Consider the following 56,937-nt stretch of genomic DNA (forward strand, 5'->3'; position numbering starts at 1 on the left):
GGGCGTGACGGCAGGAACGTTCGAGATGGACTATGTCACGCCTCTTCGTTTCGCGCCTCCCATCGTCCTGGTCGCGGACCGGTCAGTCAGCACGAAGCAACATGTCGAGAAGTCTGTAGCGATGAAACCTGGACGTATTGGACAATCCCCGCGCCATATCACGCAAGGCAGGGCTCCGACGAACATGCGGCCCCTGTTGCGAGCGGGCCTTGCTGCGCTGACGCTGGTGACGGCGACAGCGGCGCATGCCGATATCGGGCGCGCGCATACGGACGCGTCGGTCGAGGAGTCCGTGCCAAGCGGCGCGGTGTCGGAGGTGGACGCGCGTCAGGTCGAAATCGATAGGTTCAAGGCCGCCCCGGTATCCCTGCGCGAAGCACTCGCGATCGTCCAGGATCGCCGCGGCGGATCTCGCGCAGTGGACGCGAGTTTCGACAGCGAAGCCGGCGTCTCGACCTACCAGATCAGGACGCAGAGAGGAAATCGTCTGTGGCAGGACGTCGTCGATGCACATACCGGGGCTACGATCAACACCGAGGCGGGGTCCGCCCTCGCCGATCTGGCAAAGCCTGATCGCGAGCTGCTCGCTAGGCTGGGCGCGGTTCGGCAGGAACTGTCGGACGCGGTGATCGTGGCTGAGCGAAATACCCGCGGAAGAGCCATTAGTGCCGGGCTCATGGTCGAACGAGGCCGGCTGCAGTTCGTGATCGTGTGCGTCGCGGGCAACGATCTCAAGCAAGTCATGCTCGAGCCGCCGGCACCTCGCGCCCGCGCCAAATGATGGTCAAGCAGAAGGGGCTGTACGAATGAAGGATGCGATGACGATCGACCTGCATGTCGACGCGCGCGATCGGCGCGGCCTGGTGTCGATGCTCGGGCCAACGAGGATGAAAGGCGCGTTGCAGCGAACGAGCACTCTTGTGTGTGCCGCGGGCGTTCTGCTAGTTTTGGTGACGCCTCTCGTTGCTCAAGGAACGTCGGAGGAGCGGGAGGCCTGCACGCCGGACGTGTTTCGTCTATGCAGCTCATTCATTCCCGATCCGACGGCAATCACCGGGTGCCTTCGGAGGAAGAAATCGGACTTAAGTGTTCATTGTAGGAATGTCATATTTCCCTTGACGCGATTGGAGGACGTGAGCGCAGGTTCCAACTCGCCAGAAAAGAGTTCGCGATGAGCGACGCGGACCAATGACGGGCTCACGTGCGTGAAGGACACGTCTTCGGGCCGCGTTCAGGGCGCGGGCTACCAGAACGCCGGCTCGATGATGATGAAAGCGCGTCGCCTTGACGCATGATGCCATGGTCCAGGTGCCCTCGTCGAGGGAGTGAGCTACTCTGAGGCCAATTCCAATCTCGCAACATGCGGACGGGACGTTTCCGCCGTTCATAGCCTGCTGAATTTTCTCGTTGATGATGCGCAGGCAACGAACCGCTCAATGAAGATGCAGGGTGGCCCGGAATTTCTCACGGGGCACTCTCGGGCTGATGTCGCCCTGCCGGGGCTGGTGGTCATTTTCGCCACGAGGCTATCGAGGGACGGGCATCCTGCCGGACGCCGAGCGTGCGCCCGTCAGGCGGATGAAGCTGAATGGCGGCGCTGCTGCGCCGTCATGTTCCGAAGTCGTCACGATCCATCAACGTCGCGGGCGGGACATTGCCGGCCGCGGCGGTCCTGAATCGGCAGCTGCCGATCTCGAACACGAAAACCGACGGAGCAGGGGCCGGAAAACAAGGCTTCGACCAGATGTCAGTAGAGACTCACGATTCCGCCTTCCAGACGATCCCATACGAGAAGCCGTCATCCAGGATTCGCATTGCACTGCGCCTGTTGACGGTCGGCCTGCTTCTTGCCGTGGGGCTTCAGATGTCGCCCGCACGATCGCAGAGCGTCGGTCAGCCGCCGGACACGATGGCGGCGCGCGTCGAGGCGTGCACGCCCTGCCACGGCAACAAGGGCGAGGGGACGAGCGACGTCTACTTCCCACGTCTCGCCGGCAAGCCGGCCGGCTATCTCTACAATCAGCTGCTCGCGTTCCGCGGCGGCCGGCGCAAATATCCGCCGATGAATTATCTGCTGGAATTCCTGCCCGATTCCTATCTTCAGGAGATGGCGGACTATTTCGCCAGCCAGCGTCCGCCGCTGCCGCAACCCGTCACGAGCGAGGCGAGCGGCGACGTTCTGCGGCGCGGCGAGGCGCTGGTGAGCGGCGGCGATGCGGCCGCGCAGATCCCGGCCTGTGCCAGTTGTCATGGTCCGGGCCTGACCGGCATGGAGCCCGGCATCCCCGGCCTGCTCGGGCTGCGGCCCAGTTACGTCAGCGCCCAGCTCGGCGCCTGGCGCTACGGCACCCGCACGGCCAAGGCGCCGGACTGCATGCAGCGGGTGGCGGCGAGGCTGACCGAGGCTGATGTGACGGCGGTCGCGGCCTATCTCGCGACCCTGCCTGTGTCCGAGAACGCGGCGCCATCGCCGAAGGGAGCCTATGCCCTGCCGTTCTCCTGCGGCAGCGCGCCGAATTGAGGAGCGGGATCATGCAACGGATGTTCCATCTCCTGTCGGTGCTGCTGGTGTCCCTGTTCGCGACGCCTGGTCTCCATGCGCAGCAGGACAGGACGGCCAGAAGCAACGACATCGTGGCACGTGGCGAATATCTGGCGCGGGTCGGCGACTGCATCGCTTGCCACACCGCCCCGGAGGGACGGCCGTTCGCCGGCGGACGCGCCATGGCGACGCCGTTCGGCGCGCTCTACAGCTCCAACATCACGCCAGATGCCGAAACCGGCATCGGCAAGTGGAGCGCCGACGATTTCTACAGAACGATGCATTCCGGCCGTTTTCCCGATGGCGGCCTGATCTATCCGGCGATGCCATTCGCCTCCTACACCAAGGTGACGCGGGCCGACAGCGATGCGATCCTCGCCTACCTGAAATCGATCCCGGCCGTTGCTCAGAAGAACCGCGACCACGACCTGCGCTTTCCCTACAATAACCGGGAGTTGATCCTGGGCTGGCGCACCCTGTTCTTCCGTGAAGGCGAGTACAGGAACGATCCTTCCAAGTCCGCCGAGTGGAATCGCGGTGCCTATCTCGTCGAGGGGCTCGGCCATTGCGGCATGTGCCATTCGCCGATCAATGCGCTCGGCGGCAGTTCGCAGTCGGACGCCTTCAAGGGCGGCCTGATCCCGATGCAGAACTGGTACGCACCGTCGCTGACATCGAACCGGGAGGCGGGGCTCGGCGACTGGAGCATCAAGGACATTACGGATCTGCTGCAGACCGGCGTGTCGAATCGCGGCGTGGTCTACGGTCCGATGGCCGAGGTCGTTCATAACAGCCTGCAATATCTCACCGACGACGACGCCCGCGCGATGGCGGTTTATCTGAAAGGCATCGCCGAGCCGTCGCCGAAGGCGCCGCCGGTGTCTTCCCTGCCGGGCAGCGAGAGCAGTCTCCTGATCAGCCTCGGCAAGACCGTCTACGATTCGCGTTGCGCGAGCTGCCATGGCACGCAGGGCGAGGGCAGGCCGCCGCACTGGCCGCCGCTCGCCAACAACCAGTCGATCGAGATGTCGTCGGCCGTCAATCCGATCCGCATGGTGCTGAACGGCGGCTATCCGCCGGGCACCAAGGGCAATCCGAGACCCTACGGCATGCCGCCTTTCGCCGGCCTTCTGTCGGACAACGAGATTGCCGCCGTGGTCAGCTATATCCGCACGTCCTGGGGCAATCGCGGTGCGCCGGTCAGCGCCCGCGAGGCCAACGAACTGCGCTCCGCGCCGCTCGATTGAGGAGACCATGCTCAATTCCGATCCTTCCGAGCGAGACGCGCCTGACGACCAGTCCGTCGGACGCATCGTTGCCGCCGGCCCGCACGGTGCGCTGATCGTTGCCGGTATCGCCACCGCCATCGTCGTCGCGCTGTGGCTGGCCTTCTATCTGTTCGTGTTCCTGCCGCGTGGAGCATTGCAATGAGCGTGCATGAGCGCCACGACGGTGCCGCGGTCGCGGCCCGCACAGAGCGCAACTGGGCCATGATCTCGATCGTCATCATCATCGTGATGACCTTGCTCGCGGCGGTCGCGGGCTTGCACCGGGCGACCATGCCGCAGGCCCGCGTCGAAACCGCCGATCCGGCGCGGCTGCATCTCGCGGGCGAGTTCGTCGAGGCCAATCTCGGCAGCGAGCTCGAAGCCGACGGCTCGGTGACGGTGCGTGCAATCGGCCAGCAATATTCCTTCACGCCGGCCTGCATCCTGGTGCCTGCGGACACCCCGATCACCCTGCGCGCAACCAGCGCCGACGTCGTGCACGGGATTTTGGTCCAGGGCACCAACGTCAATACCATGCTGGTGCCCGGCTATATCTCGGAGCAGTTCATGCGCTTTGCCAGGACCGGCGACTATCTGATGCCGTGCCAGGAGTTCTGCAGCTTCGGGCACGAAGGCATGTGGGGCAAGGTGAGGGTGATCGACAAGGCTGCTTTCGCCGAGCGCGCGAAGAGCGGCGGGAGGCTGAGCTGTGTTGGCGAATAGGAAGCTCATCCTGGCGCATTTCTGGCTGGCCTTCGCGGTGTTCGCTCTCGCGCTGGTGCTCGGCGCCTGGCAGATGTTCATCCGCAGCCCGCTGCATACCTGGCTGTCGAATCCCGAATGGTACTATCGCTCGCTGACGGCCCATGGCACGGCGATGGCCTATGTATTTCCGACCCTGGTCGCGATGGGGTTCGGCTATGCCATCAGCGAGTCGGCGCTGTCGCAGCGCCTGATCGGCGTGCGCTGGGCGTGGGCCGGGCTCGGCATGCTGGCGGTGGGCGCCGTCATGGCGATGGTTCCGGTCTCGCTGGGACGCGCCTCGGTGCTCTACACGTTCTATCCGCCGCTGATCGGCAGCCCGTTCTATTATATCGGCGTGGTGCTGGTCGTGGTCGGCTCGTGGGTCTGGGTCGCGCTGATGGCGATCAACCTGTGGGTCTGGAAGAAGGCCAATCCGGGGGCACCGGTGCCGTTGGCGATGTTTGCCAATGTCGCGGGCGCCTCGCTCTGGGCCTGGACTGCCGTGGGGGCCGCGCTCGAACTGGTGCTGCAGATCATCCCGGTCGCGCTCGGCCTGAAGACGACCATCGATGCCGGGCTCGCCCGTGTGTTCTTCTCATGGACCCTGCATGCGATCGTCTATTTCTGGCTGGTCCCGAGCTACATCGCCTACTACACGATCCTGCCGCGTGCGATCGGCGGCCGGCTCTACAGCGACACCATGGCGCGGATCTCCTTCATCCTGTTCCTGGTGGTGGCGATGCCGATCGGCATCCATCACGTCTTTGCCGATCCGATGGTCGGCGCCGGATTCAAGTTCATCCATTCCGCCTTCACCGCGCTGGTGGCGCTGCCGACCTTGTTGACGGTGTTCACGATCACAGCCTCGGTGGAGATCGCGGCGCGGCTGCGCGGTGGTCGCGGCCCGCTGGGCTGGGTCACCGCGCTGCCCTGGGGCAATCCGGTGATGCTGGCGGCGACGTTCTCCTTCGTCATGCTCGGATTCGGCGGCGCTGGCGGGCTCATCAACATGAGCTACCAGCTCGATGCCTCCATCCACAACACGCAGTGGATCACCGGCCACTTCCATCTGATCTTCGGCGGCGCCATCGTCATCATGTATTTCGCGATTGCCTATGATCTCTGGCCGCATCTCACGGGACGCGCGCTTGCCGATCTCAGGCTGATGCGGATCCAGCTCTGGCTGTGGTTCGTCGGCATGGTCGTGACCACGTTCCCGTGGCACTATGTCGGCATCCTCGGCATGCCGCGCCGCATGGCGTATTTCGATTTCAGCAATCCTGCGCTGGCGCCCGAGGCGTTGTCGGTCGTCATTTCGGTGGCCGGCGCCGTCATCCTGCTGGTGTCGGGCATGCTGTTTCTCGTGATCCTGGCCCGCGGCCAGATGACGCCGCAGCACGACGCCGGCGCCTACCGTTTCAGCCGGGCCCTGCATCCCCCCGCCACGCTGCCGGTGGCGCTCAACAGCCACGGGCTGTGGATTGCGCTGATGATCGTGCTGACCATCACCAACTACGGGGTCCCGATCTTCAACCTCGCCTTGAGGTCGGACACCTCCGTACCCGCGGTCTATGTGGGGGCGCAGCGATGAACGACGGCGGGTTGTTTTCGTTTCGCAATCCTCATTTCAGGATCAGCGTCGGCCTGACGCTCGGCCTGCTGATGTTGACGGCGCTGACCGGCTTCGTCGTGCTGCCCTACGCGCAGCGCGAGCTGGAATTCGCCGGTCTGTGGGACGCGATCTGCAGCGCCGCCGGCCTGTCGCGCGACACGGTGCCCGTGGCATCCGTCAAGCCGGCGCCGGTGCCGACGTCCAAGGTCGTGCTGACGGCGGCGACCATGGCGCGTCCCGGCCAGCAATCGATCGGCCGCGGTGCGACGCTGGCGCAGCGCTGCGCCATCTGCCACGGGCCGACGGGCATCAGCCGGGCCGACGCTCCCAATCTGGCCGGCCAATATGGCGCGGTGATCTACAAGCAACTCGAGGACTTCCGCTCCGGCGCACGGACCAATGCGGTGATGTCGCCATTCGCTGTCAATCTGTCCGATCAGGACATCGTCGATCTCGCAGCCTATTACGCCTATCTGCCGCGGCTGCCGGCCTATCATCCCGGGCCGCAGCTGCAGCCGACCCGCATCGTTGTCTACGGCGCGCCGAGCCGCGGCATCGCGCCCTGCGGCGCCTGCCATGGCAGCCTCGACAACAAGCCCGGCAGCCCATGGCTCGAAGGGCAGTCCGCGGTCTATCTGAAAGCCCAGTTGGAGGCCTTCGCATCCGGCCAGCGCCGCAACGACATCAGCGCCCAGATGCGCAATGTCGCGCGTGCCATGACGGCTCGAGAGATCGACGAGGCCGCCGCCTACTACGCCTCCCAGCCGTCCGAGGTGATCAATGCGGCGGAATAGGTCGCCCGCCACGAGCGACGCCGGCCTCAACTGGCTGCGCGACACCGTGGTGGAGACGTTTGCGAGGCGGCGCTGATTGCGCCGCCTTCCGTCGATCATGAGAGGTCGGAGGGCGCGGGTGCCGAGCCCATCCACTGCCGCGCGTTGGCTCGCAGCCCGGGGAGCGCGAGCAGGTTGATGGCGCGGCAGGCGCTCTGCTCGACGATGTCATCGAGCGATTGCGGCTTCAGATAGAACGCCGGCATCGGCGGCGCGATGATGGCGCCGATCTCGCTGGCCTGCGTCATCGCGCGCAGATGGCCGAGATGCAGCGGGCTCTCGCGCACCAGCAGGACCAGCCGGCGGCGCTCCTTGAGCTGGACGTCGGCGGCGCGGACCAGCAGATTGTCGAGCTGGCCCCAGGCGATCGCCGACAGGGTACGGATCGAGCAGGGCGCCACGATCATGCCGGCTGCGGAAAACGAGCCGCTGGCGATGCATGCCCCGATGTCGTTGACGTCATGAGTATGCGTCGCGAGATCGCGCAGCCGTGCCAGGCTGTCCGGGCCGACTTCCTCGTGCAAGGTGCGCGCGGCAGCACCCGAGACCACGAGATGAACCGCGCATTGCGGCTGCTCGGCGAGCCGTTCGACGATGCGCGCACCGATCGCCGCTCCCGATGCGCCGCTGATGCCGACGACGATGTGGTGCCGCCCGCTCATGCCGAGGCCGCTCGACCGACGCTGGCTTCGCCGAGGCCGAGGCTCGGCCACATCGCGTCGACGCGCGCGGTCACGGCGGGGTCCACGGCCAGCACCTCGCCCCAGGCGCGCTCGGTTTCGGCGCCGATCTTGGTCGTGGCGTCGATGCCGAGCTTGCCGCCGAGGCCGGATTTCGGCGAGGCGAAATCGAGGTAGTCGATCGGCGTGTCCGTAATCGGCAGCAGGTCGCGCGAGGAGTCGCTGCGCGTCGCCACCGCCCACATCACCGCGCGCCAGTCGCGGATGTCGATGTCGTGGTCGACCACGATCAGCAGCTTGGTGTAGCTGAACTGCGGCAGCATCGACCACAGGCCGAGCATGATGCGCCGCGCTTGGCCGGGATAGCGCTTGCGGATCGCCACCACGGCGATCCTGTAGGAACAGGCCTCCGGCGGCAGATGGCAGTCGACGACCTCCGGGAATTGCCGTCGGATCAACGGAACGAACAAGGTATTCAGCGCCTCGCCGATCCGGGACGGCTCGTCCGGCGCGCGTCCCGTGAACGTCGATAGATAGAGCGGGTTGCGACGCGTGGTGATCGCGGTGACCCGAAGCACCGGAAAGCTCTCGACGGCATTGTAGTAGCCGGTGTGATCGCCATAGGGCCCCTCCGGTGCGGTTTCGGTGGCCGACACGACGCCCTCGATCACGATCTCGGCGGTCGCCGGCACCGACAACGGCACGGTGAGGCATTCGACCAGCTCGGGACGGTCGCCGCGCAGGATGCCGGCGAAGCGCAGCTCGGAGATGGTCTCGGGCAGCGGCAGCACGGCGCTGAGGATGGTGGCGGGATCGGCGCCGATCACGATCGCGATCGGCATGTCGCGCCCCTGCGCTTGCCATTGCTGATGGTGGCGGGCACCGCCGCGATGGGCGAGCCAGCGCATGATGGCGCGATCACGGCCGAGCACCTGCATGCGGTAGACGCCGACATTCTCCTGCTCGCCGGCCGCCGCGTCCGGCGGAACGGTGATGACGAGCGGCCATGTCAAGAGCGGCGCCGGCTCGCCGGGCCAGCAGATCTGGGCCGGCAGCGTGCCCAGATCGATGTCGTCCCCCATCGTGATGCATTCATGCACCGGCGCGTCTGACCGCAGCCTCGGCCGGGTCGACAGCGCCGCGCGCGCCAGCGGCAGCTTCTGCAGCGCCTCCCTGAAGTCGCGCGGCGGCTGCGGGGCGCGCAGCTCCGCCATCATCTCGCCGAGCTCGGTCAATCGCTCCGGCTGCACGCCCATTCCCCAGGCCACCCGCTCGACGGTGCCGAACAGATTGGTGACCAGCGGCATCGGCGAGAGCGAACCGCACGCCTTGATCGGCCGCTCGAACAGCAGCACGGGTCCGTCAGCGGAGATGACGCGGCGATGGATCTCTGTGATCTCGTGGACGACCGAGACGCGGTCGCGAATACGTCGCAGCTGCCCCCGTTCGTCGAGAAAGCGCAGGAAATCCGATAGCTCGTGGAAACGAGGGACATCACGCCGCACCGAGAGAGCTCCGTTGAAAAAGCGCCTCGTAGCTCGAACAATCGCGGCCATCTTTGTTCCGGGTCAAATACTTCTTCCGCCGATCCGGCCAGAGCTTGCGCCATGAGCTCTCTTCGGGACGCGTCCTCGACGTCATTGCCACTGTTGCCGCCGCTGCTCGGGCAAGCGCTGCGGCCATTGCCGTTGCTGCCCCTGCAGATCGCGCTGGGCGCCGTCCTGCGCGGGATTCTGCGCCGCCATCCGCAGCTGTTCGACCGGCTCGGCTCTCATCGCGGAAAGCGCTTCGGCATCAAGCCGACCGATCTGCCGTTCGCCTTCGTGATCCAGGCCGGGCCGGGACGGCCACGCCTTGCGGCGGTGCGCGAGCTGCCCACGGACGTCGATGCATCCATCTCGGCCTCGATCGTGAATCTGTTGGCGCTGGTCGAGGGCCGGCTCGACGGCGATGCGCTGATGTTCGCGCGCCAATTGGTGATCGAAGGCGACATCGAGTCGGTGCTGGCGCTGCGCAACGCGATCGATGACGCCGGCCTGGATCTGGTCGGCGAGATCGCGGGACTTGCGGGTCCGTTCGGCGAACCCGCGCAGCGCCTGCTCGCAGCCGCGCGCGACTCCCTCCTGAAATCGACGACGAACGAAAGCGGGATGCGACGATGGAGCTGATCTGTCCGGCAGGGACGCCGGCGGCGCTGAAGAGCGCGGTCGAGGCCGGCGCCGATGCCGTCTATTGCGGATTCGCCGACGAGACCAATGCACGCAACTTTCCGGGGCTGAATTTCAGCCGCGAGCAGCTGCGCGAGGGAATCGCGTTTGCGCATCGGCGCGGCGCCAAGGTGCTGGTCGCGATCAATACCTTCCCGCGGGCCGGCGCCGTCGACCTGTGGCGCCGCGCGGTCGACGATGCCGCGGAGGCCGGCGCCGACGCCCTGATCCTCGCCGATGTCGGGCTGATGGACTATGCCGCACGGCGTCATCCCGAACAGCGACTGCATGTCTCGGTGCAGGCGGCGGCGGCGAACGTCGACGCCATTGCGTTCTACGTCGAGAATTTCGGCGCCCGCCGCGTGGTGCTGCCGCGGGTGCTGAGCGTGCCCGAGATCGCCGAGATCACCCGTGAGACGGACTGCGAGACCGAGGTGTTCGTGTTCGGCGGACTGTGCGTGATGGCCGAGGGACGCTGCTCGCTGTCGTCCTATGCGACCGGCAAGTCGCCGAACATGCAGGGCGTGTGCTCGCCGCCCAGCCATGTGGTCTATCAGGAGACGCCGCAGGGAACGACCTCGCGGCTCGGCGGCTTCACCATCAACCGCTTCGGGCGCAACGAACCGGCCGGCTATCCGACGCTGTGCAAGGGCCGCTTCTCGACCACCCATGGTGCGGGCTACCTCTTCGAGGATCCGGTCAGTCTCGATGCCACGACCCTGCTCGCCGGTCTGCGCGAGGCGGGCGTCACGGCGCTCAAGATCGAGGGCCGCCAGCGCGGCCGCGCCTATGTCGACGGCGTGGTGCGGCATTTTCGCAGCGTGCTGGCAGCACTCGATGCCGGCCGTTCGGCCGATGCGGCCGATCTCACGGCGTTCACTGAAGGGCAGGCCACCACCCAGGGCGCCTATCGCAAGACCTGGCGCTAGGGCCGAAATGAAAGCGGCGGATCGACACGTGCAGCGAATGCAACTCACCTTGGGGCCCGTGCTCTACAATTGGCAGCCGGAGCGCTGGCGGGACTTCTACTTTCGCATCGCCGACGAGGCGCCGATCGACCGCGTCGTGGTCGGCGAAGTCGTCTGCTCGAAGCGCGCGCCGTTCTTCGAACCGCATTGGCCTGATGTCATCGAACGGCTCACAGCGGCCGGCAAGCAGGTGATGCTGGGATCGCTGGCCCTGGTGTCGTTGCGGCGCGAGCGCCGGCAGACGGCCGGCCTCGCCGAGTTCGGCAACGGCCTGGTCGAGGTCAACGACCTCACCTGTCTCAAGGCGATCGCCGGCCGGCCGCATGCGATCGGTCCGTTCGTCAACGTCTACAACGAGGCCAGCGCCGCGTTTCATGCGGCCCAGGGCGCCACCCGGATCTGCCTGCCGCCGGAGCTGCCGCTGTCCTCGGTTGCCGCCATCGCCGCCGCCTTGCCGCAGGTAGCGATCGAAGTGTTCGCGTTCGGCCGTGTGCCGCTGGCGATCTCCGCGCGCTGCTATCACGCCCGCCTGCACAAGCTCGCCAAGGACAATTGCCGCTTCGTGTGCGAGCGGGATCCGGACGGCCTCGTCGTGACGACGCTGGACGATCAAGCGTTCCTCAACATGAACGGTGTGCAGACGCTGTCGCATGGTTGCTGCAACCTGCTCGGCGATCTCGGTCGTCTGAAGCAGAGCGGCGTGAGATCGCTGCGGCTGTCGCCTCAGGCTTGCGACATGGTCGCGGTGTCCAGGCAATTCCAGGCGGTCCTGGCGGGCGAAGTGGAAGCCGAGGCAGCAGCGGGCCGTTTGCGCGAAATCTATCCGGACGTTCCGTTCACCAACGGCTTCCTTCACGCCGCCCCCGGCGCGTCATACGTCTCGGCGTGACGATGTGCGACGAATGCCTTGAAATTCAGGGCAATCTTGGCTTTCGTGGCGCCGTCGCGTAGGATTGCGTCGCGGAGCGCGGAGCTGGTCTTGAACTGCGGAACTGCGTTCGAAACGTTCCGGGCGCGCCATGTGCCGATGCGACGTCTGGCGTCCGATTCACGCTTCCGAAGCCTCCGGTCGATGAGCCGCTTGGGGCGTCACAGGTCTGCAGGAGAACGATCTTGAGCCGCTTCTGGTCGGAGCTCGCCCGCGGGCTGTCGCCCTATGTGCCTGGCGAACAGCCGCAGATACCGGGCCTCGTCAAGCTCAACACCAATGAGAGTCCGTTCGGGCCGTCGCCGAAGGCCGTCGAGGCCATCCGTGCGGCGGCGTCCGATGCGCTGCGCCTTTATCCCGATCCGCAGGCGAACCGCCTGCGCGAGGTGCTCGCCGACTATCACGAGGTCGCGCCGGACCAGGTGTTCGTCGGCAATGGTTCCGACGAGGTGCTCGCGCACACTTTCGCGGCGCTGCTGAAGCAGCCGGCGCCGCTGCTGTTTCCCGACGTCACCTACAGCTTCTATCCGGTCTATTGCCGCCTCCTGGGAATCGCCTACACGATCGTTCCGCTCGACGCCGAGATGCGCGTCCGCGTCGACGACTATCTCGAGCGCGCGGGGCCGCTGATCGTGGCCAATCCGAATGCGCCGACGGGGATCGCACTGTCGCGCGCCGAGATCGCGCGGCTGGTGTCGGCGCGCAGCGACGCGGCTGTCGTGATCGACGAGGCCTATGTCGATTTCGGCGCCGAGACGGCGATCCCGCTGATCCGCGATTACCCTAATCTCCTGGTCGTGCAGACCATGTCGAAATCGCGCGCGCTCGCCGGCCTGCGCGTCGGCTATGCGATCGGCGATGCCGGACTCATCGCCGGCCTGACGCGGGTCAAGGACAGTTTCAATTCCTATCCGCTCGGCCGGCCCGCCCAGGCCGGCGCGATCGCCTCGCTCGAGGACGAGGCCCATTTCCAGCAGTCGCGCGCGGCCATCATGGCGAACCGCGCCGACCTCACTGCCGCGCTCGTCCGCCTCGGCTTCGAGGTCCTCCCGTCCAGTGCCAATTTCGTGTTCGCGCGCCATCCTGAGCATTCCGGCCAGGCGCTGGCCGCCGCCCTGCGCGAGCGTGCCGTGCTGGTCCGCCACTTCACCGCGCCGCGCATCGCGGACTATCTGCGCATCACGATCGGCTCGGAGGCAGAGCTGGCGCGGTTGACGGACGCGTTGCGCGACGTCCTGGCGCAGAGCGGCTGACGACCAAACCGCGGACGCGTGACGGCGGCAGGCGACGCAGGTGTCGTGCCCTCAAGCGACTCGCAGGCCAAACCCATTACGAGGATTGATCCAACAGTCGCCCGATGAGCTGAACGAGCGTGCTTTCTAACTTGTCCAGCGAGCTGATGGTGATGCCGTTCTTGTCGTGCCGCGCGGGCTGACCAACACGGCCTTGCGGCCTACCAAGTGTAGCGGACGACGCCCTTGCCGGCGTAGGAGCGCGTGACGCCGGAGAACTCGCCTTCGAAGCTTGCGCCAGCGGACCACCCGTTCGCCCAGTTCATCTCGGCGGCAGCGGTGGTCAGCACGGAGTCGGTGGCCTGGGCCGCGCCGTTGACGACGAAGCTTGCTCCCGGCAGCGCCTGGAAGGTCGCCGCAGCGGTGCGGTTCGGGTCGAAGTCGTGCGCCCAGGCGACACGGCCGCGCAGCGTCAGCGCGCCGTTCTGCATGGCATAGGATTTGTCGGTGCGGAGGCCAAGTTCGGAGCGCGTGTCGGTGGTCGTTCGTGCTGCATAGGCCAGCGCGAAGGCGCCACTGCCCGAGACGGCGCGCTCCGCATAGGCCGGAAGATCGACGGCCGTTACCTGGGCTGCTGCGTAAGGCGTGAGGCCGATGCCGCCGGTCCATGGCGCGACCAGACGATAGCCGCCTTCGATGCGACCGGAGTAGGTGTTGGTGTTGAACGCAGCGCCCAGATGATCGGTGCCGGCGGCTGTGACGATGCGATCGGTGCTGACGGCCTGCCAGCCATAGGCCAACGCGGCCGAGACATAGGTGGGACCCTGGACGTGACGCACATAGGCGCCGGCCTGGAACAGGTCGGAGCGGCCCCAGCCCTGGCCGGTAACGTTGAAGTTCGTGCCGCCGCCGGCCAGTGCGAAGCCTGCGATCGTGTTCGGTGAGAGAAGGTAGTCGGCGCCAACCGCGGTCCCATAGAGACTGCTGGTGGTGTTGGCGGAGCCGGCCGCGGCATTGCCGTCGGTGGTCTGCGAGCCGCCGAAGCCGGCCGCCCATACGCTCCAGCGCGACGCGAACGGCGCGGCGGGCGCCTTTGTGACCATGGCAAAGGCATCGTTGCGGCGGCGCGCGGCGTAGGCGCTGGTGTGATCGTTCTCATCCGCAAAACCAGTGGTGCCGCCCGGCGAACCCATCGCGCCACCGCGCTGCATGGGATCGCTGACGATGCCCATGAACTGAGTCATTGCGCCGAACGTCGTCTGCTGGGTGGAGCTGCCGAGCTGGCCGGCGGCCTGCGCCAGGCCGGCCGGGGTCAACGACGCATAGGCCCCGGGAATGCCGCCCCCGATGTTGAAGGCGTTGGTCAGGGCATTGCCGACGGCCCGCTGGTTGCCATTCAGGCCGGCCGTGCCGCTGTAGCCGAGTGCGACGTTCAGATAGACGTTGTTAGCGTCATAGCTGAGCGACCGCGTGAGCGTGGTCGAGTTGGCGCTGACCGTCGGCGCAAACGTGCCGGAGACGCCGCCGGTGGCCGTCAGGATGGTGTAGGACTTGGCGACATAGCTGCCCGGCGCGAAGGCGACGTTCACTGTGGCCCCGCCCAGAGTCGCGGTGCCGCTGACATTGGTGGTGGAGGCTGCCGTGGGCGAGACCTGCACCAGATAGGCTGCCCCCGACTGAAAGGCGAGATTGCCGGCCACGCTGAGCGACGTGCCGGCGACGCCGCTGCCGGGGGCAAGGGTGCCACCGCTCGCCACGGTCGTGCGGCCCACGGTGCCGATGCCGGTGAGCGTGCCGCCGGCGTTCACGGTCATGCTGCTCGCCGACGCGAAATTGCCGTCCACGCGCAAGGTGCCGCCATTGACGTTGGCGGCGCCGTTGTAGGTGCTGGTGCCGGTCAGGGTCCAGGCCGAGTCGTCGATCTTGTTGAAGGTGGAGAAGGCGCGGTACTGCGCAGCGGCGCCGAGCTGCGAGATGTCGAACGTCGCGCTGCCGCTGCCGCCGAGCTGCAACGTGTTGTTCGGACTCCCGGCCACGTTGCCGTTGATGACCGAGCCCGGCAGCAGCGTCAGCGTGTTGCTGGCCCCGGTGAGGCTCACCACACCGTTGATCGTTCCGGCATTGATGATCGAGGAGCCGGTGATCTCGATGCTGAAGATCCCGCCGCTGATCGTTCCGGCGTTGGCGATCAGCGACCCGTTGTACGCGGCGACGCCAATCGAGCCACCATCGATGGTGCCGGCATTGTAGATCGCCTGGACCCCGTTGCCGCCGGAAATGCCGTAGTTCGTCCCGGTGATCAGGCCTCCGGCATTGTTCGTGATGATGCCTGAGCCGAATGGGCTGATGATGGCCGTTGACCCGGAGATCGTGCCGGAATTGACGATGATGAAGGCGGTATAGCCCTGAATGCCGTTGTTGTTGCCCGTGATCGTCGCGCCAGCCGCATTGACGATAGCGAGGTTGTAGCCCTGGATGCCCTCAAGGCTGGTCCCGATGATGGAGCCTGAGTTGAAGATGCTGCCGTCATGAATGTTGATGCCGGCATTCGTTCCGCTCACGGTGGCGCCCGTCGCGACGTTGACGGTGACAGCCGCCTCGGCGCCGGTGCCGTAGCCAAAGGTACTGGTGCTCGTGCCGGGGGCACCCGCTCCCTGGTTGGTGGTCGTGCCCGAACAGGTTGCAGTGACGTTGTCAGCCGCGGCCGGCGTACAGTCCGCACGAGCGGTGCCGGTGCCGAGCGCCAATGCCGCCAGTCCGATGCTGAGTGCTGAAACGCTGCTCTGATATGAAATTCGGCGGCGGTCCCTGCCAGCCTCACGCGACGCAAAGACACCATGCACAATGTGCGCAATCATCCCCAATTCCCCATCCGCAATCACGCAAAAGCAATATTCGACGTACAATCGTATCATATGAAACAAAGCGGGCATTTGCGCAAATATGAGCAACATTGGAACAAGCTAAGAAATGTAACTTGTCTGCAACATCAGTTGTGTGGCTGTAAAATTGCTCGCAAAGCTGTTGTGCGAAATGATCGCAGCCGTCCCGTTCTAAAATGCGGGCCGGGCTAGGCTTTCGTCACACGGGCCAGACATAATGCCGGAGATGGCTGACAAAAGGCCGTCTCATGGCGGGTGGGCTCAGCTACAGCCGCCGCAGCCACCACCGCCACCCCCACCGCAACCTCCGCCGCCGCAGCCGCCCCCGTTGTTCGCCGCTTTCGACGTCGCCAGCACCGAGGCATAGGCGGTGCCGGACAGGACCACCGCGCCCGACAGCGCGACCGCCATCAGCAATTCGTGCTCGCGGGGGGCACGGGCGATGCGCGCGTGGGAGGCCTGATAGTTTCGAAGCGCGTCGTTTCCGGCGCGTGTTCGCGACGGCGGCCTGGAAAGCACGTAGGCGACAAAGCAGGTCGCGGCGAGAAGGATGAGCAGGAATTCCACCGGATGGTGGCGCTGCGCGCCGATGACGGCCTTGGTGGCGCCGAACAGCAGCAGGACGCCGACGAATGGCAGCACCGCGCTGCGGAAGGCCTGCATCTGCGGGCGGTTCGGATAGTAGCCGATGGCGCATAGCCGATCCTGCACCCGGACGACGAGCGGCATCAGCGCCGCCTGGAATTCGCTGCGTGTCATCTCGGGGTGAAGCTTCAGATGCGGCGGCCGCTGGATCAAGCCGGCCAGCGCCGATTGGTCGGAGACCGTGATCTTGTGATCTCGCGGCGTGAACGTTGCGGCCCGCTTGGCGGCGAGACCGAGCAGCACGGCATCGCCGAGCCGGCGCTCTCCGCCGGCGAGATAGGCCAGTTCGAGCTCGGTCAGAGGACGGATCGTCGTTGCGGAAGGCCCGATCCTGCGCCGCGCCTGGAAGAGAAACCAGAACAGGACGGCTGCACAGGCGATGTAGAGCAGAAGGAACGGGCCGGCAGTCCAGTCGAATGGATTGAGCGGCAAGGAATCATCTCCCGAATAACCGCCGCAGCCACGCACGGGGCCGCGGCAGGATGAGCCAATGGGTCCGGTCGGTGACGTGATAGCGCGGGCCGGCGAAACGGATGTGTGTCGCAGGCCACAGATCGGGGCTGGGCGGCCCGAAGAAGCGTTCGTGCAGCGCCAGCGTCTCGGCATATTGGCGGCGGTAGGTCATCTGCGCCTCCGGGCCGCCGGGGGTCGGATCGTGATGCAGCGGAGCCTGCAGCCGCTCGCCGCACCAGACCGTCCAATAGTCGCGCGAGTAGATCAGATGCTGGTGCCAGACCTCGTCGACCACCTCGCTCGGCGTCACCGGCGCAGGCGAGACCATCGCGAGGAAGCAGAAGCGGCGATAGGCCTCGATGGTGGCGCGGGCCTCGTCGAGGCTCCAGCCATGGTCGCGGGCCAGACGCTGCGTGAAGTTGAGCGGCGTGTCCGGCTCGAAATCATGCGCGGCGATGCGCCGCCACAGCTCCTGCCGCGCAGGCGTCCAGTCCGGCTCGTCGGCCTGGACATCGACCTTGACCTGCGCGCGCAGCACCGAAGGCTCCCGGAGATCGTGCACGGCAGGACCATAGCATGGAAAGGCGCCGAATTCCACGGGGGTGCGGGCGGCGCAGGCCTGTATGCTGAACGTCAGCTTTCAAGTCGGACCCAGGTCTGCGCCATTTCGCGGCAGTCGGTCACGGCCGGTATTTGGCGATGATGTTGGGCAGATCTGTGGCGGCAAGCTCACCACGCCGGTACGCGGCCAGCCGATCGCTCGCCTCCTGCGCCCAGAGTTGATCGATATCGGCATCGGCCCGGTCCAGGCTGTCGAGCACGTCCTCAACCAGTGCAATGCGGTCTCGCGGAGGCAAAGCGCGCGCCTGCTCGGTCAGCATCTTGGTCTGGTTGCTCATCGTCAATCCCTACCGGTCGAGCCGTAGAATAACGACGCGGCCGCAATGGCTCAAGCCGCAGGCTGCGAAAGGAGGATCCGCGCGCTCTTCCAGCAACAAGATCATGCGATGGCGCCCTACTTCGCCCGCAAAAAACTCCAATGAGCGGCTGCACCAGCCGCGCTAAATCGGCCCCAATCCCCCGCCCGTTTGGTTTCAGCGAGTCTCCTGCCGACTAATCGCCGCCGTCCTCCGGCCGCACCAGCTTGATGTCCTGGGCGGCGGCCCAGGACCAGATGTCCTGGCGCTTCAGCGCGGCTGCCATCAGCTCGGGAAACTGGTGCGGCGTGCAGGCGAACACCGGGCAGCCGAGCGAGGCGAGGATCGCGGCATGCCTGCCGTCATAGGCGGGGCGGCCGTCGTCGTTGAGCGCGAGCAGCACGATCAGGTTCACGCCCGACGAGACCAGCGCCTTGGCGCGCGCCAGCATCTGCTCGGCGATGCCGCCCTCGATCAGGTCGCTGATCAGCACCATGTGCGTGCGCGTCGGCTCGTGCACGAGCCGCTCGCAATAGGCCAGCGCCTGGTTGATGTCGGTGCCGCCGCCGAGCTGCACCGAGAATAGCACCTCGACCGGATCGGCCAGCTCCTCGGTGAGGTCGATGATGTTGGTGTCGAACACCACGAGCTTCATCGCGATCGCCGGGATCGAGGCCAGCACCGCGGCGAAGATCGAGGAGTAGACCACCGACGTGCCCATCGAGCCCGACTGGTCGACGCAGAGGATGACCTCCTCCAGATTGGTCCGGCGCGCCGCGCGGGCGTGGCCGACCAGCGTCTCCGGCACGATGGTGCGGTGCTCGGCCTGCCAGTGGCGCAGGTTCTTTCCGATGGTGCGCGGCCAGTCGATGTCGCCCGGACGCGGACGCCGTGTGCGGCGGCGGCGATCGACCGCGCCGCGGATGGTCTCGGTGGTGCGGGCGTCGAGCTTCTCCATCAGCTCCTTCACCACTTTCGCCACCACCTGCCGCGCCGTGGCCTTGGTCTTCTCCGGCATGACGGTACGCAGCGCCATCAGGTCGGCGACGAGATGTACGTCAGCCTCGAGCGCTGCGAGAAACTCCGGCTGCAGCAGCATCTCCTTCAGGCCGAGCCGCTCGAACGCGTCCTTCTGGATCACCTGCACGACGGGCGCGGGAAAGAACTCCCTGATGTCGCCGAGCCAGCTTGCGACCCGCGGCGCCGAGCCGCCGAGACCGCCCCGGCGTCCGCCGCCGCGCTTGCCGCCGGAGCCCGCGTCGTAGAGCCCGGCGAGCGCCGCATCGAGCCTTCGGTCGCGCGTGGACAGGCCGGCCTGATCGTCGCCGCCGAGCACGAGGCGCCAGCGTCGGTTGCGCTCCGCATCCGCGTCACTGCTCATCGCTCAACCTCCTTGATCGGCCGGTCGGTGCCGAGGATCGTCAGCAGCAGGGGCAGCGCGGCGTCGAAGCCGGCCGCGCCGGCCGGCAGCGGCGCGAGCGGCTGCAACGGCATGGTGTCGCTCGGCGCCGATACGGCGAGCGGTCGCTGCTTGGCGAGCTCATCGAGCAGGCGCCGCCGCTCGCTGCGGTCGAAGCTCGCAAACGCGCGGCGCATCACCGGCAGCAGATTGTTGAAGGCCTCGCCATCGATCGCGGCCAGCCAGCCGTCGATGATCCGGCGCAGCGCCTGGTCATGCAGCAGCACCTGGCCGCTCTGGCCGAGGAAGCCGTCGAGCCAGTCGCCGGCTTCGAGTGTCGGCACGCTATGTGATAGCGCCCGTGAGAGTGAAAGCGCCGTCTGCTCGGGCGAAACGATGCCCTGATCGTACAGCGCGCGACTCGCCTGGCCCTTCAGCAGCGGATGCGCGGATGCATCGGTGGCGACCGATGCGAGCGCGCGGCTCCATCCCTCGCGCAGGCCGGCATCCTCGATCAGCCCGATCGCGACGTCGAGCCGGGCCAGCCTACCGCGAAGATCTGAGGCGACATCGGCCTGCAGGTTGCGGCAGGCATAGACGAGGCCGGCACAGATCGCCTCGATCAGGCTGATGACCAGCAGGCGCAGCGCCTCGGTCGGCAGCGCCCGCGCAGTGCCATAGCGCAGGATTTCGGCGAGCGGCGGCACGGCCTCGGCGAGATCGGCGACGTCGCTGGTCGCCGCCGAGCGCTGCTGCAGCAGCGCGATCGTCGTCTCGGCCGCCTCGGTCAGGCCTGCTTCGAGACAGCCGCGCACGATGCCGGCGACGGTGTTCAGCGACGTGGCCGCCTGCGCATGGGCGACCGCGGCGTTGCCGGCGGCCTGCGCCACCGTCGTGCCATGGACCAGCGCCTCGACCAGGCTCACCGAGAACTCGGGCTCCCAGCGCAAGCGCCAGTTTTCGCGGAACGTGCCGCGGCTCTGTCCCGATCCCTGCAGCCGTCCCCACGGCACCTGGATCAGCGCCAGGCGATGCAGCAGCGTCGACTTGGCAAGCCCAGCCTCGCTGCGCAGGTCGAGTGCAATGTCGCTGTCCAGCGCCTCGGGCTTGAGCTTCAGCTTGCGCTGCCAGCGCGCGAGGTCCGCGGCGAGCGGCATCTGCGGCACGCTGTCGTCGATCTCGCCGACCGCTTGGCCGATGACGAGCTGCTGCTCGATCAGGCGGAACGGCGCGGCCTCGCCTTCGCACAAGGTGGCGAGGCTGGCCTCGCGCATCTCGGCCAAGCCCGGCAGCGCCACGTCACGCAGCGCTGCGAGCGTGATGGCGAGCCGGGACGCCTCGATGACGGAGGCCGTCGACGCCGGCCGCCCATTCCGCCGCAGCAGTTCTGCAACCCTTGCCTGCCAGCGCGTCGTGAAACCGGTGGCATCCAATGCGACGGCCTCAGCGCGCTGCAGTCCCTGCCACAGATGCGCGTACCAGCCGGGCGAGATCACGCCGGCACCATAGCCGGAGCTGGCGGCGAGCCGCGTCTCGGTCCACGGCACCCAGGTCGCGGTCACCTTGATCTGCGGCAATCCCTTCAGCAGCGCACGATCGTCCTTCAGCGCAACCTTCCTGCGCAGCGCCGGCACGTGCCAGGCGCCGCAGACGACGGCGACAGGTCCATCCTGCCCGCTCAGCGCAGCGGCGATTTCCAAGCGCATATGCGCCTCGCGGCGCAGCTCGCGCAGAGCTTCGTCCGCAGGCTGATAGGGCAGGGGATCGATCTTGTCGCGCAGCGCGCCGATGGCCGCTTCCAGCGCGGCGAAGATCTCCGGGCCGTGCGTGCCCTGCTCGACGATCGCATTCCACCAGGATTCGCTGTCGTCATAGCCGGCGAGCGTGGCGAGGTAGGCGAGTGGATCGCGCCGGATCTGCGCCAGCTCCGGATCGGTGGCGCCGGGCTGATCTGAAGCGGCCGCGCTGGCGTCCTCGGGCGCAGCCTCGCCGTCGTCACTCTCCGTCGGTTTGGCCTTGGCGCGCTCGGCGAGCCGATGCGACGCCGGCAGATCGATGAAGCGCACCGGACGCCCCTTCGCGAGCGCCCAGCGGATCGCCTGCCATTCCGGCGAGAACACCGCAAACGGGAAGAAGCTCGCATTGGCCGCATCGTCCTGCGCATGCACCAGCAGCGCGATCGGCGGCACCATCGCCGGCGAGGTGGCGAAGCTGATCAGCTCATCGGCGTCCGGCGGGCCTTCGATCAGCACCACCGCCGGATCGGCGGCGTCGAGCGCTGACAACACGGCGCGCGCCGAGCCCGGCCCGTGATGCCGGATGCCCAGCAGATGCAGGCGATCGGGCGAAGCCGCGGCCATGTCAGATCACGTCGCGAATGGCGCCGTAGAGATCAGCCCATGGCTTGCGTTCGCGCACCACGGTCTCGAGATATTCCTGCAGCACGACCTTGTCCTGCACCGGGTCCTTGACGATGGCGCCGACCAGGTTTGCCGCCATGCTCTGCGCATCGATCACGCCGGAGCCGAAATGACCTGCCTCCGCCCAGGCGCCGATCGTCACCGCGATGGCCTCCGCGGTGGACAGCGAGCCGGAAGGCGATTTCAGCTTGAGCCGGCCGTCGAGCGTCTGGCCGTCGCGCAGCTCGCGGAACACCGTGACGATGCGCATGATCTCCTGATCGGCCGGCGCGATCTTCGGCAGCTCGAGGCCGCCGCCGATCTCGCCGACCCGCTTGGTGACGATCTTCACCTCTTCGTCGAGGTCGGTGGGCAGCGGCAGCACCACGACGTTGAAGCGCCGCTTCAAGGCCGAGGACAATTCGTTGACGCCCTTGTCGCGCGCATTCGCGGTCGCGATCATGTTGAAGCCGCGCGTCGCGTGAATGGAGTCGTTGATCTCCGGGATCGGCATCAGCTTTTCCGACAGCACGGTGATCAAGGTGTCCTGTACGTCCGAGGGCATGCGGGTCAGCTCCTCGAAGCGCACGATCCGTCCCGCCTCCATCGCGCGCATCAAGGGTGTCGCCACCATCGCCTCGCGCGACGGGCCCTTGGCCAGCAGCAGCGCGTAGTTCCAGCCATAGCGGATCTGGTTCTCGTCGGTGCCGGCCGTGCATTGCACGATCATCTCGGACGAGCCGGAGATCGCCGCGGCCAGATGCTCGGACACCCATGATTTCGCCGTGCCGGGCACGCCGAGGATCAGAAGCGCGCGATCGGTGGCGAGCGTCGCCACCGCGGTCTCGATCAGCCGGCGGTTGCCGATATATTTCGGCGAGATCTCGACGCCGGATTTGGTGCGGCCGCCCATCAGATAGGTCACGACCGCCTGTGGCGACAGCCGCCATTGCGCCGGCCGCGCCCGCGTGTCCTCCTGCGCCAGCGCCGCGAGCTCATGGGCGTGCAGCGCCTCGGCCGAACTGCGCAACTGGGCGCCGGCTTTGCTCGCATCTTGCGTGGTCATGGTCATGCTCCGGATATCAGGATGGCGCGGCTCATGTCGGCAGCGCCTGAACGAGATCGGTGAAATCCTTCGCCGCCCGCGCGGTCGCGAGCGGCAGCGCGTCGAGCGAGGCGAGGAAGGCGGGCATCGCCGCTGATGGCATCAGCGCCGCCATCAACACCAGCCGGCCGTCGTCCTTCTGCGCCGCCGGCGTGGTCGCATCGGCGAGCTCCTTGACCGCCTTCTGCCAGGACGGTGATGCAATCATGCGCTCGGCCGCGGCCGGCGCAAGTGGCTGGCGCGCCTTCGTTGCCAGCGACATCACCGTGTAGCCGTGCAGGGAGTCACCGGACGTGAGGCGCGCGCCGATGATGCGCATCACCGTGTCGTCATCCCCTTCGGCGGCGGCGGACTCCATCAGCAGCATGAGCACACGTTGCTCGCTCGGCGGCAGCGCCGCGATCAGCGCCTCCGGCGGTGCGCCGACGGCCGCCGCGAGCGCGGAGAGCTGCAGGCCGCCGAACACCCGCTCGCGCAGCGCCTCGGTCTCCTGCCATTTCAGCCCGTCGCTCGGCAGCTTGAACGTCAGAGTCGACGCCGAGCCGAGGCCGATCTTGGCCAGCAGCGAGCCCGCGCGCTTGAAGCATTGCGCGGCTTCGGTGAGACGGCTGCCGCGCTGGGCGGTCTCGGCGATCCGCGTCAGCAGCTGCGCAGCGAGCTGCTTGATACTGTCGGCGCGATCGGTGCCGAGACTTTCCAGAAACGGCTTGTCTTCGACGCCGAGGCCGACCACGAGCGCGTCGAGCAGCGCGGCGCGCACGGGCGCCGGCTCGCTCTTCCACACCGACTCGATCAGCGCCCGGCCGTCGGTGGGATTGTCGCGGCGCAGCCCGGCGACGAAGCCGCGGCGCTGCGCCTTGGGGAAGCTGGTCCAGTTGTCGATCGTGATGCGCTCGAAGAACAGGCCCTTCGCCGCGTCCTCATCAGAGTCGGAGGCAATCAGCGCGAGAAAGGCGCGCTCGGCGAGGCCCTGGTCCTCGACATTCGCTTTGATATGCGCGGCAAGGTCGGGCAGGTCGAACGGATGCGGGCGGCAGCCGGCGGCCTGGATACGGCGCAGCGCGAGTGGCAGCACGTTCGTGGCCAGCGACTTCTCGACGCTGCGCGCGAGCGCCTTGAGCGCGCGCCGCGCCGGCTCGGGCAGGATCGGCCGCGCATCCTCGTGCAGCCGCCGCGCGGCGTCCGGGACGGGATCGGCGACGGGCGATGGCGCGCCGGCAAAGCGCTGCCATTGCGCGGTAAGCGCGAGCAGCGGCAGCGCCGGCTCGCGATCGCGCGGCAGCAGCTCCGTGAGTGTCGCCGGCATTGTCAGCGGCTGGCGCGTCAGGCCGAGCAGGAACGACTGGCGCAGCCGGGCGTGGAGTTGCGGGTCGATCGCGCTCGCCATCGTCAATCCTCGTGATGCCAGCGGCCGAGCGGCGTGTCGGCGGCGAGCACCTGCGCGGTCCGGCCGTCCCACAGACACAGCAGGCTGAGATCGTCGAGCCCGAGCAGCGGCGCCAACTGATCCTCCTGGCCGCGCTCCACCGCGATCGCCTCGCCGCTGGCATCGATGATCGCGAGCGCGCCCTTGCCGGCGGTCCGCAGGGCGACACCCGACAGCAGCAGCGGCCAGCGATCGAGCCAGGGCAACGCCGCGAGCTTCGCCGCGTAGTCCTGCAGCGCCGGCGCTAGTCCCGGAAGCGGCCGCGGCCAGGATGCGGCGCCTGATGTCTTGCGGCTCGCCAGCAACCCGCGCAACGGCGCGGCTGACGGATAGAACACGACCTCGCCGTCGATCACCTCGCCGGGCGCGAACGGAAAGCCGGCGCCGCCGCTGGAAACGGGCACGAAATCGACCAGCACGGCTGCGCGCGGCTGGCTGATGTCGTTGCTCGCGTTGACGAGCCATGTTTCCAGCCGACGAATTTTATCAGGCTGCACCTCCGAAAGATTGGCGGCAACGATCCAGACGCTGCTCGCGCGCGGCGCGCTTGGGTCGGCCAGCAGCTCTTCGCGCCGCACCGACCAGCCGACCGTGCGGCGGACATCTTCGCGCAGCGGCGCGGGCAGGCGGTCCTGATGCCGATAGGCCGAGGCGATCAGCGTCATCGCGCCGAGCCGCTCGATGGCGAGATCGGCGCGGCGCTCGTCACCGACTCGAAACAGCTCGGTGCCGAGCTGATCGAGCCGGGCCGCGAGGCCGCCGGCCTTGGCGTCGACCAGCCGCGTCGACAGCGTGCGCCCGGCGGCTGCGGCGCGCGTGGCGAAATCGGCGAGGCCCTGGTTGAGCTGGTCCGCGATCCAGTGCTCGAGTTCGTCGAGCCCGGCGAGGATCGCCGCTTCGCGCTCGGCCTTGATGCGCTCGCGCTGCGCCTCGGCGCGCGCCGCCGCCTTGGGATCGGCAGGCGCGGTGGTGGCAGCATCGGCCAGCGCTGCGTCGAGCGAAGGCGGCGCGCCGGCATCGTCGCCCTCGGGCCTGGGCTTCCCCGGTCGGCTACTCGTGCCGCGCCGCCGCGCGCTCCAATCCTCGACCCATTGCGGCGGGCTCGCGGTCTCGAATCGCTCGGGCTTGTCGACGCGCAGCCACAGCACCGCGAGCACATGCTTGCAGGGAAACTTACGGCTCGGGCAGGAACATTTGTAGCCGCCGCCGTCGGCGGCCGTGACGACGCGATACGGCGTCGCGCCCGAGCCCTGGCATTCGCCCCACAGCACCTCAGCATCCGTGCTCGCGGCCAGCACCGGCCAGCCGGCGGGCTTCACCAGCTTCAGCGCGGCGGCGAGCGAGGCCTGGTCGGGCGCAAGCCCTTCGATCCGTTCGCGTGTCAGAGACACCCACTCTCCCAACGGCTGATCGCGCGATGCCGTACTACCTAGCAGATGGCGGGAGAGCCGCACAACGATTCAAGTGGCAGGCCTGCTGATTTGGCTCAGCGTAGCGGAGAGAACGCGAATCATCGGCGCGACGCTCGAGCCGTCTCAACGAGGGGCCGTCATTTCGAAAATCGCTCGTCGAGCCCTGGCCGTTTCACCAGAGGATATCCTCGTCTGCGCCGCGGCTTGCCCCAAAAGTTACGCAATTCCGTGACGCGCACAAACAGTCGTTCGTGCGTCGAAGCGTGACCGGCCCATGCAGCGCTGCTTGACGCGGCATTCGCTCACCTCGTCCGTGAGGGTGTAGTCCGGTGTCGGTCCCGGCGATGGAGCCACGTAATGTTGCGGTAAGGCCGCGAACCTAGCGTCAGGATGTCGATACGATCGGAACCACATCAGATTGCGCCATCGACCGCGTGTCACGGCAGCCATTGCTCGCCGGCCCCCCGATGTGGCGTCCGACCGGAAAGACAGTGGACCGGCGTTGCAGAGCTGAAGGCCTGATCTGATCAGGTCGAAACTGCGGCATCATCCATCATGAGCTGGCCCTGCATGGCTTCGAACGTCGTCGGAGTCCAGCGAGCAGGCCGTTCGGGGTGTTTCCCAGCCCCACGATCCCGAACGGCCTGCAGTGATGGGCCTCGCTCTCTCGCGATTCATCTGGGGCTTCACATGCCGCGGATCACCGGCATCCGCTGTCGCCCGTTCGTCGCGCCGCTCGCGCGATGCCACGCCGGGCAGGCGGCCAGTTCGGGTGCGAGGTGGCCGAGAGTTGCGCCATCGAACAGGCTGTGAAGCTGTCAACCGTCATGATGCGGTAAGGCTCGGCCACGACTCTCCGGCGGCAACGGCTGGACCAATTGCAAGGAGAACGGAATGAAACGGATTGGCGCGATTCTGATGGTGGCATCGACCATGGCAAGCACGATAGCGACGCCGGCCAGCGCCGGCGACAACCGCGGAGCGGCGGTGGCCGCCGGTGTGGTGGGAGGTCTGGCGATCGGGGCGCTGCTCGGATCTGCGGCAAGCGGCCGTGCTGCTCCCACCTACGTCTACGACTACGATGACTATCCGCCGCCGCGCGTCGTCTATCGTCGTCAGCGGGTCTACGAGTATGACGTCGGTCATGGTGGCGGCTATGGCGACGGCTATCTTTCCGGTTACAGAGACGGCTATTCGGACGGAGCCTGGGACGCCGACTGAGATCGGCGCACCGGCCGGCAATGGGCAAGGTCCCGCCACTGCGGGGCCTTGCCTCGATCCGCAGCGGGATGAGGAGGAATGTCACCACGCCCCGACAGCGCCGCCCTGCTTCAGTCGGCCACCAGAAATGCGACCACCGTCCGCGTGCTTCCCAGCCGTCCGAACAGTCGCGATTGCACCGTGAATTCGCGTTTCACGTATCTCCCTGAGCGGGCGGCCGCGCGCTCCTCGGCCTCCATGCAGGACACCTGGTCCCGAAAGCAGAGCGAAACCCAGCCGCGTTCGTCGTGCACCTCGCCCAAACTGTCCGTCGCTGGCTGAGGCGCTGTTGCGGGCAGACCGTAGGACGGATGGTCGGCGCTGTAGAAGGCCGTCGCCAACGCGAGGCTTTCGGTGCCGCCGACATGCTCGAGCGGTCGCCCGGTCCATTCGCGCCATTGCCTCGTCACCTCCGCCGCAGTCTGCTGGTAGTAGGTGCGGCCTTCTTCATAGCCGTGAGTGTTGCGATAGAGCGCGTGGAGCGGAGCCGCGATGATCGCGGCTGAAAGGGCGATGCCGGCTGTGAACACGGCCGTGTTGACCGAGTGGAAGCGCTCGATCCGAAAGTCTGCGCCGCATACGATCACCACCACGAACATGAACAGCCCCTGGAGCGCCCATAGTGACGGCAGGTCGGTGCCCATGATCAGCGAGTTGGCGACGGGCAGGCTGATCGTGCCGATCGCGATGTAGAACAGCAGCCGCAGGCCATCGTTCAACGCTCTCATCTCCGCGCAGAGCTGCCGGATCCGCGCGCCGGCAATGATGATCCAGGTCACGGCAGGAATCGCCATTGCGGCCAGGAGTCCGAGCAGGAAGAACAGGGAATCCCACAAGGAGGTCGACAGGTCGGACCTGGCGTGCGTCAGAGCGTGCTGGATGGGAGCTGCATCGTTTGCCACGAGCCAGTCGAGATGCATCGACAGCGCTGCGAGGCCGACGGCAGTCGAGATCCATGGCGAAGCCGACGTGAAGTAGGCACGTCGCTGCGGATGCGCTGCGGCTGCGAGTGCGAAACTCGCCACCAGGAAGACTGAATAATATTTGCCCAGCACGGTGACCGCGGCGGTGATTCCGGCTGCGATCGCCCAGGGCATCGTCCGCGTTTCGAACGCGCGCAGGAAGCAGTAGGTGGCCAGCGGCCACGTCGCCAGCTGCACCGCGTTCGCGTTGAAGCGCTGGGCATGAAACTGATAGGCCGGCGTCAACATCAGCAGGAGCAGCACGATCACCCGCTTGTCCCCGGTCACGAAGCGCCGCGAAACGAGATCGACGAACCACAGCGCGAGCGCCGCATTGGTCATCGCCATCAGGTGAAATGACCAGTCCGACGCGGGGAACAGCGTGGACCAGGAGCCGGCGACCCAGCCCATCAAGGGTGGATGTTTGGCGTAGCCCCAGCTGAAATGCCTGCCGAATATCGCGGTCTCCAGCACATCGGGATGCAGCCCGGCGCCGGCATAGGCGATGCCGAGATAGATCGTCCAGACGGTGACGAAGCACAGCAGCAGCAATGGCACGGCCCAGCCGGGCTCGATGCCGTCCAACCAGCGCAGGAAGGGACGGCGCCACGCCGCCGGATGGCAGTCGGACCGTTCGGCGACGGCCGTCAACGCAAAGTCGTGGAACATGTCGGTGTGCATCAAATGGAGCATGCCGGGTTCGACGTCCGGCCGGCGGAGCGGCGCGGGCCGCGGCAGCGCGGCGGAAATCGAGGCCTGTCGCAGTTCGGGAATGGGAGCGCGGACTGACGCCGCGTCGCAGCGGATGACGGAATCGCGACCGCCCGGTCTGTCCGGTCGATCATGCGCCTGGCCTCATGTGGACGTATCCTCGACGCGGGGTGAGCGCGCGAGTTCTCCGCCGGGACGATTACCGCAGGCTGACATTCCGGCACGGGCGTACCGGCCGATTGCATCCGGCCCACAGGAGAGGGATGCGCCATACGATTGCAATCATGCCGGCTGAGTCCGCTGGGCAGCCGCAGAGGTCGCATGACGAGGCGGCACGCATCGTGCCCGCACTCATCGTGCCCGCCGGAGAGATGAACGCTGGCCCGCTCGACACTTCGGCTGATGCGGGCAGAGTAATTCTGCTTTTGATGAAACACTTGAAAAAAAGCTATCGGGCCGCAGCCCACGTAATGCTGTTGTAATCCGTCCGTAATGATAGGAACACGAGGTGTCAATATTGCTGGAGACTGGCGTGATTGCAGGAAACTGGCGTGCGCGTTCTGGTCGTTGAGGATGACCCCCATCTGGGGATCTGGCTGCGGGATGCACTCGCAAAGGCCTTCGGCTCGTCGGATATCGTCATGACCCTCGACGAGGCGCGGGCAGCGATCGCCGTGCGCAGTTTCGAACTCGTGGTGATCGATCGAGGCCTTCCGGACGGTGACGGGCTGGCGCTGCTGCCGGACCTGCGGCAACAAAAGCCGAGCCCGGCGACCGTCGTGCTGACCGCGCTCGACGATCCCTCAGACATCGCGCGTGCGCTCGATGAAGGCGCGGACGACTACGTCGCCAAGCCGTTCGAGCCGATCGAGCTGGTCGCACGGGCGAGAGCGGTGCTGCGCCGCCTGTTTCTCGACCGCGGCGGGGTGGTCACGATCGCCAATCTGAGCTACGACATCGTCAATCGCGCGGTCAGCGTCGATCAGGCGCCGATCGTGGTGCCGCGGCGCGAACTGGCGATCCTCGAGGCGCTGGTCCGCCGCAGCGGGCGCGTCGTGCTGCGCGAGACGCTCGAATCCGCGGCCTACGGCTTCGAGGACGAGATTCAGTCGAATGCGATCGAGGCCCATGTCTCGCGGCTGCGTCGCCGCCTGCGCGAGGTCAGTTGCAAGGCCACGATCAGGCCGGTGCGCGGTCTCGGCTATCTCCTGAGCGGGGAGTGACGGATGCGCAAGTGGCAGAAGCTCGTGCGGGTCCGCCGCTCCATCACGTTGCTGTCCGCGACGCTGATCGGCGTGGTCAGCACCATCATGCTGATCTGCGCTGCCGCGCTGCTGATCCGGTTTGGCGGCGACGATGACGGCACATGGGGCGCCGCCGACGTCGCGGACGCGCTGAAGGAGGCCGTGGCTCGGGATGCCAGCGGTCAGTTGCTCGTCAAGCAGACGCCCCGTCTCGACAGGATCATCCAGGATTTCCCGACATTCTGGTACGTCGTCTCGGACAAGAGCGGCGAGGTGAACTACGGACCGATTCCGAAATGGCGTCCGCAGAAGCATCCGTCGACACCGGACAGCACCAGTTTCGTCGCCTATGCGATCGACGGCGAGACCCGAAGCCTGAAGCGCATGATGGCCGTCCGCAATACGCCGGTCGGTGAAGTGTGGATCGAAACCGGCGGCGTGGCCTATACATCGACGCAACTGATGCTCGGCACGCTGACCGACGCGACGATCGTGGCGCTTCCGATCATTCTGGTGCTGGTTGCGACGGTGTTTGCAGCGCTCGTGTTCGTGCCGACGCTGATCGCGCGGCCCGTGCGCGCGGTGGCGAGGGCGGCCGAGATGATCGAGGGCGTGCCGGACGGCCAACGGCTGCCGGAGTGCGACGCGCCGGCCGAGCTGCTGCCGCTGGTCGCCGCGTTCAATCGCGCCTTGTCGCGCATCGATCACGCGGCCGAAGCGCAGCGCAACTTCCTGTCCAACGCGGCCCATGAGCTGCGGACCCCGCTCACCAATGCCCGGACCATGCTCGAGGCGGTGCAGGATGACGGCCTGCGCGCGCGGCTCGTCGGCGATAACCAGAAGCTGTCGTCGATCGTCACCATGCTGCTGCAACTGGCGCGCATCTCGATGGAGCCGGTCGAACTGAGCGAGATCGACCTGGTCGGGCTGGCGCGTCGCGTGACGGCCGAGCACGTGCCGATGGCCCTCAAGGCCGGCCTCGAGATCGGCTTCGCCGCTCCAGATGCTCCGGTCTGGATCCAGGGCTCGGAGCCCGCCATCGCGGTCGCGCTCTCCAACCTGATCAGGAACGCGGTCACCCATGCCGGCGCCGGCGGGCCCATCCTCGTCGAGGTCGACGCGTCGGCGCGCCTGAGCGTGATCGATACGGGGCCCGGCCTGCAGGCGGATCAGCCCGAGCGTCTGCTGCAGCCATTCGCGCGCGGGCACGTCCACGGCGACGGCATGGGCCTCGGTCTCTCCATCGTGTCACAGGTCATGGCGACGCATCAGGGCCGCGTCGAACTGCGCGAGACGCCGGGTGGCGGCACGACCGTGCAGATGAGTTTCGCGCGGTCCTCGCCCCAGCCAGGTGGCGCTCCCGGCGCATCCGGCCCCGTCACGCGCGGCGCGGCGATGCCTGCCCTCCGTCGTCTCGCGCAGAAGGCCGCGTCGCTGTCGCGCTCCTGACGATTGTGCGTCACGGCCTCCGGGGCTGCACGCGCCGCGGTCAGCGCGCGTCCTTGCTCCGCTGCCATTTCAGGAAGTCGCTATAGAGCCGTGCGGCCTCGTCCGACGACATCCGCGCCTGCGCCTTGCGCTCGTCGAGGAATTTGCGGAACTCCGCCGGATTGCCGTCCGGCGCCGGCGACTGCATCGCCCGCGCGCCGTCGAGCCACTCCTGCGCCGCCTTGAAGCGGGTCAGGCCCTGCACCGGCGCCGACAGCACGGTGTCGCGCCATTTCGGATGCCGCGGCGGCGACTGCAGCACCTGGATCTTGCCGAACAGCGCATCGACGAACCGCGCCGTGCGCCGGTAGCGCTCGCTGTTCTCCGGCCAGTTATACACCATCAGCACGGTGGAGGCCGCGACGGTGTCGACCTTCGCGCCCGGCGGCACCAGGTTGGGATATTCCTCCGACGAGAAGGTCGACGGCAGGTAGATGTCCTGCAGCACCCGGTCGTAGGGGATCGGCAGCAGATGCAGGCGGCCGTCGTTCTTGACGCCCTTGATGATCGGCGCGTCCTTCGACACCGAGGCGATCCAGGCGTCGCCCTGGCCGTCGACCAGCTTCTGCAGGCCGCCGGTCGGATCGGTCTGCGAGTCGATGTCGGCCTGAATGCCGAACCGGCGGAAGATCGTCCGCGCCGCGGGCAATCCGATCGAGCGCTCGGCGAACACGCGCTTGCCGATGAGATCCTGCAGGCTGCGGATCTCGCGCCGCGCGACGATGTGGACGTCGTTGTGGAACAGCTGCGCGATGTAGCGCACGCGCTGGGCGATGTCCGGAATGTTGTATTCCGTCTTGACGAATTCCAGCGCGTCGGTGGCGACGAAGCCCATGTCGATGTTCTTCAACATGATGATGTCGACGAGGTTCTGTGCCGAGCCCTTGCCGAGGATCGGCAGCACCCGCAGGCTCTCGCCCTCGTCGAGCACCGCCGCCATGTCCGAGCCCATCACCGACATCGGCCCGCCGATCGGCGCGGTGATGACGGTCACGGTGCCGGAATTCAACGATTCGCGGTCCGGCAGCGTCCCGACGGGCGCACCGGGCGCTGGTGCGCGCTGCGGCGATTGCTGGGCTCGGGCGCTGCCGGGCAGCGTCACGAGAAATGACAGGGCCAATGCAATGAGGGCCAATGCAATGACGGATGCGCCAACCGCTACGCGCGCGACACGATTCACCGAACGCTTCCTCAATTCATTCTAATCTGGCAGTGTACTTAGCAGTTCGATCCAGGCTGAATTTTGTCCGCGTCGTGACGATGCGCGAGTTGCTGCAAAGTGGCCCGCCGCGCTTCACGCTTGTGCTGGAATTACGGTGGCCGCGCGCCGGAATGAGTTGCGCCGGCGGGCCTGAATCGGCGTCCAACACGCCGAACTGATGATCACAGGCAGTGGCGGGCCAACGACAATCGCGCTGCGTGCGTGTCGAAACGCCGCACGCATGCGCAACGGCCGGACGTGCTGATCAGTTCACGCACTCGCCGCGTCGAGGCGCGCGACCTGGTCCGGCGTCAGCGCGAGCTGTGTCGCCGCGACCAGCGTATCAACATGCTCCGGCCTGGTCGCGCTCGCGATCGGCGCAGTCACCGAGGGCTTGGCGAGCAGCCAGGCCAGCGCGACCGAGGCTTGCTGCGCGCCGGTCTCCTCGGCCACCGCGTCCAGCTCGGCGAGGATGCGCAGGCCGCGTTCGTTCATGTATTTCGGAATGCCGCGCTGTCCCCGCGGGCTCTTGCCGTAGTCGGCTTCGGAGCGATATTTGCCGGTCAGGAAGCCCGCGGCGAGCGAGAAGAAGGTGATGACGCCGACCTCGTTTTGCTCGCAGACGCGCTGCAGCGCGCCTTCATAGGAGCTGCGCTCGGCGAGACTGTATTCCGGCTGCAGGCTCTCATAGCGCGGCAGGTTGTCGGCTTTCGCGATGTCGAGCGCGGCCTGCAGCCGCTCGGCCGAGAAGTTCGAGGCGCCGATGACCCGTACCTTGCCGGCCTTGATGAGCGCGTCATAGGCCGCCAGCGTCTCCTCCTGCGGCGTCGTCTCGTCATCCTTGTGCGACTGATAGAGATCGATCACGTCGGTCTGCAGCCGGCGCAGGCTGTCTTCCACCGCGCGGAATATGTAGTCGGCCTTCAGTCCGACCTTGCCGTCGCCCATGTCCATGCCGACCTTGGTGGCGAGAATGACCCGATCGCGGTTGCGGCGCAGCTTCATCCATTTGCCGATGATGGTCTCGGACTCGCCGCCGCTGTGGCCCGGCACCCAGCGCGAATAGACGTCGGCGGTGTCGAGGAAGCTGATCCCTGCGTCCAGCACCTTGTCGAGCAGGCGGAACGAGGCGGCCTCGTCCACGGTCCAGCCGAACACGTTGCAGCCGAAGCAGAGGGGCGGGACGACGAGGCCGGAACGGCCGAGCGGACGCATCTTCATGACGGTATCTCGATTCGCGGAAGAGGGAATGGTTGGCTGGCGCCTGCCGCAGCTTGCCTGCGTTCGCTGCGCCTGACCAGCGCCGCAGGAGCATGGCGGGGCCGCCATGCCGCAGCCAAACCATGGCGCGGCTTGCCGCGAAGAGGGGCCGGCTGCGTCAGACTTTTCCCTCACTTGCCGATGATGGTCGACGATGCGAATGCCTCGCAGCTGGGATCCGCGGCAATTGTTGAGGAGTCCGTCTGATGAACACTCTGACCTATGACCAGCTCGGACTGAGCTCCGATGCCCTCATGACGCCCGACCCGGCGGCGGCGAAGACAACGACGACCACCGCGGCTGCAGCCGCGTCGCCGTTCGTGCTGCCGGACGGCGCGGTGTCGGATCCGGTGGTGCATGCCGACGGCTCGGAGACCGTGTCGGTGCACACCGGCGGCCTGACCTTCAATCTCACCTTCGATGCGGCCGCAGCCGCGGCGCCTGAAAGCTTCCGCGCCGGCGTCGAGCAGGCCGCCGCGATCCTGTCGTCGGCGATCACCGACGAGGCCACCGTCAATCTCGCGATCGACTTCGCCGGCACCGGCGGCGGCGCCGGCGCCAATGTCAGCAACGGCGTGCTGGCCAACTACACGCAGGTGAGAACCGAGCTGCAGGATCACGCGGCCGCCGGCGACACCGTGTTCGACAATCTGCCGACCACCAGGGCGGTGCAGGGCCATTCCCAGGTGTTCGTCGCCAACGCGCAGGCCAAGGTGCTCGGCCTGATCGACCCGAACGACGCCACGACGGAGGATGGCTTCGCCGTCTTCAACACCGACATCCCGACCCAGTCGCTGGTCGGCGTCGCGCTGCACGAACTGTCGCATGCGCTGGGGCGCGTGCCGTCGCCCGGACAGCTCGACATCTTCGACTTGTTCGATTTCACCCGGCCGGGACACAACCTGATCAACAACAGCCTCAGCTCGGCGCCCCCCGCCTATTTCTCGCTCGACGGTGGCGTCACCAAGATCGCCGACTACGGCCAGATGTCGGACCCGGCCGACTTTCTCAACACCGGCATCCAGGGCGCCAACGATCCGCTGAACGAGTTCTACAATCCGACCACGTCGCAGACGCTGTCGCCGATCGACCTCGTGGTGCTGGAGGCGCTCGGCTACAACATCACGACGCCGGACACCCAGGCGCTGCTCGCCGAGCTGCCGCAGGCGAAGGGCGTCGCCGCACCCGTGCAGACGCCGCAGCAGGCCGCCGCGATCGCCTCGGCCGTCGCCGCCGAGACCGCGGCCAGCCTGACCAAGCTCGGCGACACCGCCGGCGCCGCGCAGGTGCTCGCCAATGCGCAGGCCGACGCAGCCGAGGCCAACGCAGCCGACGCCCATGTTAACCATGGCGCGTCGGCCACCTACGCCTCCGCCGACACCCACCACGACATGATGCTCGCGATGCATCTGCACAACATCACTGCGAATTGAACCGCGCGCAGCAGAACAATTTCGGTGACGCTGCACTAAATGTCGGACCCCGCCCCCGTCCGCCGTGTTGGCCAGCGTCACGGTGCGTCGTGCCACTCATGCCGGCGGTCATCCGAGCAGCCAGCCGAAAGCCCGCCTCAGATAGGCATCGGCCTCGTCGAGGACCGGCGTCCCATGCGCCATCAGGACCCGTTCGGGACGCCAGGCCAGGACGCGTCCCACGGCGGCGCGGGCTGCACGCCGGTCGACGAAGGCGAGCCGAAACTTGCGCGGAACGTTCGGCTCCGGCCCGACCATGAGATCTGCCCTCGCGATCCAGGCGCGCCAGCCGGTGATCAGCCCAGCCGGAATCTGCTGCAGCAGATCGGCAAACAGCACGGTCCTGCTGCGGGCGTGGAAGAACACGACCTCCGTAGTGATGAGGTTTCCGGTCATCAGGACCTGCGCGATGTCCGCCGCCCAGTCCGAAGGCGCCGTGTCGCCGAGATCTGTGTGGAAAGCGATGTCGGGACGCTTCTTGCGCAATCCGGGCGGCGCATGCAGTCGGGCCGCCGGATAGGCGTCGGCCCATGCGGGCAGAAACAGATGATGCAGCGAATTCGGCGCAACGATGTGCCGCACCGCTCCGATCGCATTCACCGCCGCCCGCATGCCGTCCGTGAGATCAACCGGCGACCAGACGAACAGCCCGCCGTCCGACAGTCTGACGACGGCCATGCGGGTCGGATAGCAGAACCCGGCGACCGTGACGCGCCCGCCGTCGGCAATCCAGATCTCGGGTCCGAACTCTCTCAGCACGGCGGCTCCCATACTCCTCGAAATGACGGCGCCCCAAACTCACCGCCGTTTCGGCGGGGCGCGATATCGTGTCACGCGCGCGCAGTGACCTGATGCATCAATATCCCGCTTCACGGCTGTGCCGAACCGCGAGGATCGTGGCTTGCCCACCGTCGTAGCGATACAGGATCAGATAACCGGCGCGTCCGAACGGAACATGGCGTTCGCGAAATTCGGAGGGCATCTCCTTGACCGGATGCCCCAGTTGCGGATGTTCGCGCAGGGCTGCCGCTGCTGCCCGGATGGCGCTGGCCGCCCGTTGGGCCGCGTTCGGACTTTTCGCGGCGAGACATGCGTGAAGGCGCGCGACGTCGCGCAGGGCCGGCCGCGTCCAGACAACCGGTGTCATTGCCTAGCCGTGCGGCGATGGCGGCTCGACATCCTCGCCAGCCACGAGACGCGCCAGCCACGCGTCGGCCTCGTCACCCGTCACGTGCAGCCCCGTGGACTGATAGTCGTCCCAGGCGGCCACGGCATCCTGCTGCAAGCGCGCCCGGCCTTCCTCGCGCTCGACATACTGCTCGACGGCTTCGCGCAACAGCGTTTCAGCCGGCTGCCGACGCGCGTCGGCAAGCTGCTGCAAGCGGCTCTCGACGTCGGTCTGCAATTCGAATTCCAAGGGCACGGTCGGCATTGGCTGTCTCCCGATCTGAATCCAATATAGCATGTCTCGCACCTGATTTCACGTGCGGCGCACGGCGTCGCTCGATGGCTGGCGTTGCGTCCGAAGGGACGCTCCAAGGTGGCCAGGAAGCTCGAGCCCAAGCATCCAGGTCAGGTTCTGCGCGAAGAGTTCCTCGCTCCGCTCTTCCTTACGGGCGGTGCGCTCGCCAAGGTCTGGCCTGCCGCGGACTCGCATCGAGCGGATAGCCAGCGAACAGACCGGCATCAAGGCCGACACCGCGCTCCGCCTCGCCAAGGCGCTCGACACGACGCCGGAGCTCTGGCTCAATCTGCAGACCGACCATGATATCCAGATCGCAAAGCGCGATTTTGGCAAGGCTCTCGATCGCATCGAGACGGTGAACAAGCCGCGGGCGGCTTGAGACAGGAGATGCCTTAGGCTCCGGCCATCTGGGTACAGCGCCGCCTTGAGGAATGGTGCCCAATGGGTGACGAGCCGGCAGTGCGTGCGCGGGGCGCTGGCGTCTTATTGTCGGCGTCACCGTAATTCCGATACCTTGAGGCGACGCATATCCGCCTACGTCTGGAAGACAGGGCGCGCGACAAGCTTGTGCTAGATTTATGCATCGTCTGTAGTTCAGTTCCTTTGTTGCACTGAGACGGGGGTATAAGGCGATTGAAACATGTAGGTGGTGAATCGCGGAAAAAATATCTTTATTTCAGTGGCGGGATATCTCATAGGTAAAGCAAACAACCTCAAGGGGTATCGCTCGATGGCTGATTTGGCGTCACAGCCGACCTCCGTGCAAACCGTTTACTCTTGGTATCGAGAGGGAAAGCTGTTTGTAAACCGTCGATATCAGCGAAAGCTTGTGTGGACTCTCGAGGAAAAGCAAAAGCTAATCGAGTCCTTGCTGAAGAAATACCCTGTTCCCGCTATTCTAATAGCAGAACGAGATGGGAAATCGGGGACGTATGAAATTATCGACGGCTTGCAGCGACTGCATTCGATTGTGTCCTTCATCGAAAACTCGTTTGCTTTAGAAGATGGGCGAAATTTCAATGTAAGTCAGTTTCCCACGGCGGCGGCCGCTGCTGTGGAGGGCGAGTTTCAAATTGCAAAAGATGAACCGCAAATCAGCACAAAGGAAGTGTCTATCATTTTGGACTATTCCCTTGCGCTGTCCGTTATGCGGAACGCAACCGATGATGAGGTCAATGACGTATTTGATCGAATCAATACCTATGGACATCGGCTGAGCGATCAGGAACGTCGTCAAGCTGGCGTTCAAAATGAATTTTCGACGACGGTCCGTGAGCTGTCGTGCTTGTTGCGTGGTGATCTCTCAGCCGACGTGCTCGAACTTAAATCGATGCCGTCGATCAGTGTCGATCTGCCGATGTCAAATCATGGATATGAGGTAAAGGCCGAAGAGGTGTTTTGGGTCAATCAGGGGATCCTTCGTTCGACTGACTTACGCGATAGTTTGGATGAGCAATGTATCGCCGACCTCGTGGCCTGTATTGTGGGAGGAGGTCCAATTGAGCGTTCTAAAGATGCGCTAGACGAAATCTACGCTAAGGGTAGTCCGGTTTCTGAGCAAATGCTTAGTGCCCTAGAAGTTTACGGCTCAACGAAGGTGAGCGACGAGATCAAGTACTGTGTTGATGAGCTCCTAAAGGTTTGCGATGCCGACGAGCCGATCAAGCTGAGAAACCTTCTGTTTACAAAAACGAACACAAATGCGTTCCCTTCGGTCTTTGCAGTCATTCTTCTAGCGTTTCACGAGCTGACCGTTGGAAAGAAAAAGAAAATATCAGATTACTCTGGCCTAAAGAAGTCGCTAGACAATCTCGCTAGCCGGATAGATACGGGCCGAAAGGGCACCGCCGCTGATGAGCGGCGGAAAAATATCGACTCGGTAAAGGGGATAATTAGTCCCTACTTTGTGAGAGACCAGAAAATATCGAAGGCCATATATTCCGATCATACGGTGGTTGATATCGAGGGGGTAATCCGTCGATCGGAAATTGAGCTTGCGAATTATGAACTTAAGCAAGGTCTTCTTTCATTGAGTGAAGCGAGAGAGGAAGATGTTTTTATGATTGACAAGGCCATAAAGACAATTTGCGCGATCGCGAATATCGGGCCGGAGAGTACTGGCAAGATCATTATTGGGGTTACTGATAAGAAGGCTGATTCGGAACGGATCAGGAAGCTCGACCAAATTGACCCCAAGAAAGTCGGAAAACGGTATGTTGTCGGAGTGAGTCGTGAGGCGAGGCGATTGGGATTGAGTCTTGAAAAATACTTCTCAAAATGGAAGGACGGAATAAAGAAGTCGGCGCTAACAGCGTCGCTGCGCGATAGCGTGCTGTCTAGCATGGATTTTAACTCATTCTACGGGCTTGGCGTTATAGTTATAACGGTTCTCCCTCAGTCTTCAGTGTCTTATGTCGGCGAAGAGCTTTGGTGGAGAAATGGCGATTCAACTGAGTGCATCACTTCTCCCAAGAAGATTGCTGATATAGTTCAAAGATTCAAAGGGTAATGATTGTAATCCCGTCGAACCAGTACGTCGTGGACATTTGTGTGATGGCCGCCAATGGAGTGGGCTGCTAGTTCGAGGCTCGCCGCGGTCGCACCCGACGGGCAATTCCCGCATCCCCCTCATGCGCAAACTGCCCGTCGAGCCAGTTTGTCGCACGCGCGCCGGCTTGCATCGTCGGGCAAATCGGGCCGATCTTCTCGGCCATCCCGTTCGCGATGAAGAGGGGCGTTTCGGCCGATCGTCACGGAGCGTAGCGAGCGGGGAGCGGTGGACGTGTCGGGCTCGGGGCTTCGCGCAAGCGGGCCGGCGAGCGAGCTTGGTGCGGACGGTCAAGTCGCGTGGTCCTGGCCTCCCGATGCTGAGGTCAAGCCGGTGACGGTGCGGAGACGCGTCGCGCCGGTGATGGGGGCAAGACAGCCCGGTCCCCAGGGAGATCGCGAAGCAGCCGTAACACCATCGCGCGGGGAAGGCCGGGTCGTCCGGCTGAACCGTGGTACCTGCCGCCTGCATTCTTTTGAGCAGGCGGGCCACGGACCTCAGTCGAGGTCCGGTCTTCCCCGCGCCCTCTCATGTGTCGAGGGCGATGTCGGCAGCATGACCTGGGCGCGGACGCGCCGCGGGGCTGCGGCGGGCTGTTCGGAAAAATCGTGCAGTGGATGCGGTGGTCCTGGCTCATGATGAGCGGGAGCACTATCGCGAACTCAGTACACCGTCTCTCTTGGGAAGTAGGTGTGGAGCATGCGTATTCAGAGTTGGGAGTGCCGCTCTTGCCTCGGATGCGGTGGGCTCCCTCGCCCCGCTTGCGGGGGCGCGACGAGCTTCGCTCGCGCTGAGAGGGTTGGGGTGAGGGGGACTCTCCGCAGACCGAACTCGTGGAGAGTCCCCCTCACCCGGATTGCATCTTCGATGCAATCCGACCTCTCCCCGCAAGCGGGGCGAGGTGAAGACAGGGCGCGCTGCGACATTGCGGCTCTGTTAAGCGCCCGTCGCACGAACTACTTCCTGATCTTCACGCCCTTGGTCGTGAACCGCTGCGCGCGCGGCTCCGGGCGCACCGGCCGCCGCGTCGTGGCGGCCTTGCCGGTGCCGGGCGGCTGATGCGCTGGCACCAGTTGCTCGGGGCGCGAGCCGATCAGGTCGCTGCGGCCCATCGCTTTCAGGGCCTCGCGCAGCACCGGCCAATTGTCCGGATCGTGATAGCGCAGGAACGCCTTGTGCAGCCGGCGCTGGCGCAGGCCCTTGATGGCTTCGACCTTGTCGCTCGCCCCGCGGCGGACGCCGCGCAGCGGGTTGACGCCGGTGTGGTACATCGCGGTGGCGGTCGCCATCGGCGACGGCAGGAAGGTCTGGACCTGGTCGGCGCGGTAGCGGTTGCGCTTGAGCCACAGCGCGAGGTTCATCATGTCCTCGTCCGACGTGCCGGGATGGGCGGCGATGAAATAGGGGATCAGATAGTACTTCTTGCCGGCCTCGCGCGCCGCGGCGTCGAACATCTCCTTGAAGCGGTCGTAGGTGCCGATGCCCGGCTTCATCATCTTGTCGAGCGGGCCGCGCTCGGTATGCTCCGGTGCGATCTTCAGGTAGCCGCCGACGTGATGCGTCACCAGTTCCTTGATGTAGGCGGGGCTCTCGACCGCGAGGTCGTAGCGCACGCCGGACGCCACCATCACCCGCTTGACGCCCTTGACCTCCCGCACCTTGCGATACAGGCGGATGAGATCGTCATGCGAGGTGTTGAGGTTCGGGCAGATCTCGGGGAACACGCAACTCGGCCGGCGGCAGGCGGCCTCCACCTTCGGGTCCTTGCACGCCATCCGGTACATGTTGGCAGTGGGGCCGCCGATGTCGGAGATCACGCCGGTGAAGCCCGGCGTCTTGTCCCTGATGCGTTCGATCTCCTGCAGGATCGATCCTTCCGAGCGGCTCTGGATGATGCGGCCCTCGTGCTCGGTGATCGAGCAGAAGGTGCAGCCGCCGAAGCAGCCGCGCATGATCGTCACCGAGAATCGGATCATCTCCCACGCCGGGATCTTGGCGTCGCCATAGGACGGATGCGGCGCGCGGGCGTAAGGCAGGTCGTAGACGCTGTCCATCTCCGCCATGGTCAGCGGGATCGGCGGCGGGTTGAGCCAGAGGTCGCGGTCGCCATGGCGCTGCACCAGGGGGCGCGCATTGCCGGGATTGCTCTCCCGGTGCAGCACGCGCGAGGCCCGCGCATAGGCCTCCTTGTCCTGCTCGACCTGCTCGCAGGACGGCAGCCGGATGACGACATGGCCCTTCTCGCGCGCCGCGCCTTCGTCGGCGGAGTCGAGGTCGTCGGCGTGGAGTTCGGCGTAGCCTTCGGGCACTTTGCGGAACAGCGCGGTGCCGCGCACCGATTGGATGTCCTTCGGCGACTCTCCCACGGCGAGCCGGTGCGCGACCTCGATCACGGCGCGCTCGGCATTGCCATAGAGCAGCAGATCGGCCTTGGCGTCGGCCAGCACCGAGCGGCGCACCTTGTCGGACCAGTAGTCGTAATGCGCGATGCGGCGCAGCGAGGCCTCGATGCCGCCGAGCACGACCGGCACGTCCTTGAATGCCTCGCGGCAGCGCTGGGCGTAGACCAGCGTGCAGCGGTCCGGCCGCTTGCCGCCTTCGCCGCCCGGCGTGTAGGCGTCGTCGCTGCGGATGCGGCGGTCGGCGGTGTAGCGGTTGACCATGGAGTCCATGTTGCCGCCGGTGACGCCGAAGAACACGCGCGGCTTGCCCAGCGCCTTGAACGGCTCGGCGGAGTGCCAGTCGGGCTGCGAGATGATGCCGACGCGGAAACCCTGCGCCTCGAGCAGCCGGCCGATGATCGCCATGCCGAACGAGGGATGGTCGACATAGGCGTCGCCCGTCACCAGCACGATGTCGCAGGCGTCCCAGCCGAGCGCGTCCATCTCGGCGCGGCTCATCGGCAGGAACGGCGCCGGCGTCAGGCTCGCGCGGTGGCGGGGCCAGGAATTCAGCGGCGGGGCGATGGGAAGGGCGATGTTCATCGCCCACGCATAAGGCCAGGGGCTCGCCAGTTCAACCAGACCCCGTCCGGACCGGGGCAGCGGCGGGTCACATTGTCCGGAATGGTTGCCGCAGCGTGGAGCCGGGCGGCGGAACCTCCGGTTGCGCGGCCCTCAGCCGATCCCTTCGGAGCCGCCGTTGCGCCGCTTCAGCCAGCCATGGCCGAAGAACGCCAGGATCGCGGCTGCGGCGAGCAGGATCCAGATCGAGGGCATCTTCGAGCGCGCGCTGCCGCCGGCTTCGCCGACCGTCGTCGAGCCCCGCGCCATGCCCGGATCGGTCATCGACACCAGCCGCATGTCGGCGGTCTCGGAGGCGGCGCGGCGCATCTCGGCCAGCGCCGAGCGCGGCGGTACCGGCTCGGTGCCATACAGCTGCCCCATGCGCGCTGCGCGATCATCGGCCGCGATGTCGCCGCCGCCGGGGCCGTCCATCGCGGCCTGCGCCGCATGGCTCCCCGACGGCAGCTGCGCGTAGGAATCCAGGCTGGCCGGCCGCTGCGTCTTCGGCGCATGCGGAGTGATCCGCGGCTCCGGCCGCTCCGCCTTCTCGATCTTGTCCATCTTCTTAGGCGACATGGACTGCGGCACCGCAACCCTCACCTGCGGCCGCGAATAGTTCGGCTGGGTGATCGCAAGCATGCGATCGGACCACGCCATGTAGACTTTGCAGAGTTCGTTGCAGTACTGGCCGTTGACCATGTCGCCGTCGGAGCCCTTGAGCGAGTTCGCCTGTGCGGGCGGCGTGGCGAGGCTGATGGTGAGCAGCACGGCGGCGGCGCCGAGCTTCGGCAGAGATTTCAATCCAGGCAATGCGTTCAAATGGCAGGTCATCGCAATTTCCCCCGTCGCGTTTTCACGCGGTTTGAGGGAATAACGCCAGCGGCTCGGGTCGAGAGTTGGATCAGATCGCGTCAACATCCGGATGAGTTGAGGTCAATTTGCTGATGCGAGGCGTTATTAGGAAACAGAGAGCCCTGCTGTTCGACATCGACGGCACGCTGGCGGACACCGATGCGCTGCATGTTCAGGCCTTCAACACGGTGTTCGGGCCGCGGGGGCACGTCTTCGACCGCGCCCGTGCGGCACGCGAACTGCTCGGCCGCTCGAACGCGTCGATCGGGGCCGAATTTCTCCCCGATGAGCCGCCCGAGCGGCGGGCCGCCATCATGGCGCAGAAAGAGGAGGTGTTTCGCCGCCTTGCCGCTGGCGCCGTGCAACCGCTGCCGGGCCTGATGGCGCTGCTCGATCATGCCGCGGCGGCGTCGATCCCGGTGGTGGCGGTGACCAACGCGCCGCGGGCCAATGCCGAGCTGATCCTGCAGGGGCTCGGCATCGCGGACCGGTTTCGCGCGCTCATCATCGGCGACGAACTGCCGCACGGCAAGCCGCACCCGCTGCCGTATCTGGAGGGGCTACGCGCAGCGCAGGCGATCGCGGACGACGCGGTTGCGTTCGAGGATTCCCGGGCCGGCATCGCCGCGGCCACCGCGGCGGGCATCGCCACCATGCGCAGCAATCTCGGTCATGACGAGCTGATCGCCGCGGGCGCCGCGCTCACCGCGGCGGCGTTCGACGAGCCGGAGGTGCTGGCGCTGGTGACATCACGGTTGGCGAGCTGACATGTCGCTGACATCCGGCAACAGCTTGCCGTCACCGCCTCTCGGCAATGGTCGCGCCGAATCCGGCCGGGCATTGGCCGTCATGAGATCAAGGTGAGACGCATGCGCAAATTGGTGATCGCAGCCGGTCCGTCGGAAGAGCCGTTTCGCGTGATGCTGCCGTCAGACGACAGTGCCGCGGCCGCCGATCAGCGCGGCGGCCGATCTCGCGCGGGACGGCCCACCAAGCGCGTCGGTGGCCGCGCCGAGCGTTCGCCGCGGCGGTTGCGCTGGGCGCGTCCGTCTCGCGCTGTGGCCGCCCTGCTGGCCGGCCTGAAGGCGACGTTGTCGGCGCTGGTGCCGGTGGAGAGCCCGATGCGTCCGAGCAAGCGGGCCGGGATCGCCTCGCCCGCAGCGCCCAGCGCACCGCGGCTTCGCCTCGTCGCCGATTGCGGCCAGGCGCTCGAGGCTCGGGCCGCGTCCGCGGTCGAAACGCACGCGATGTTTCATGATGAGCCTACGCCGCGCCATCATGTCCGTTCGCGACGGACGGCGCGGGCCAAGCGGCGGCGGCTGCGCTGGCGCTGACGGCGGCGCATGGGTGCCCTGCACGCATCGCTCGTCGGGCATTGCTTGTCCGGACCTCGACGCCGTGATTGAAACGGGCGGTCCGCGCCCGGCTCGCTGCGCGCCCGGTCAGAGGTCTGGATCATGCCCGTGTCGGGTCTCTCGCTCGTCCCCCGCGCTGCTGTTCGCCACGGCCGTTGCTTGCCGTGCGGCGTCCTGAATCCGTGAGGCCGCGATGGCGACGACAATTCGGAGACCGACGATATGCTGAAGCTGCTCGTGCTCGAGGGCAATTCGCTGGCCGGCCGTCGCCGCTGGGCGGAGATCGCCGGGCGCACGCCGTCGGAAAGCTATGCCGATGTCCTGCGCGGGCTGGCGCCAGAGGCGGCTGTCGACATCGCCACGCCTGCCGACGCCGATGCGCGGCTGCAGCAGCCGATCGACGCCTATCAGGGCATCGTCATCACCGGATCGGCGCTCAACATCTATCAGCGTGAGCCGGAATCGCTGCGCCAGATCGAGCTGGTAAGGACGATCTTCGCGCAGGGCGTGCCGATGTTCGGCTCGTGCTGGGGACTTCAGCTCGCGACCGTTGCGGCCGGCGGCGAGGTGCTGCTCAATCCGGCCGGCCGCGAGGTCGGCTTCGCGCGCAAGATCGCGCTGAACGAGGCGGGCCGCGCCCATCCCATGCACGCGGGGCGTGGGGCCGTGTTCGATGCGCCGGCGATCCACAGCGACATCGTGACCCGTCTGCCGCCGGATGCGACCGTCACCGCGCGCAACGCCATGAGCAAGGTGCAGGCCGCCGAGATCAGAAGCGGCCGCGGCCGGTTCTGGGGCGTGCAATATCATCCCGAATTCAGCCTGCAGGACGTCGCCTGGGTGATCCGGCGCATCGGCCAGCCGCTGATCGACGAGGGTTTTTTCGCGGGTCTCGCCGAACTGGAACGCTATGCCGCCGATCTCGCGACGCTGTATCGCGATCGGGACAGGCGCGACATTCTCTGGCGCCTCGGGCTTGATCAGGACGTAGCCAATGATGTCCTGCGCCTCGCCGAGATCAGCAACTGGCTCGCCTCGCTCGAGCGGCGCTGAGCGGGCTATTTCATGAACTGGATGATGAGCGGCGCGAGCGCGACGTTCATCAGTCCCACCAGCACCATCACGAGACCGGCGACCGCACCTTCCTCGCGACCGATCTGGTGGGCGCGCGCGGTGCCGGCGCCATGCGCGCCGACGCCGAACAGCGCGCCCCTGGCCAGCGTCGAACGCAGCGGCAGCCGCGCCAGGACGATGTCGCCGACGGCGGCGCCGATGATGCCGGTGAGCACGACGAACACCGCGGTCAGGTCGGGAATGCCGCCGATCTCGTCGGAGACCGCCATCGCGAACGGCGTGCTGATCGAGCGCGGCAGGAGGCTCAGGCGCAACTCGCCGTCGATGCCGAGCAGATAGGCCAGCGCCCAGCTGGTCGCGACGGCGGTCAGGCTGCCGGCGATCATGCCGACGAGCAGCAGCGGCCAGCGGCGGCGGATCAGCCCGCGCTGCTCATAGATCGGCACCGCGAAGGCCACCGTCACCGGTCCGAGCAGCGCCACCAGCCAATGTGTGCCGCGGATGTAGTCGCGGTAGGAGACGTTGAGCGCCAGCGCCGCGATCATCAGCAGCGCCGGCGCGACGGCGAGCGGCATCAGCCACCAGCGCGGCCAGCGCCGGTGCACGCGCTTGGCGAGAAGATAGAGCAGGATCGTCGCCAGCGACCAGACCGCAGCCTGGACCAGCGGTTCATGCCACAGCGCGGCGGGAGTCATGACGCTCGGTCCATCGGTAGCAGAGGTCGACGGTGAGCGCGGTCACGCACATCACGGTGGTGGTGCTCACGACGATCACGGCGAAGATCTTGAGCCCGAGCAGGCCGAACAGCTCGCGATGGTCGAGCAACGCCAGCACCGCCGGCACGAAGAACAGCAGCATCTCGGCCAGCATCCAGTTGGCGCCGCGCTTCATGCTGGCGACCTTGAGACCTCCCGCCAGGAACAGGGTGAGCGCCAGCGCCATGCCGATGATGCCACCGGGCAGCGGCAGGCCGGTCGTCCGCGCCAGCAGTTCGCCGGCCGCCCAGAACAGGCCGAGCAGGCCGATTTGAACCAGCCGGCTACGACGGAGGAGGTGCTGAAGCCGGAAAGAAATGCTGCGATGCATCATCGATTTCGTCCAAGTTGATCGTCCAAACAAAAGATATGTCGCATCGCAGCATGTTCAAAATGAATTGAAAGACTGATATTCAGTCCAATTTGGAATAGACTGTTCCATTATGGAACTTAAAGCGCTGAAAACTTTCGTCGAGGTCGTCCGACAGGGCGGCTTTTCGCAGGCCGCCAAGGCGGTGTTCGCGACCCAGTCGACCGTCAGCAAGGCGGTCAAGCAGCTGGAGGACGAGCTCGGCCTGCCGCTGCTCGACCGGCTCGGCCACAAGAGCCGCATGACGGCGGCCGGCGAGATCGTCTACCGCCGCGCGATCCGGCTGCTGGCGGAGCGCGACGACCTGCAGGCGGAACTCGCGGAGCTGCGCGGGCTGAAGCGCGGCGTGCTGCGTCTCGGCCTGCCGCCGATCGGATCGAGCACGCTGTTCGCGCCGTTGTTTGCGCTCTACCGCCAGCTCCATCCGGATATCGAGATCCGGCTGGTCGAGCACGGCAGCGACAGGCTCAGCGAGCTGCTCGCGGCGGGCGAGATCGACTTCGCCGGTCTGCTGCCGCCGATCGCCGATGAGTTTGCCGCCCAGATCGTTCGGCGCGAGCCGCTGATGGCGCTGGTGTCGGTCGATCATCCGCTCGCCCGGCATGAGACGATCACGCTGGCAGAGCTGCGTGACACGCCGTTCGTACTGTTCGAGGCCGGCTTCGCGCTCAACCGCATCCTCCGCGATGCCTGCCGCCGCAACGGCTTCGAGCCGGTCGTGGCGGCGCGCAGCACGCAGATCGATTTCATTGCCGAACTCGCCGGCGCCGGTCTCGGGGTTGCCTTCCTGCCGCGCATGATCGCAACTCAGCGCACGCAAGTGCCGATCAGTCTCGTCGTGCTCGACGAGCCCGGCACCGAATGGACGCTGGCGATGGCCTGGCGCCGCGGCGCCTATCTCTCGCCGGCCGCGGCCGCGTGGCTCAGGCTGGTGCGCGAGCGCGGCGAAGCTTGATTGCGAGGCGGCCGTACGAGATCGCGCTTCGTCTCCCGGCCTGCGACCATGCAACATCGTCAGCGGAGGAACGCGTGCAGCGACGAACGGTTGGTCGCGGGACCGACAATCGTCGAAGAGCGATGATGGCGCAATTCCGCCTGCCCAAGAATTCAGCGATTGAGCCGGGAAAATCCTGGCCAAAGCCGACCAGCAGCACGCTGCGTGAGTTTCGTATCTATCGGTGGAATGAGGAGGACGGACGCAATCCGCACCTCGACGTGTACTACGTTGATACGTCGGACTGTGGGCCCATGGTGTTCGACGGCCTGATCTGGATCAAGAACAACATCGACCCCACGATCGCCTTCCGACGATCGTGCCGCGAAGGCGTTTGCGGCTCCTGCTCCATGAACATCAATGGGCAGAACACGCTCGCCTGCACGATATCCATGAGCGATCATGCCGGCGCCATCCAACTGCTGCCGCTGCCGCATCAGCCCGTCATCAAGGACCTCGTTCCCGATCTTTCGAATTTTTACGCGCAATACGCTCTCATCGAACCCTGGCTGCAGACCAAATCACCAACCCCACAGAAGGAATGGCGGCAGAGCGAGGCGGACCGCGAAAAGCTCGACGGTCTGTACGAGTGCATCCTGTGTGCGTGCTGCTCGACGTCCTGCCCCAGCTACTGGTGGAATTCGGAGCGCTTCCTCGGACCGGCGGCACTGCTGCAGGCCGCCCGCTGGATCGACGACAGTCGTGACGAAGCCACTGGAGAGCGCCTCGACAATCTTGAAGATCCGTTTCGCCTCTATCGTTGCCACACCATCCTCAACTGCGCGAAGGCGTGTCCGAAGGGGTTAAACCCTGGCCAAGCCATCTCCGAGCTGCGCATGAAGCTGGTCGCGCGCAAGATGTAGGGACGCGGAACGGCACGAGCTGGCCGGTGTTGGCTCTGATCGATGATCGGCGAGCACCGCAAACGTGGAGAGGCTCTCAACCACATCGGATCATTGGCCGCGAATTGATGGCAGGCGCACTTGGCGAGAGATCGTCGAAAGGACTGACGATGAACGAAGACGATCGCGAGACGTCAAAACGCCGCTCCGGGGAAGAAGGTCAAGGTGGTGCGGCCCCTGACGGCAAGACGCCGCAAGGCGAGGACATGCCGGCGGCGGGCCCGCATGCGCGGCCTGAGCTGACGGACAAGGACAAGACACCGGGGACCGGGATACTGCCGGAGCCGGGTGACTCCAATCCCAGCCCGACCGGATGATCGGGATGCGGGTTCTCGGACCGGGACCAGCTCAAGGGTCCTGCGTCGCGGAACCTCGTGCGCATTGGCGCGTTGCCGCCTCCTCCGAAAGAACGCGGCACGTCCCCACGTGTCATGAAAATTTGTCCAGCCGGAGGGGCAGAATGTGCCGTTGGATCGCCTATCGCGGAGAGCGCACCGCTTTCGAGCATTACGTTACCGAGCCCGAGCATTCGCTGGTAACACAGAGCCTCCGCGCGCTGGAATCGACCGCAGGCACCAATGGAGACGGCTTTGGCCTCGGTTGGTACGGCGATCACCCGGAGCCTGGGCTTTATCGCGAGACGAGGCCGGCATGGTCGGACGAGAACCTGCGCTATCTCTGCCGGCACCTGCACTCGCATTTATTCTTCGCGCATGTGCGCGCCGCGACTGGCACGGCGGTGACGCGGCAGAACTGTCACCCCTTTGCCTGCGGCCGCTGGCTGTTCATGCACAACGGCTTCGTCGGCAGCTGGAACAGGCTCCGCCGCAAGGTCGAGGCGATGATTCCGGACGCGTTGTATCCATCGCGGTTGGGCACCACTGATTCGGAAGCCGTGTTCCTCGCCATCGTCGGCGCCGGCATCGATCAGGATCCGATCGGCGCAACATCGAAAGTGCTGCGCGGGCTGTGTCAACTCGTCAACGAGGACGGTCTGCGCGAGCGCCTGCGGTTCACGTCGGCGCTGTCGAACGGCCACGATCTCTATGCGTTTCGCTTCGCGGCCAACGATAGCGCCAACTCGCTCTATTACCGTGAGGACGGCGATCGGGTGATCGCCGTCTCCGAGCCCTATGACAAGGAGCCGGACTGGATCGAGGTTCCCCCCGATCACGTGCTGGTCGCCCGCGCATCCAGAGCGGCCGAAATCGTTCCGCTATTTGCCGCAGACGCGACGGCAATTGTCGCGGAACGCAAACGATCACAGAGGGTTGTCGGCAACACCTGAAACAATAGGAACTGGATGATCCGCGATGTGCGGCATTTGTGGTGAAGTCAGGACGTCCGGACAGCCCGCGCTGGCGGCGCTCGGCCAAGTCAATGATGCGATGCAGCCGCGCGGCCCCGACGCTGCCGGCATCTATGTGCAGGGCGGAATCGCGCTAGGGCACCGCCGTCTCAGCATTCTCGATCTGTCCGCAGCCGCGCAGCAGCCGATGATCGATGCGGCGCTGGGGCTCGGCATTGCGTTCAACGGATGCATCTATAATTTCCGCAAGCTGCGCGCCGAGCTGCAGGCGAAAGGCTATCGCTTTTTCTCCGACGGCGATACCGAGGTGATCCTCAAGGCCTATCATGCCTGGGGCAAAGCCTGCGTGCAGCGCTTCAAGGGCATGTTCGCCTTCGCGCTGTGGGAGCGGGACAGCGGACGGGTCGTGCTCGCGCGCGACCGTCTCGGCATCAAGCCGCTGTACTACACCGAAGGTCCGGGCTTCCTCCGCTTCGCCTCGACCTTGCCGGCGCTACTTGCCGGCGGCGGCGTCGATACATCGATCGACCGGGCGGCGCTGCACCATTTCTTCAGTTTTCACGCCGCCGTTCCGGCGCCGCGGACGATCCTCAATGGCGTGAAGAAGCTCGAGCCCGCGACCTTTCTGACGATCGAGCCGGATGGAACGCAGCGCCGTGAACGTTACTGGCAGTTCAGCGTCGGCACCCAGCGCCCGACCGATCGTGCCATGAGTCAGGAGGAGTGGTCGGACGCGCTGCTGGACGCAATGACATCGGCGGTGGACCGCCGCCGCGTCGCCGACGTGCCGGTCGGCGTGCTGCTGTCGGGCGGGCTAGATTCATCTCTCCTGGTCGCGCTGCTGTCCAAGCTGGGGCACGAGGACATCCGCACCTTCTCGATCGGCTTCGACGCGGTAGGTAAGCACGCCGGCGACGAGTTCCGTTACTCGGACATCATTGCTCGCACGTTCGGCACCAACCACGAGCAGATCAGGATCGGCGGAGACCGCGCACTCGAAGCGTTGCCGCGAGCCATCGCGGCAATGTCGGAGCCGATGGTCAGTCACGACGCGGTCGCATTCTATCTGCTGTCATCCGAAGTCGCCAAGCGCGTCAAGGTGGTGCAGAGCGGGCAGGGCGCCGACGAGGTGTTCGGCGGCTATAGCTGGTATCCCGGGTTTCTGTCGGCGAACGACGCCGTCCAGCAATATCAGAACGCCTATTTCGATTGGAAGCATGCGGATCTGCAGCGGTTGCTGGCCCCGGATCTGGTCGGTGAGGATGTGAGCCTCCAATTGGTCGAGAGCTTCTTTGCCGATCACAGCGATGCCTCCGCGGTCGACAAGGTGCTGCAGATCGACACCGAGATCATGATGGTCGACGACCCCGTGAAGCGGGTGGACAACATGACCATGGGATTCGGGCTCGAGGCCCGCGTGCCGTTCCTGGATCACGAGGTGGTCGAACTGGCCGCGCGCATGCCGGCCGAACTGAAGGTGAAGAACGGCGGCAAGCACATCCTGAAGGAGGCTGCACGCCGCTGCGTGCCGGCGGAGGTGATCGATCGGCCGAAGGGCTATTTTCCCGTGCCGTCGCTACGCTACCTGCGCGGACCGTTCCTCGACTACGTGCGCGACGTGCTGAGCGATGACAAGGCGCGGTCGCGCGGGCTCTACCGGCGCGATTTCATCGACCACATGTTGGAGAATCCCGAAACCGAGATGAGCCCGAAAGGGCATTCGCGGCTGTGGCAGGCCGCGCTGCTGGAAGCCTGGCTGCAGACCCACGGCATTTGATTTCTGACAGGATTGATCACATGGGATTGGATCCAAAAATACTCGAACGGCTCAGGCTCGGCCTGAGCGACGATGAGCGGCGGCTGGTGATCCGCTCGGCCACCGGCGGCGAGCGGATCACCGAATATTCCTTCGGCATCGAGGAGGAGTATTTCCTCGTCGACGCGAAGACACTGGACGTCGCGATCCGCACGCCGGATGATCTGTTCGAAGCGGCGAACTGGTCGACCGGCGGCCAGGCGATGCGCGAGATGCTGCAGTCGCAGCTCGAGGTCGCAACCAACGTCCATGTCGATACGGGCGATGCGCGCGAGGAGCTGAAATTCCTGCGGCGGGAGGTCGCCAGCGTCGCCGGGCAGTATGGCCTGACCATTCTGGCGTGCTCGACGCATCCGACCGCGACGTGGCGCAGTTCGCAGCCGAGCCCGAAGCCGCGCTATGCCGAGATGATGGAGGATCTACGCTTCGTCGGCCAGCGCAACATGCTGTGCGGCATGCACGTGCACGTTCAGTTGCCTGATCCCGATCGCCGCTTCGCCGTCATGCGGGCGATGATTCCCTATATTCCCGTCTTCATCGCGCTGTCGGCGTCGTCGCCGTTCTGGAATTCGCGGGACACCGGCCTCAAGGGCTATCGGCTTGCGGCCTATGACGAGCTACCGCGCACGGGTCTCCCGGAGCTGTTCACCTCCAAGACGCAATATGATCGTTACGTCGCGGCGCTGGTCAAATCAGGCGTCATGCCCGACGAGAGCCATGTGTGGTGGGCGATGCGGCCGTCGCTGCGGCATCCGACCTTGGAGTTGCGCGCGCCCGACGTGTGCACGTCGGTCGACGATGCCGTGGCGGTCGCCTCGCTGTACCGCGCGCTGGCGCGCCATCTCTGTGTCAATCCCGAGCTCGCCGAGGCTGTCGACAATGTCGAGCGTGCGATCGCGGTCGAGAACAAATGGCGGGCGCAGCGCTATGGTACCGACTGCCTGTTCGTCACGGAGGACGGTCCGGTCACCGGGCAGGAGATCCTGAACCGGATGATCGTCGATGTCGCACCGCATGCAGAGGCGCTCGGCTGCCTCGCTGAGGTTGAGCGCTGCCGTACCATCATGCAGTTCGGCAGCTCGGCTGACTACCAGCTGCAGGCGTTTCGCGAGTCGGGCGGACAGTTGTCGGCGGTGACGCGGTGGATCGAGGCTGCGACGGTGTCGCGCGCCGAGCCCCCGCGCGCGCCGGCGCCGGTCGAGCCGGCGCAGTGACGTCGGCTCAAGTCCCTGGCCTGATGACGCGGCCGTCGCGCGCGACGAGGCGGCCCTCCTTGTACACGGAGCGCCCCTTCGGGATGGCGACGACCGCCTCCGGGATCTGCTCCGCGTTCAAGGTGACGAAGTCGGCGCGGGCGCCGACGTGGAGGCCGTAGTCGGCAAGGCGCAACGCCTTGGCACCGGCCTCGGTGACGAGGTCGAAGGCGATGCGCAATTCGTCATCGACATAGAATCCGGAGCGGTAGCCGACCATCATGGCGCGGTTCAGGAGGTCGCCATCGCCGTAGGGCCACCAGGAATCGCGGATGTTGTCGTTGCCGCTGAACACGGTGACACCCGCGGCACGCAGCAAGGTGACCGGCGGGAAGGGCCGCGCGCCCGGCGCGTTCGTCATGATCGCGACGCCCGATGTCGCCAGGACCTCGGCGGCCTTCTTCAGCGGATCAGCCGCCAGGTCGCCGAGCGCATAGGCGTGGCTGACCGCGACATGCCCCTGCATGCCGAGGGCGCGCGTGCGCGCTGCGATCTGCTCCAGTTCGAACAGGCCGAGCATGCCGGGATCGTGCAGATGAATGTCCACATCGACGCCATGCCTGTGCGCCGTGCCGAATACGACATCGAGATGCTTCTCGACGTCGCGGTCGAAGCTCGCGGGATCGAGTCCGCCGACCAAGTTGGCGCCGAGCCTGATCGCCTCGTCGAGCAGCTCCGGCGTGCCCGGGCTCTTCAGGATGCCACTCTGCGGAAAGGCGACGAGCTGGATCTCGATCAGGTCGCGATAGTCTTCGCGCACGCGCAGGATGGTTTCGAGGGATTTCAGTCCCACCGAGCCGTCGACCATCACGTGGCTGCGCATCCGCGTGGTGCCATGGCCGATGCAGAGATCGAGCTGATTGCGGGCGCGCACGTCCATCGGCGCCGCCGCGGCCATGTTCTGCGCCTGGAACGTCACACGCTCATGCACGTCGAAGCCGTTGGTGCAGGGCTTATGCGGCTTCCAGGCATCGCCATAGAAGCTGGTGTCAAGATGGATGTGGCCTTCGACGAAGCCGGGCACGACCAGCGCGCCGCCGAGATCGATGACCTCCCGCGCCTCGGGCCGTTCGGTTTCGGCCAGCAGGCCGCTGATGCAGCCATTGTCGACCGTGATCGCGTGGCGCGCGCCGCGATCGAGCCGTGCATTGATGAACAGCTTGTCGACGGCCATCCCGCAGTTCCCTTCTGATGCTCCGTCGGCGCCGGAGCCGCGATATGCGGCCCCGGCGCCGGCTTCGATGCGAAGGCATTCTCGATCAGGATCGCTCGGGGCCGCAAGCGCAGATGCTGGTCATGCTGCAATCGCCTGCGGCAGCCCGGCGAGCCAGTCGCGCGCCAGCGCGATGTCGGCCTGCGACAGCTGATGCCCGGTCGGCAAGGTCGTGTGGGTCACGTCGGCGCCGGCCCCAATGAGCTGGCTGGACAGTTTTGCGGAATTGCTGGCGGGCACGATCGGATCGGCCAGTCCCGACAGCATCAGCACCGGTTTGCGTGCCAGCTCGACGGCCGGCGGCTGCGACAGCGGCACCATGGCGCGGAACAGCACAGCACCGGCCAGCGCCTCCGGCTGCAGCAGGAGCAGCGCAGCGGCGATGTTGGCGCCGTTGGAGTAACCGACCGCGACCGGGGCCGCGAGGCCGTAGCGCTGCCGCGCCTGGCCGATGAAGGCGCCGAGCTCCAGTGCGCGGCGGCGGACGTCGGCCTCGTCGAACACGCCTTCCGCCAGACGGCGGAAGAACCGCGGCATGCCATGCTCCAGCACCTGGCCGCGCGGCGACAAGAGCGCCGCGCCCGGTGAGAGGGTGGCGCCGAGCGGCAGCAGGTCGTTCTCGTCGCCGCCGGTGCCGTGCAGGAGCAGCAGCGGTGCTGCTCCTGTCGTGCTTCCGGGCTGGAAGCGGTGGGTGAAGGACAGTGTTTCGCTCATGTCGCGGCCTCCTCGAGGTTGGGCAGCACGCCCTCGATCTGCTCGCGGTGCGTTTCGAGGAACGCGGGCAGCTTCAGGTTCTTTCCGAGCTCGGCGACCGGTTCGTCGACCGCGAAGCCCGGAATGTCGGTCGCGATCTCGAACAGCACGCCGCCCGGTTCGCGGAAGTAGATCGAGCGGAAGTAGTTGCGGTCCTTCTGCTCGGTCGGATGCAGGCCGTGGCGGTCGACCAGCCTCGAGGCCATCACGCCCTGCTCGGCGTCGTCGGCCGCGCGGAAGGCGATGTGATGCACCGAGCCGGCGCCCTGTGCGCCGCGCAGAAAACCCTTGGCCTCGTAGATGTCGACGACGCTGCCTTGCGCATCGCCCGGCGCCTTGAAGCGGATCACCGAGCCTTCGCGGCCTGCTTCCGCGAAACCGAACACGTCGGTCAGCACGGCCGCGGTCTTGTCCGCCGAGTCGAGCAGCAGGGTGACGCCGTGGAAGCCGCGGATGGCATGCTCCGCCGGGACGTCGCCATTGCTGTAGCCGGGCTCGTCCTCCGCGCCGGGGACGCCGACCAGGGCCAGCGCCATGCCGTCCGGGTCGGTGAACGGCAGCACCGACTCGCCAAAGCGCTTCTCCAGCGCCTCATAGGCGATGCCCTTCTCGGTGAGGCGCTGCGTCCAGTAGCCGAGCGAGCGCTGCGGCACCCGAAATGCGGTCTGGTGGGTCTCGCCGACGCCGCGGCGGCCGGGTCGGGCACCCTCCCATGGGAAGAAGGTGAGGATGGTGCCGGGGCGGCCGGTCTCGTCGCCGTAATAGAAATGGTAGGTGCTGGGATCGTCGAAATTGACCGTCTTCTTGACGAAGCGCAGGCCGAGGTCGCGGGTATAGAAGCCGAAATTGCGGATCGGGTCGCCTGCGATCGCGGTGACGTGGTGCAGTCCGGGCATGTGGGTCTCCTGTCTCTTGGCCGCGGGGGCCGGCCGTTGATTTCCTGTGACGTCATATTGGTTGGCTTTGATTTGGAGACAATCCGTGCTCTTGTGACGTCTCTGTCTACGATTTGGCGACAATGACGGTCCGGGACCGATGGACAAGCTGAGCAGCCTGCGGGCGTTCGTGAAGGTGGTCGAGAGCGGCAGCTTCGCCGAAGCCGGCCGACAGCTGCGGCTGTCGCGCTCGGCGATCTCGAAATATATCGGCGAGCTCGAACAGAGCCTCGGCGTCCAGCTGATCGTCCGCACCACGCGTCACGCCAGTCCGACCGAGACCGGTCAGCGCTATTTCGAGCGCGCCGTCTCGATCCTGGCCGAGCTCGACGCGGCTGATCAAGCCGTCAGCCAGTCGCAGGCGGCGCCACGCGGGCTCCTGCGCGTCAATGCGCCGATGTCGTTCGGTACCATGCGGCTCGGCCCTGTCGTCGCCGACTTCATGGTCCTCTATCCCGAACTGCAGCTGCAGATCGTGCTCAGCGACGACCTGCTCGACCCCGTGCAGGATGGCTTCGATGTGACGCTCCGCATCGCCGAGCTGGAATCGTCGAGCCTGGTGGCGCGGCGGATCATGCCGGTGGAGCGCGTGATCTGCGCCGCGCCGGCCTATCTGGCCCGGCACGGCACGCCTGGCAGCCCCGAGGATCTGCGCCGCCACACCTCGCTCACCTACGGCTTCCTGCTGACCGGCAATCAGTGGAAGCTCACGGGGCGGGATGGCGATCATTGGATTCAGCCGGCCTGGACCTTGTGTGTCAACAATGCCGAGGTGCTGCGCGACGTCGCCATCCGGGGGCAGGGCATCGCACTGATCCCGCGCTTCATCGCCACCGATGCGCTCGCCAGCGGGGCGCTGACCGCCATCCTCGCCGACTACACCGCGCCGCCGCTCGCGCTCTATGCGATCTACCCGCCGACGCGGCATCTCTCGGTGAAGGTGCGGCTGTTCATCGATTTCCTGGTCGAGCGTTTCGGCAGAGGCGAGACATGACCATCCCGCAGGCGGTTGATGAACGGCAAATCGCCTCGAACCTTTAACCGGGCGCTGATAGAGTTGGCGGACAACAGAAGGGACGACGAATGGG

At 66.3% G+C, this 56,937-nt stretch carries 51 protein-coding genes and 1 pseudogene (2 of these 52 only partly in view); 28 read left to right on the forward strand and 24 right to left on the reverse strand.

Translation table 11 applies throughout. From position 1 onward, the window contains the following. From ACQR1B_RS02925 to ACQR1B_RS02955, 7 genes are all read left to right on the forward strand, one after another. A protein-coding gene (locus ACQR1B_RS02925) for a PepSY domain-containing protein (protein ID WP_434831326.1) crosses the window boundary here: on the forward strand, nt 1-781 show its 3' portion. The gene continues 17 nt to the left of window position 1, outside the view; 781 of the gene's 798 nt are visible here — the last part of the coding sequence; its start codon lies off the left edge, out of view; its stop codon occupies nt 779-781. Nucleotides 782-1,864: 1,083 nt separating this feature from the next. Next, nucleotides 1,865-2,521, forward strand: coding sequence for a c-type cytochrome (locus tag ACQR1B_RS02930; RefSeq protein WP_434831325.1), 657 nt, complete (start codon nt 1,865-1,867; stop codon nt 2,519-2,521). An 11-nt stretch (nt 2,522-2,532) separates the two neighbouring features. Next, a complete protein-coding gene (locus ACQR1B_RS02935) occupies nt 2,533-3,789 on the forward strand; it encodes a c-type cytochrome (RefSeq protein ID WP_434831324.1) in 1,257 nt (418 codons plus the stop codon). Between the two features lie 7 nt (nt 3,790-3,796). Next, nucleotides 3,797-3,973: a hypothetical protein gene (locus ACQR1B_RS02940; protein WP_434831323.1), complete on the forward strand. Its 177-nt coding sequence runs from the start codon at nt 3,797-3,799 to the stop codon at nt 3,971-3,973. Further along, nucleotides 3,970-4,533 carry a cytochrome C oxidase subunit II gene (locus ACQR1B_RS02945; RefSeq protein WP_434831322.1) on the forward strand — a complete coding sequence of 188 codons (564 nt, stop codon included), beginning with the start codon at nt 3,970-3,972 and terminating at the stop codon, nt 4,531-4,533. Before ACQR1B_RS02940 ends, ACQR1B_RS02945 begins: the two co-directional genes overlap by 4 nt. Further along, on the forward strand, nt 4,520-6,145 hold the full coding sequence (locus tag ACQR1B_RS02950; RefSeq protein ID WP_434831321.1) for a b(o/a)3-type cytochrome-c oxidase subunit 1: 1,626 nt from the start codon (nt 4,520-4,522) through the stop codon (nt 6,143-6,145). The genes ACQR1B_RS02945 and ACQR1B_RS02950 overlap by 14 nt, the downstream gene beginning before the upstream one ends. Next, nucleotides 6,142-6,960 carry a c-type cytochrome gene (locus tag ACQR1B_RS02955; protein WP_434831320.1) on the forward strand — a complete coding sequence of 273 codons (819 nt, stop codon included), beginning with the start codon at nt 6,142-6,144 and terminating at the stop codon, nt 6,958-6,960. The genes ACQR1B_RS02950 and ACQR1B_RS02955 overlap by 4 nt, the downstream gene beginning before the upstream one ends. Nucleotides 6,961-7,055: 95 nt before the next feature. Here the strand turns inward: ACQR1B_RS02955 and ACQR1B_RS02960 are convergent, their stop codons facing one another. Then, complete coding sequence (locus tag ACQR1B_RS02960; protein WP_434831319.1) at nt 7,056-7,661, reverse strand: UbiX family flavin prenyltransferase; 606 nt, start codon at nt 7,659-7,661, stop codon at nt 7,056-7,058. After that, entirely contained in the window at nt 7,658-9,235 is a 1,578-nt protein-coding gene (locus ACQR1B_RS02965) for a UbiD family decarboxylase (RefSeq protein ID WP_434831318.1), read from the reverse strand. The genes ACQR1B_RS02960 and ACQR1B_RS02965 overlap by 4 nt, the downstream gene beginning before the upstream one ends. Here ACQR1B_RS02965 and ubiT point away from each other — a divergent pair. The 4 genes from ubiT (at nt 9,158) to hisC (ending at nt 13,035) form a co-directional block, all read left to right on the forward strand. Then, complete coding sequence (gene ubiT / locus ACQR1B_RS02970; protein WP_434831317.1) at nt 9,158-9,847, forward strand: ubiquinone anaerobic biosynthesis accessory factor UbiT; 690 nt, start codon at nt 9,158-9,160, stop codon at nt 9,845-9,847. The two genes, ACQR1B_RS02965 and ubiT, sit on opposite strands and share 78 nt — an antisense overlap. Then, entirely contained in the window at nt 9,838-10,815 is a 978-nt protein-coding gene (gene ubiU, locus ACQR1B_RS02975; RefSeq protein WP_434831316.1) for a ubiquinone anaerobic biosynthesis protein UbiU, read from the forward strand. The genes ubiT and ubiU overlap by 10 nt, the downstream gene beginning before the upstream one ends. A 37-nt stretch (nt 10,816-10,852) precedes the next feature. After that, on the forward strand, nt 10,853-11,743 hold the full coding sequence (gene ubiV / locus ACQR1B_RS02980; RefSeq protein ID WP_434831603.1) for a ubiquinone anaerobic biosynthesis protein UbiV: 891 nt from the start codon (nt 10,853-10,855) through the stop codon (nt 11,741-11,743). Between the two features lie 224 nt (nt 11,744-11,967). Beyond that, nucleotides 11,968-13,035, forward strand: a complete 1,068-nt coding sequence (gene hisC / locus ACQR1B_RS02985; protein WP_434831315.1) for a histidinol-phosphate transaminase — start codon at nt 11,968-11,970, stop codon at nt 13,033-13,035. A gap of 200 nt (nt 13,036-13,235) precedes the next feature. Here the strand turns inward: hisC and ACQR1B_RS02990 are convergent, their stop codons facing one another. The 9 genes from ACQR1B_RS02990 to ACQR1B_RS03030 all read right to left on the reverse strand — a co-directional run bounded on the left by ACQR1B_RS02990 (nt 13,236) and on the right by ACQR1B_RS03030 (nt 25,631). Further along, complete coding sequence (locus ACQR1B_RS02990) at nt 13,236-15,872, reverse strand: autotransporter outer membrane beta-barrel domain-containing protein (RefSeq protein ID WP_434831314.1); 2,637 nt, start codon at nt 15,870-15,872, stop codon at nt 13,236-13,238. 285 nt (nt 15,873-16,157) lie between these two features. Next, entirely contained in the window at nt 16,158-16,973 is an 816-nt protein-coding gene (locus ACQR1B_RS02995) for a TIGR04222 domain-containing membrane protein (protein ID WP_434831313.1), read from the reverse strand. A gap of 4 nt (nt 16,974-16,977) precedes the next feature. Then, entirely contained in the window at nt 16,978-17,532 is a 555-nt protein-coding gene (locus tag ACQR1B_RS03000; RefSeq protein ID WP_434831312.1) for a glycine-rich domain-containing protein, read from the reverse strand. Between the two features lie 142 nt (nt 17,533-17,674). After that, the gene (locus ACQR1B_RS03005) at nt 17,675-17,893 is read right to left on the reverse strand and encodes an addiction module protein (protein WP_434831311.1); all 219 of its coding nucleotides are present in this window, start codon (nt 17,891-17,893) and stop codon (nt 17,675-17,677) included. Between the two features lie 214 nt (nt 17,894-18,107). Beyond that, complete coding sequence (locus ACQR1B_RS03010; protein WP_434831310.1) at nt 18,108-19,292, reverse strand: VWA domain-containing protein; 1,185 nt, start codon at nt 19,290-19,292, stop codon at nt 18,108-18,110. Continuing rightward, nucleotides 19,289-21,670, reverse strand: a complete 2,382-nt coding sequence (locus ACQR1B_RS03015) for a DUF5682 family protein (RefSeq protein WP_434831309.1) — start codon at nt 21,668-21,670, stop codon at nt 19,289-19,291. The genes ACQR1B_RS03010 and ACQR1B_RS03015 overlap by 4 nt, the downstream gene beginning before the upstream one ends. A gap of 1 nt (nt 21,671) precedes the next feature. Continuing rightward, the gene (locus tag ACQR1B_RS03020) at nt 21,672-22,775 is read right to left on the reverse strand and encodes an ATP-binding protein (RefSeq protein ID WP_434831308.1); all 1,104 of its coding nucleotides are present in this window, start codon (nt 22,773-22,775) and stop codon (nt 21,672-21,674) included. A gap of 31 nt (nt 22,776-22,806) precedes the next feature. After that, nucleotides 22,807-24,201 (reverse strand): DUF5691 domain-containing protein, encoded by a 1,395-nt coding sequence (locus ACQR1B_RS03025; RefSeq protein WP_434831307.1) that lies wholly within the window; start codon nt 24,199-24,201, stop codon nt 22,807-22,809. 2 nt (nt 24,202-24,203) lie between these two features. After that, entirely contained in the window at nt 24,204-25,631 is a 1,428-nt protein-coding gene (locus tag ACQR1B_RS03030; RefSeq protein ID WP_434831306.1) for an SWIM zinc finger family protein, read from the reverse strand. A 915-nt stretch (nt 25,632-26,546) separates the two neighbouring features. On the opposite strand from ACQR1B_RS03030, the gene ACQR1B_RS03035 reads away from it, so the two are divergent. Beyond that, the gene (locus ACQR1B_RS03035) at nt 26,547-26,873 is read left to right on the forward strand and encodes a hypothetical protein (RefSeq protein WP_434831305.1); all 327 of its coding nucleotides are present in this window, start codon (nt 26,547-26,549) and stop codon (nt 26,871-26,873) included. Between the two features lie 110 nt (nt 26,874-26,983). On the opposite strand, the gene ACQR1B_RS03040 is transcribed toward ACQR1B_RS03035, so the two are convergent. Continuing rightward, entirely contained in the window at nt 26,984-28,567 is a 1,584-nt protein-coding gene (locus ACQR1B_RS03040) for a glycosyltransferase family 39 protein (RefSeq protein WP_434831304.1), read from the reverse strand. 569 nt (nt 28,568-29,136) lie between these two features. Between ACQR1B_RS03040 and ACQR1B_RS03045 the strand changes: the two genes are divergently transcribed. Together ACQR1B_RS03045 and ACQR1B_RS03050 are read left to right on the forward strand one after the other, a co-directional pair. Beyond that, nucleotides 29,137-29,808, forward strand: a complete 672-nt coding sequence (locus ACQR1B_RS03045; RefSeq protein WP_434831303.1) for a response regulator — start codon at nt 29,137-29,139, stop codon at nt 29,806-29,808. A gap of 3 nt (nt 29,809-29,811) precedes the next feature. Next, a complete protein-coding gene (locus ACQR1B_RS03050) occupies nt 29,812-31,278 on the forward strand; it encodes a sensor histidine kinase (protein WP_434831302.1) in 1,467 nt (488 codons plus the stop codon). Between the two features lie 40 nt (nt 31,279-31,318). Here ACQR1B_RS03050 and ACQR1B_RS03055 read toward each other — a convergent pair whose 3' ends face one another. Then, nucleotides 31,319-32,497 carry a TAXI family TRAP transporter solute-binding subunit gene (locus ACQR1B_RS03055; RefSeq protein ID WP_434831301.1) on the reverse strand — a complete coding sequence of 393 codons (1,179 nt, stop codon included), beginning with the start codon at nt 32,495-32,497 and terminating at the stop codon, nt 31,319-31,321. A 291-nt stretch (nt 32,498-32,788) separates the two neighbouring features. Further along, the gene (locus tag ACQR1B_RS03060) at nt 32,789-33,739 is read right to left on the reverse strand and encodes an aldo/keto reductase (RefSeq protein WP_434831300.1); all 951 of its coding nucleotides are present in this window, start codon (nt 33,737-33,739) and stop codon (nt 32,789-32,791) included. Between the two features lie 245 nt (nt 33,740-33,984). Between ACQR1B_RS03060 and ACQR1B_RS03065 the strand changes: the two genes are divergently transcribed. Next, on the forward strand, nt 33,985-35,211 hold the full coding sequence (locus tag ACQR1B_RS03065) for an NF038122 family metalloprotease (protein WP_434831299.1): 1,227 nt from the start codon (nt 33,985-33,987) through the stop codon (nt 35,209-35,211). A 108-nt stretch (nt 35,212-35,319) separates the two neighbouring features. Here the strand turns inward: ACQR1B_RS03065 and ACQR1B_RS03070 are convergent, their stop codons facing one another. The 3 genes from ACQR1B_RS03070 to ACQR1B_RS03080 all read right to left on the reverse strand — a co-directional run bounded on the left by ACQR1B_RS03070 (nt 35,320) and on the right by ACQR1B_RS03080 (nt 36,682). Further along, entirely contained in the window at nt 35,320-36,009 is a 690-nt protein-coding gene (locus tag ACQR1B_RS03070; protein ID WP_434831298.1) for a DUF4336 domain-containing protein, read from the reverse strand. Between the two features lie 97 nt (nt 36,010-36,106). Continuing rightward, nucleotides 36,107-36,397: a type II toxin-antitoxin system RelE/ParE family toxin gene (locus ACQR1B_RS03075; protein ID WP_434831297.1), complete on the reverse strand. Its 291-nt coding sequence runs from the start codon at nt 36,395-36,397 to the stop codon at nt 36,107-36,109. A 3-nt stretch (nt 36,398-36,400) separates the two neighbouring features. After that, on the reverse strand, nt 36,401-36,682 hold the full coding sequence (locus ACQR1B_RS03080; protein ID WP_434831296.1) for a CopG family ribbon-helix-helix protein: 282 nt from the start codon (nt 36,680-36,682) through the stop codon (nt 36,401-36,403). A gap of 108 nt (nt 36,683-36,790) precedes the next feature. Here ACQR1B_RS03080 and ACQR1B_RS03085 point away from each other — a divergent pair. Together ACQR1B_RS03085 and ACQR1B_RS03090 are read left to right on the forward strand one after the other, a co-directional pair. Then, nucleotides 36,791-37,094, forward strand: a pseudogene (locus ACQR1B_RS03085) (HigA family addiction module antitoxin). Nucleotides 37,095-37,361: 267 nt separating this feature from the next. Further along, nucleotides 37,362-39,224, forward strand: a complete 1,863-nt coding sequence (locus tag ACQR1B_RS03090) for a GmrSD restriction endonuclease domain-containing protein (RefSeq protein ID WP_434831295.1) — start codon at nt 37,362-37,364, stop codon at nt 39,222-39,224. Between the two features lie 995 nt (nt 39,225-40,219). Here the strand turns inward: ACQR1B_RS03090 and ACQR1B_RS03095 are convergent. Beyond that, nucleotides 40,220-42,247: a YgiQ family radical SAM protein gene (locus ACQR1B_RS03095; protein WP_434831294.1), complete on the reverse strand. Its 2,028-nt coding sequence runs from the start codon at nt 42,245-42,247 to the stop codon at nt 40,220-40,222. A gap of 132 nt (nt 42,248-42,379) precedes the next feature. Continuing rightward, entirely contained in the window at nt 42,380-43,099 is a 720-nt protein-coding gene (locus ACQR1B_RS03100) for a hypothetical protein (protein WP_434831293.1), read from the reverse strand. 107 nt (nt 43,100-43,206) lie between these two features. On the opposite strand from ACQR1B_RS03100, the gene ACQR1B_RS03105 reads away from it, so the two are divergent. The 3 genes from ACQR1B_RS03105 (at nt 43,207) to ACQR1B_RS03115 (ending at nt 45,528) form a co-directional block, all read left to right on the forward strand. Further along, nucleotides 43,207-43,887 carry an HAD family hydrolase gene (locus ACQR1B_RS03105; protein ID WP_434831292.1) on the forward strand — a complete coding sequence of 227 codons (681 nt, stop codon included), beginning with the start codon at nt 43,207-43,209 and terminating at the stop codon, nt 43,885-43,887. A gap of 102 nt (nt 43,888-43,989) precedes the next feature. Continuing rightward, nucleotides 43,990-44,454 carry a hypothetical protein gene (locus tag ACQR1B_RS03110; RefSeq protein WP_434831291.1) on the forward strand — a complete coding sequence of 155 codons (465 nt, stop codon included), beginning with the start codon at nt 43,990-43,992 and terminating at the stop codon, nt 44,452-44,454. 243 nt (nt 44,455-44,697) lie between these two features. After that, nucleotides 44,698-45,528: a type 1 glutamine amidotransferase gene (locus ACQR1B_RS03115; RefSeq protein ID WP_434831290.1), complete on the forward strand. Its 831-nt coding sequence runs from the start codon at nt 44,698-44,700 to the stop codon at nt 45,526-45,528. Nucleotides 45,529-45,533: 5 nt separating this feature from the next. On the opposite strand, the gene ACQR1B_RS03120 is transcribed toward ACQR1B_RS03115, so the two are convergent. Together ACQR1B_RS03120 and ACQR1B_RS03125 are read right to left on the reverse strand one after the other, a co-directional pair. Then, nucleotides 45,534-46,244: an LrgB family protein gene (locus ACQR1B_RS03120; RefSeq protein WP_434831289.1), complete on the reverse strand. Its 711-nt coding sequence runs from the start codon at nt 46,242-46,244 to the stop codon at nt 45,534-45,536. After that, entirely contained in the window at nt 46,219-46,638 is a 420-nt protein-coding gene (locus tag ACQR1B_RS03125; RefSeq protein ID WP_434831288.1) for a CidA/LrgA family protein, read from the reverse strand. The genes ACQR1B_RS03120 and ACQR1B_RS03125 overlap by 26 nt, the downstream gene beginning before the upstream one ends. A 109-nt stretch (nt 46,639-46,747) precedes the next feature. On the opposite strand from ACQR1B_RS03125, the gene ACQR1B_RS03130 reads away from it, so the two are divergent. The 6 genes from ACQR1B_RS03130 to ACQR1B_RS03155 all read left to right on the forward strand — a co-directional run bounded on the left by ACQR1B_RS03130 (nt 46,748) and on the right by ACQR1B_RS03155 (nt 52,909). Continuing rightward, the gene (locus ACQR1B_RS03130) at nt 46,748-47,629 is read left to right on the forward strand and encodes a LysR family transcriptional regulator (protein WP_434831287.1); all 882 of its coding nucleotides are present in this window, start codon (nt 46,748-46,750) and stop codon (nt 47,627-47,629) included. Nucleotides 47,630-47,754: 125 nt separating this feature from the next. Then, nucleotides 47,755-48,531: a succinate dehydrogenase iron-sulfur subunit gene (locus ACQR1B_RS03135; RefSeq protein ID WP_434831602.1), complete on the forward strand. Its 777-nt coding sequence runs from the start codon at nt 47,755-47,757 to the stop codon at nt 48,529-48,531. A gap of 149 nt (nt 48,532-48,680) precedes the next feature. Next, nucleotides 48,681-48,887, forward strand: coding sequence for a hypothetical protein (locus tag ACQR1B_RS03140; RefSeq protein ID WP_434831286.1), 207 nt, complete (start codon nt 48,681-48,683; stop codon nt 48,885-48,887). 143 nt (nt 48,888-49,030) lie between these two features. Beyond that, complete coding sequence (locus ACQR1B_RS03145) at nt 49,031-49,858, forward strand: class II glutamine amidotransferase (protein ID WP_434831601.1); 828 nt, start codon at nt 49,031-49,033, stop codon at nt 49,856-49,858. 25 nt (nt 49,859-49,883) lie between these two features. Next, nucleotides 49,884-51,656 carry an N-acetylglutaminylglutamine amidotransferase gene (locus ACQR1B_RS03150; RefSeq protein WP_434831285.1) on the forward strand — a complete coding sequence of 591 codons (1,773 nt, stop codon included), beginning with the start codon at nt 49,884-49,886 and terminating at the stop codon, nt 51,654-51,656. Nucleotides 51,657-51,676: 20 nt separating this feature from the next. Beyond that, nucleotides 51,677-52,909, forward strand: a complete 1,233-nt coding sequence (locus ACQR1B_RS03155; protein ID WP_434831284.1) for a carboxylate-amine ligase — start codon at nt 51,677-51,679, stop codon at nt 52,907-52,909. A gap of 7 nt (nt 52,910-52,916) precedes the next feature. On the opposite strand, the gene ACQR1B_RS03160 is transcribed toward ACQR1B_RS03155, so the two are convergent. From ACQR1B_RS03160 to ACQR1B_RS03170, 3 genes are all read right to left on the reverse strand, one after another. Next, the gene (locus tag ACQR1B_RS03160; RefSeq protein ID WP_434831283.1) at nt 52,917-54,122 is read right to left on the reverse strand and encodes an amidohydrolase family protein; all 1,206 of its coding nucleotides are present in this window, start codon (nt 54,120-54,122) and stop codon (nt 52,917-52,919) included. Nucleotides 54,123-54,242: 120 nt separating this feature from the next. Further along, complete coding sequence (locus ACQR1B_RS03165; protein WP_434831282.1) at nt 54,243-54,875, reverse strand: alpha/beta hydrolase; 633 nt, start codon at nt 54,873-54,875, stop codon at nt 54,243-54,245. After that, complete coding sequence (locus ACQR1B_RS03170; RefSeq protein WP_434831281.1) at nt 54,872-55,810, reverse strand: ring-cleaving dioxygenase; 939 nt, start codon at nt 55,808-55,810, stop codon at nt 54,872-54,874. Before ACQR1B_RS03170 ends, ACQR1B_RS03165 begins: the two co-directional genes overlap by 4 nt. A gap of 139 nt (nt 55,811-55,949) precedes the next feature. Between ACQR1B_RS03170 and ACQR1B_RS03175 the strand changes: the two genes are divergently transcribed. Both ACQR1B_RS03175 and uraH read left to right on the forward strand, forming a co-directional pair. Continuing rightward, nucleotides 55,950-56,843, forward strand: a complete 894-nt coding sequence (locus ACQR1B_RS03175; RefSeq protein ID WP_434831280.1) for a LysR family transcriptional regulator — start codon at nt 55,950-55,952, stop codon at nt 56,841-56,843. An 89-nt stretch (nt 56,844-56,932) separates the two neighbouring features. Next, nucleotides 56,933-56,937: the 5' portion of a hydroxyisourate hydrolase gene (uraH, locus tag ACQR1B_RS03180; protein ID WP_434831279.1), read on the forward strand. It continues 352 nt past the right edge of the window; 5 of the gene's 357 nt are visible here — the first part of the coding sequence; the start codon lies at nt 56,933-56,935; its stop codon lies beyond the right edge, outside the window.

The organism is Bradyrhizobium oligotrophicum (assembly GCF_051168495.1).
GTDB classification, from domain to species: Bacteria; Pseudomonadota; Alphaproteobacteria; order Rhizobiales; family Xanthobacteraceae; genus Bradyrhizobium; species Bradyrhizobium oligotrophicum_A.

Bases quoted from the DNA above. Each gene is read 5' to 3' on its own strand.
- ACQR1B_RS02930 (WP_434831325.1), top strand. From the start codon at position 1,865: ATGTCGCCCGCACGATCGCAGAGCGTCGGTCAGCCGCCGGACACGATG.
- ACQR1B_RS02935 (WP_434831324.1), top strand. From the start codon at position 2,533: ATGCAACGGATGTTCCATCTCCTGTCGGTGCTGCTGGTGTCCCTGTTC.
- ACQR1B_RS02940 (WP_434831323.1), top strand. From the start codon at position 3,797: ATGCTCAATTCCGATCCTTCCGAGCGAGACGCGCCTGACGACCAGTCC.
- ACQR1B_RS02945 (WP_434831322.1), top strand. From the start codon at position 3,970: ATGAGCGTGCATGAGCGCCACGACGGTGCCGCGGTCGCGGCCCGCACA.
- ACQR1B_RS02955 (WP_434831320.1), top strand. From the start codon at position 6,142: ATGAACGACGGCGGGTTGTTTTCGTTTCGCAATCCTCATTTCAGGATC.
- ACQR1B_RS02960 (WP_434831319.1), bottom strand. From the start codon at position 7,661: ATGAGCGGGCGGCACCACATCGTCGTCGGCATCAGCGGCGCATCGGGA.
- ACQR1B_RS02965 (WP_434831318.1), bottom strand. From the start codon at position 9,235: ATGGCCGCGATTGTTCGAGCTACGAGGCGCTTTTTCAACGGAGCTCTC.
- ubiU (WP_434831316.1), top strand. From the start codon at position 9,838: ATGGAGCTGATCTGTCCGGCAGGGACGCCGGCGGCGCTGAAGAGCGCG.
- ubiV (WP_434831603.1), top strand. From the start codon at position 10,853: ATGCAACTCACCTTGGGGCCCGTGCTCTACAATTGGCAGCCGGAGCGC.
- ACQR1B_RS02990 (WP_434831314.1), bottom strand. From the start codon at position 15,872: ATGATTGCGCACATTGTGCATGGTGTCTTTGCGTCGCGTGAGGCTGGC.
- ACQR1B_RS03005 (WP_434831311.1), bottom strand. From the start codon at position 17,893: ATGAGCAACCAGACCAAGATGCTGACCGAGCAGGCGCGCGCTTTGCCT.
- ACQR1B_RS03010 (WP_434831310.1), bottom strand. From the start codon at position 19,292: ATGAGCAGTGACGCGGATGCGGAGCGCAACCGACGCTGGCGCCTCGTG.
- ACQR1B_RS03015 (WP_434831309.1), bottom strand. From the start codon at position 21,670: ATGGCCGCGGCTTCGCCCGATCGCCTGCATCTGCTGGGCATCCGGCAT.
- ACQR1B_RS03020 (WP_434831308.1), bottom strand. From the start codon at position 22,775: ATGACCACGCAAGATGCGAGCAAAGCCGGCGCCCAGTTGCGCAGTTCG.
- ACQR1B_RS03025 (WP_434831307.1), bottom strand. From the start codon at position 24,201: ATGGCGAGCGCGATCGACCCGCAACTCCACGCCCGGCTGCGCCAGTCG.
- ACQR1B_RS03035 (WP_434831305.1), top strand. From the start codon at position 26,547: ATGAAACGGATTGGCGCGATTCTGATGGTGGCATCGACCATGGCAAGC.
- ACQR1B_RS03040 (WP_434831304.1), bottom strand. From the start codon at position 28,567: ATGCTCCATTTGATGCACACCGACATGTTCCACGACTTTGCGTTGACG.
- ACQR1B_RS03050 (WP_434831302.1), top strand. From the start codon at position 29,812: ATGCGCAAGTGGCAGAAGCTCGTGCGGGTCCGCCGCTCCATCACGTTG.
- ACQR1B_RS03060 (WP_434831300.1), bottom strand. From the start codon at position 33,739: ATGAAGATGCGTCCGCTCGGCCGTTCCGGCCTCGTCGTCCCGCCCCTC.
- ACQR1B_RS03065 (WP_434831299.1), top strand. From the start codon at position 33,985: ATGAACACTCTGACCTATGACCAGCTCGGACTGAGCTCCGATGCCCTC.
- ACQR1B_RS03075 (WP_434831297.1), bottom strand. From the start codon at position 36,397: ATGACACCGGTTGTCTGGACGCGGCCGGCCCTGCGCGACGTCGCGCGC.
- ACQR1B_RS03080 (WP_434831296.1), bottom strand. From the start codon at position 36,682: ATGCCGACCGTGCCCTTGGAATTCGAATTGCAGACCGACGTCGAGAGC.
- ACQR1B_RS03095 (WP_434831294.1), bottom strand. From the start codon at position 42,247: ATGAACATCGCCCTTCCCATCGCCCCGCCGCTGAATTCCTGGCCCCGC.
- ACQR1B_RS03100 (WP_434831293.1), bottom strand. From the start codon at position 43,099: ATGACCTGCCATTTGAACGCATTGCCTGGATTGAAATCTCTGCCGAAG.
- ACQR1B_RS03110 (WP_434831291.1), top strand. From the start codon at position 43,990: ATGCGCAAATTGGTGATCGCAGCCGGTCCGTCGGAAGAGCCGTTTCGC.
- ACQR1B_RS03115 (WP_434831290.1), top strand. From the start codon at position 44,698: ATGCTGAAGCTGCTCGTGCTCGAGGGCAATTCGCTGGCCGGCCGTCGC.
- ACQR1B_RS03120 (WP_434831289.1), bottom strand. From the start codon at position 46,244: ATGACTCCCGCCGCGCTGTGGCATGAACCGCTGGTCCAGGCTGCGGTC.
- ACQR1B_RS03125 (WP_434831288.1), bottom strand. From the start codon at position 46,638: ATGATGCATCGCAGCATTTCTTTCCGGCTTCAGCACCTCCTCCGTCGT.
- ACQR1B_RS03130 (WP_434831287.1), top strand. From the start codon at position 46,748: ATGGAACTTAAAGCGCTGAAAACTTTCGTCGAGGTCGTCCGACAGGGC.
- ACQR1B_RS03135 (WP_434831602.1), top strand. From the start codon at position 47,755: ATGGCGCAATTCCGCCTGCCCAAGAATTCAGCGATTGAGCCGGGAAAA.
- ACQR1B_RS03140 (WP_434831286.1), top strand. From the start codon at position 48,681: ATGAACGAAGACGATCGCGAGACGTCAAAACGCCGCTCCGGGGAAGAA.
- ACQR1B_RS03145 (WP_434831601.1), top strand. From the start codon at position 49,031: ATGTGCCGTTGGATCGCCTATCGCGGAGAGCGCACCGCTTTCGAGCAT.
- ACQR1B_RS03150 (WP_434831285.1), top strand. From the start codon at position 49,884: ATGTGCGGCATTTGTGGTGAAGTCAGGACGTCCGGACAGCCCGCGCTG.
- ACQR1B_RS03155 (WP_434831284.1), top strand. From the start codon at position 51,677: ATGGGATTGGATCCAAAAATACTCGAACGGCTCAGGCTCGGCCTGAGC.
- ACQR1B_RS03160 (WP_434831283.1), bottom strand. From the start codon at position 54,122: ATGGCCGTCGACAAGCTGTTCATCAATGCACGGCTCGATCGCGGCGCG.
- ACQR1B_RS03165 (WP_434831282.1), bottom strand. From the start codon at position 54,875: ATGAGCGAAACACTGTCCTTCACCCACCGCTTCCAGCCCGGAAGCACG.
- ACQR1B_RS03170 (WP_434831281.1), bottom strand. From the start codon at position 55,810: ATGCCCGGACTGCACCACGTCACCGCGATCGCAGGCGACCCGATCCGC.
- ACQR1B_RS03175 (WP_434831280.1), top strand. From the start codon at position 55,950: ATGGACAAGCTGAGCAGCCTGCGGGCGTTCGTGAAGGTGGTCGAGAGC.